Origin of the sequence: Streptomyces sp. F001 (assembly GCF_004187715.1) — a bacterium.
GTDB lineage: Bacteria > Actinomycetota > Actinomycetes > Streptomycetales > Streptomycetaceae > Streptomyces > Streptomyces flavusporus.
On sequence record NZ_QZWF01000001.1, the window covers coordinates 968,210 to 1,025,307 of the forward strand.

At 69.6% G+C, this 57,098-nt stretch carries 50 protein-coding genes and 5 pseudogenes (1 of these 55 cut by a window edge); 16 read left to right on the forward strand and 39 right to left on the reverse strand.

What is annotated here, in order from left to right; all coding sequences use genetic code 11:
• Positions 1-34 precede the first annotated feature (34 nt).
• Positions 35-682, reverse strand: coding sequence for a PadR family transcriptional regulator (locus tag StrepF001_RS04480; protein ID WP_129796944.1), 648 nt, complete (start codon positions 680-682; stop codon positions 35-37).
• Positions 683-842: 160 nt separating this feature from the next.
• Between StrepF001_RS04480 and StrepF001_RS47245 the strand changes: the two are divergent.
• Positions 843-1,149 (forward strand): annotated as a pseudogene (locus StrepF001_RS47245) (amino acid permease); the annotation flags it as partial.
• A gap of 34 nt (positions 1,150-1,183) precedes the next feature.
• On the opposite strand, the gene StrepF001_RS04490 reads toward StrepF001_RS47245, so the two are convergent.
• The gene (locus StrepF001_RS04490; protein WP_165396157.1) at positions 1,184-1,765 is read right to left on the reverse strand and encodes a GNAT family N-acetyltransferase; all 582 of its coding nucleotides are present in this window, start codon (positions 1,763-1,765) and stop codon (positions 1,184-1,186) included.
• Between the two features lie 79 nt (positions 1,766-1,844).
• On the opposite strand from StrepF001_RS04490, the pseudogene StrepF001_RS04495 reads away from it, so the two are divergent.
• Positions 1,845-2,788, forward strand: a pseudogene (locus tag StrepF001_RS04495) (RluA family pseudouridine synthase).
• Here the strand turns inward: StrepF001_RS04495 and StrepF001_RS04500 are convergent.
• The 6 genes and pseudogenes from StrepF001_RS04500 to StrepF001_RS04525 all read right to left on the reverse strand — a co-directional run.
• On the reverse strand, positions 2,782-4,272 hold the full coding sequence (locus StrepF001_RS04500) for a cytochrome P450 (RefSeq protein ID WP_129796945.1): 1,491 nt from the start codon (positions 4,270-4,272) through the stop codon (positions 2,782-2,784). The pseudogene StrepF001_RS04495 and the gene StrepF001_RS04500 sit on opposite strands and share 7 nt — an antisense overlap.
• 48 nt (positions 4,273-4,320) lie before the next feature.
• Positions 4,321-4,941: an ATP/GTP-binding protein gene (locus StrepF001_RS04505; protein ID WP_129796946.1), complete on the reverse strand. Its 621-nt coding sequence runs from the start codon at positions 4,939-4,941 to the stop codon at positions 4,321-4,323.
• Complete coding sequence (locus tag StrepF001_RS04510) at positions 4,922-5,317, reverse strand: DUF742 domain-containing protein (RefSeq protein WP_129796947.1); 396 nt, start codon at positions 5,315-5,317, stop codon at positions 4,922-4,924. Before StrepF001_RS04510 ends, StrepF001_RS04505 begins: the two co-directional genes overlap by 20 nt.
• Complete coding sequence (locus StrepF001_RS04515) at positions 5,314-5,721, reverse strand: roadblock/LC7 domain-containing protein (RefSeq protein WP_129796948.1); 408 nt, start codon at positions 5,719-5,721, stop codon at positions 5,314-5,316. Before StrepF001_RS04515 ends, StrepF001_RS04510 begins: the two co-directional genes overlap by 4 nt.
• Entirely contained in the window at positions 5,718-7,364 is a 1,647-nt protein-coding gene (locus StrepF001_RS04520; RefSeq protein ID WP_129796949.1) for an ATP-binding protein, read from the reverse strand. Before StrepF001_RS04520 ends, StrepF001_RS04515 begins: the two co-directional genes overlap by 4 nt.
• Before the next feature lie 303 nt (positions 7,365-7,667).
• Positions 7,668-8,117: pseudogene (locus StrepF001_RS04525) on the reverse strand (hypothetical protein); the annotation flags it as partial.
• Here StrepF001_RS04525 and StrepF001_RS47250 point away from each other — a divergent pair.
• Positions 8,082-8,356, forward strand: a pseudogene (locus StrepF001_RS47250) (hypothetical protein); the annotation flags it as partial. The pseudogenes StrepF001_RS04525 and StrepF001_RS47250 sit on opposite strands and share 36 nt — an antisense overlap.
• 210 nt (positions 8,357-8,566) lie before the next feature.
• Positions 8,567-8,824 (forward strand): carboxyltransferase domain-containing protein, encoded by a 258-nt coding sequence (locus tag StrepF001_RS47255; protein ID WP_240797310.1) that lies wholly within the window; start codon positions 8,567-8,569, stop codon positions 8,822-8,824.
• A gap of 249 nt (positions 8,825-9,073) precedes the next feature.
• On the opposite strand, the gene StrepF001_RS04535 is transcribed toward StrepF001_RS47255, so the two are convergent.
• The 12 genes from StrepF001_RS04535 to StrepF001_RS04590 all read right to left on the reverse strand — a co-directional run bounded on the left by StrepF001_RS04535 (position 9,074) and on the right by StrepF001_RS04590 (position 21,394).
• On the reverse strand, positions 9,074-11,923 hold the full coding sequence (locus StrepF001_RS04535) for a DEAD/DEAH box helicase (protein WP_129796950.1): 2,850 nt from the start codon (positions 11,921-11,923) through the stop codon (positions 9,074-9,076).
• 40 nt (positions 11,924-11,963) lie between these two features.
• Positions 11,964-12,854 carry a diacylglycerol kinase gene (locus StrepF001_RS04540; protein WP_129796951.1) on the reverse strand — a complete coding sequence of 297 codons (891 nt, stop codon included), beginning with the start codon at positions 12,852-12,854 and terminating at the stop codon, positions 11,964-11,966.
• Between the two features lie 58 nt (positions 12,855-12,912).
• Complete coding sequence (tatC, locus tag StrepF001_RS04545) at positions 12,913-13,875, reverse strand: twin-arginine translocase subunit TatC (RefSeq protein WP_129796952.1); 963 nt, start codon at positions 13,873-13,875, stop codon at positions 12,913-12,915.
• A 47-nt stretch (positions 13,876-13,922) separates the two neighbouring features.
• On the reverse strand, positions 13,923-14,210 hold the full coding sequence (gene tatA, locus StrepF001_RS04550; protein WP_129796953.1) for a Sec-independent protein translocase subunit TatA: 288 nt from the start codon (positions 14,208-14,210) through the stop codon (positions 13,923-13,925).
• 259 nt (positions 14,211-14,469) lie between these two features.
• Complete coding sequence (locus StrepF001_RS04555) at positions 14,470-14,664, reverse strand: hypothetical protein (protein WP_129796954.1); 195 nt, start codon at positions 14,662-14,664, stop codon at positions 14,470-14,472.
• 51 nt (positions 14,665-14,715) lie between these two features.
• Positions 14,716-15,009, reverse strand: a complete 294-nt coding sequence (locus StrepF001_RS04560) for a hypothetical protein (protein WP_129796955.1) — start codon at positions 15,007-15,009, stop codon at positions 14,716-14,718.
• Positions 15,006-16,055, reverse strand: a complete 1,050-nt coding sequence (locus StrepF001_RS04565; RefSeq protein WP_129796956.1) for a WYL domain-containing protein — start codon at positions 16,053-16,055, stop codon at positions 15,006-15,008. Before StrepF001_RS04565 ends, StrepF001_RS04560 begins: the two co-directional genes overlap by 4 nt.
• A gap of 19 nt (positions 16,056-16,074) precedes the next feature.
• Positions 16,075-17,028: a WYL domain-containing protein gene (locus StrepF001_RS04570; RefSeq protein WP_129796957.1), complete on the reverse strand. Its 954-nt coding sequence runs from the start codon at positions 17,026-17,028 to the stop codon at positions 16,075-16,077.
• Positions 17,029-17,141: 113 nt separating this feature from the next.
• Positions 17,142-17,516 (reverse strand): FKBP-type peptidyl-prolyl cis-trans isomerase, encoded by a 375-nt coding sequence (locus tag StrepF001_RS04575; protein WP_129796958.1) that lies wholly within the window; start codon positions 17,514-17,516, stop codon positions 17,142-17,144.
• Between the two features lie 111 nt (positions 17,517-17,627).
• A complete protein-coding gene (locus StrepF001_RS04580; protein WP_129796959.1) occupies positions 17,628-18,635 on the reverse strand; it encodes an FKBP-type peptidyl-prolyl cis-trans isomerase in 1,008 nt (335 codons plus the stop codon).
• Positions 18,636-18,763: 128 nt separating this feature from the next.
• Positions 18,764-20,125, reverse strand: a complete 1,362-nt coding sequence (pafA, locus tag StrepF001_RS04585) for a Pup--protein ligase (protein WP_129796960.1) — start codon at positions 20,123-20,125, stop codon at positions 18,764-18,766.
• A 9-nt stretch (positions 20,126-20,134) separates the two neighbouring features.
• The gene (locus StrepF001_RS04590) at positions 20,135-21,394 is read right to left on the reverse strand and encodes an MFS transporter (RefSeq protein WP_129796961.1); all 1,260 of its coding nucleotides are present in this window, start codon (positions 21,392-21,394) and stop codon (positions 20,135-20,137) included.
• A 117-nt stretch (positions 21,395-21,511) separates the two neighbouring features.
• Between StrepF001_RS04590 and StrepF001_RS04595 the strand changes: the two genes are divergently transcribed.
• Positions 21,512-22,522 (forward strand): LacI family DNA-binding transcriptional regulator, encoded by a 1,011-nt coding sequence (locus tag StrepF001_RS04595; protein WP_165396158.1) that lies wholly within the window; start codon positions 21,512-21,514, stop codon positions 22,520-22,522.
• Between the two features lie 55 nt (positions 22,523-22,577).
• Here StrepF001_RS04595 and prcA read toward each other — a convergent pair whose 3' ends face one another.
• From prcA to arc, 6 genes are all read right to left on the reverse strand, one after another.
• Entirely contained in the window at positions 22,578-23,321 is a 744-nt protein-coding gene (gene prcA / locus StrepF001_RS04600; RefSeq protein ID WP_129796963.1) for a proteasome subunit alpha, read from the reverse strand.
• A 59-nt stretch (positions 23,322-23,380) separates the two neighbouring features.
• Positions 23,381-24,226, reverse strand: a complete 846-nt coding sequence (gene prcB, locus StrepF001_RS04605; protein ID WP_129796964.1) for a proteasome subunit beta — start codon at positions 24,224-24,226, stop codon at positions 23,381-23,383.
• Positions 24,178-24,753 carry an endonuclease VII domain-containing protein gene (locus StrepF001_RS04610; protein WP_165396178.1) on the reverse strand — a complete coding sequence of 192 codons (576 nt, stop codon included), beginning with the start codon at positions 24,751-24,753 and terminating at the stop codon, positions 24,178-24,180. The genes prcB and StrepF001_RS04610 overlap by 49 nt, the downstream gene beginning before the upstream one ends.
• 51 nt (positions 24,754-24,804) lie before the next feature.
• Positions 24,805-25,023 carry a ubiquitin-like protein Pup gene (locus tag StrepF001_RS04615; protein ID WP_129796966.1) on the reverse strand — a complete coding sequence of 73 codons (219 nt, stop codon included), beginning with the start codon at positions 25,021-25,023 and terminating at the stop codon, positions 24,805-24,807.
• Positions 25,024-25,212: 189 nt separating this feature from the next.
• On the reverse strand, positions 25,213-26,724 hold the full coding sequence (dop, locus tag StrepF001_RS04620) for a depupylase/deamidase Dop (protein ID WP_346656901.1): 1,512 nt from the start codon (positions 26,722-26,724) through the stop codon (positions 25,213-25,215).
• 235 nt (positions 26,725-26,959) lie between these two features.
• Entirely contained in the window at positions 26,960-28,726 is a 1,767-nt protein-coding gene (gene arc / locus StrepF001_RS04625) for a proteasome ATPase (protein WP_129796967.1), read from the reverse strand.
• A gap of 244 nt (positions 28,727-28,970) precedes the next feature.
• Here arc and StrepF001_RS04635 point away from each other — a divergent pair, with 244 nt between their 5' ends.
• Positions 28,971-29,276 (forward strand): ferredoxin, encoded by a 306-nt coding sequence (locus StrepF001_RS04635; protein WP_129796969.1) that lies wholly within the window; start codon positions 28,971-28,973, stop codon positions 29,274-29,276.
• A gap of 58 nt (positions 29,277-29,334) precedes the next feature.
• Here the strand turns inward: StrepF001_RS04635 and StrepF001_RS04640 are convergent, their stop codons facing one another.
• The 3 genes from StrepF001_RS04640 to StrepF001_RS04650 all read right to left on the reverse strand — a co-directional run bounded on the left by StrepF001_RS04640 (position 29,335) and on the right by StrepF001_RS04650 (position 32,561).
• Positions 29,335-29,910 carry a hypothetical protein gene (locus tag StrepF001_RS04640; protein ID WP_129796970.1) on the reverse strand — a complete coding sequence of 192 codons (576 nt, stop codon included), beginning with the start codon at positions 29,908-29,910 and terminating at the stop codon, positions 29,335-29,337.
• Positions 29,911-30,130: 220 nt separating this feature from the next.
• The gene (locus StrepF001_RS04645; protein WP_129796971.1) at positions 30,131-31,033 is read right to left on the reverse strand and encodes a tRNA (adenine-N1)-methyltransferase; all 903 of its coding nucleotides are present in this window, start codon (positions 31,031-31,033) and stop codon (positions 30,131-30,133) included.
• A gap of 52 nt (positions 31,034-31,085) precedes the next feature.
• On the reverse strand, positions 31,086-32,561 hold the full coding sequence (locus StrepF001_RS04650; protein WP_129796972.1) for a site-2 protease family protein: 1,476 nt from the start codon (positions 32,559-32,561) through the stop codon (positions 31,086-31,088).
• Positions 32,562-32,738: 177 nt separating this feature from the next.
• Here StrepF001_RS04650 and StrepF001_RS04655 point away from each other — a divergent pair, with 177 nt between their 5' ends.
• Both StrepF001_RS04655 and StrepF001_RS04660 read left to right on the forward strand, forming a co-directional pair.
• A complete protein-coding gene (locus StrepF001_RS04655) occupies positions 32,739-33,734 on the forward strand; it encodes a RecB family exonuclease (RefSeq protein ID WP_129796973.1) in 996 nt (331 codons plus the stop codon).
• 14 nt (positions 33,735-33,748) lie between these two features.
• Positions 33,749-34,420 (forward strand): response regulator transcription factor, encoded by a 672-nt coding sequence (locus StrepF001_RS04660; RefSeq protein WP_129796974.1) that lies wholly within the window; start codon positions 33,749-33,751, stop codon positions 34,418-34,420.
• A 73-nt stretch (positions 34,421-34,493) separates the two neighbouring features.
• Here StrepF001_RS04660 and StrepF001_RS04665 read toward each other — a convergent pair whose 3' ends face one another.
• The 4 genes from StrepF001_RS04665 to metH form a co-directional block, all read right to left on the reverse strand.
• Complete coding sequence (locus tag StrepF001_RS04665; RefSeq protein ID WP_129796975.1) at positions 34,494-36,074, reverse strand: ABC transporter substrate-binding protein; 1,581 nt, start codon at positions 36,072-36,074, stop codon at positions 34,494-34,496.
• A gap of 71 nt (positions 36,075-36,145) precedes the next feature.
• On the reverse strand, positions 36,146-37,747 hold the full coding sequence (locus StrepF001_RS04670) for an ABC transporter substrate-binding protein (RefSeq protein ID WP_129796976.1): 1,602 nt from the start codon (positions 37,745-37,747) through the stop codon (positions 36,146-36,148).
• Positions 37,748-38,167: 420 nt separating this feature from the next.
• Positions 38,168-38,869, reverse strand: coding sequence for an HAD family phosphatase (locus StrepF001_RS04675; protein ID WP_129796977.1), 702 nt, complete (start codon positions 38,867-38,869; stop codon positions 38,168-38,170).
• An 86-nt stretch (positions 38,870-38,955) separates the two neighbouring features.
• Complete coding sequence (gene metH / locus StrepF001_RS04680) at positions 38,956-42,483, reverse strand: methionine synthase (RefSeq protein ID WP_129796978.1); 3,528 nt, start codon at positions 42,481-42,483, stop codon at positions 38,956-38,958.
• 324 nt (positions 42,484-42,807) lie between these two features.
• Here metH and StrepF001_RS04685 point away from each other — a divergent pair, with 324 nt between their 5' ends.
• The 6 genes and pseudogenes from StrepF001_RS04685 (at position 42,808) to StrepF001_RS04710 (ending at position 49,914) form a co-directional block, all read left to right on the forward strand.
• Entirely contained in the window at positions 42,808-43,572 is a 765-nt protein-coding gene (locus StrepF001_RS04685; protein WP_129796979.1) for an IclR family transcriptional regulator, read from the forward strand.
• Positions 43,573-43,910: 338 nt separating this feature from the next.
• Positions 43,911-44,705, forward strand: a complete 795-nt coding sequence (locus tag StrepF001_RS04690) for an MIP/aquaporin family protein (protein ID WP_129796980.1) — start codon at positions 43,911-43,913, stop codon at positions 44,703-44,705.
• Positions 44,706-44,786: 81 nt separating this feature from the next.
• Entirely contained in the window at positions 44,787-46,328 is a 1,542-nt protein-coding gene (glpK, locus tag StrepF001_RS04695) for a glycerol kinase GlpK (protein WP_129796981.1), read from the forward strand.
• 49 nt (positions 46,329-46,377) lie between these two features.
• Positions 46,378-47,994 carry a glycerol-3-phosphate dehydrogenase/oxidase gene (locus tag StrepF001_RS04700; RefSeq protein ID WP_129796982.1) on the forward strand — a complete coding sequence of 539 codons (1,617 nt, stop codon included), beginning with the start codon at positions 46,378-46,380 and terminating at the stop codon, positions 47,992-47,994.
• Positions 47,995-48,117: 123 nt separating this feature from the next.
• On the forward strand, positions 48,118-48,789 hold the full coding sequence (locus tag StrepF001_RS04705; RefSeq protein WP_129796983.1) for a FadR/GntR family transcriptional regulator: 672 nt from the start codon (positions 48,118-48,120) through the stop codon (positions 48,787-48,789).
• A gap of 166 nt (positions 48,790-48,955) precedes the next feature.
• Positions 48,956-49,914 (forward strand): annotated as a pseudogene (locus StrepF001_RS04710) (PAC2 family protein).
• A gap of 78 nt (positions 49,915-49,992) precedes the next feature.
• Here the strand turns inward: StrepF001_RS04710 and mshC are convergent.
• The 6 genes from mshC to StrepF001_RS04740 all read right to left on the reverse strand — a co-directional run bounded on the left by mshC (position 49,993) and on the right by StrepF001_RS04740 (position 55,780).
• A complete protein-coding gene (mshC, locus tag StrepF001_RS04715) occupies positions 49,993-51,222 on the reverse strand; it encodes a cysteine--1-D-myo-inosityl 2-amino-2-deoxy-alpha-D-glucopyranoside ligase (RefSeq protein WP_129796984.1) in 1,230 nt (409 codons plus the stop codon).
• Positions 51,223-51,323: 101 nt separating this feature from the next.
• Positions 51,324-52,166 (reverse strand): SCO1664 family protein, encoded by an 843-nt coding sequence (locus StrepF001_RS04720; RefSeq protein ID WP_165396159.1) that lies wholly within the window; start codon positions 52,164-52,166, stop codon positions 51,324-51,326.
• Positions 52,130-52,720: a DUF3090 domain-containing protein gene (locus StrepF001_RS04725; RefSeq protein ID WP_129796986.1), complete on the reverse strand. Its 591-nt coding sequence runs from the start codon at positions 52,718-52,720 to the stop codon at positions 52,130-52,132. The genes StrepF001_RS04720 and StrepF001_RS04725 overlap by 37 nt, the downstream gene beginning before the upstream one ends.
• 122 nt (positions 52,721-52,842) lie before the next feature.
• Positions 52,843-53,529 (reverse strand): histidine phosphatase family protein, encoded by a 687-nt coding sequence (locus StrepF001_RS04730; protein WP_129796987.1) that lies wholly within the window; start codon positions 53,527-53,529, stop codon positions 52,843-52,845.
• Positions 53,530-53,691: 162 nt separating this feature from the next.
• Complete coding sequence (locus StrepF001_RS04735; RefSeq protein WP_129796988.1) at positions 53,692-54,480, reverse strand: ferritin-like domain-containing protein; 789 nt, start codon at positions 54,478-54,480, stop codon at positions 53,692-53,694.
• A gap of 244 nt (positions 54,481-54,724) precedes the next feature.
• Positions 54,725-55,780 (reverse strand): LLM class F420-dependent oxidoreductase, encoded by a 1,056-nt coding sequence (locus tag StrepF001_RS04740; RefSeq protein ID WP_129796989.1) that lies wholly within the window; start codon positions 55,778-55,780, stop codon positions 54,725-54,727.
• A gap of 161 nt (positions 55,781-55,941) precedes the next feature.
• Between StrepF001_RS04740 and StrepF001_RS04745 the strand changes: the two genes are divergently transcribed.
• Both StrepF001_RS04745 and StrepF001_RS04750 read left to right on the forward strand, forming a co-directional pair.
• Positions 55,942-56,928 carry an aldo/keto reductase gene (locus StrepF001_RS04745; RefSeq protein ID WP_129796990.1) on the forward strand — a complete coding sequence of 329 codons (987 nt, stop codon included), beginning with the start codon at positions 55,942-55,944 and terminating at the stop codon, positions 56,926-56,928.
• Positions 56,925-57,098 carry the 5' portion of a helix-hairpin-helix domain-containing protein gene (locus tag StrepF001_RS04750; RefSeq protein WP_129796991.1) on the forward strand. 1,938 nt of this gene lie beyond the right edge of the window, so only the first 174 of its 2,112 coding nucleotides appear in the window; its start codon is at positions 56,925-56,927; the stop codon falls past the right edge of the window. Before StrepF001_RS04745 ends, StrepF001_RS04750 begins: the two co-directional genes overlap by 4 nt.

Consider the following 57,098-nt stretch of genomic DNA (forward strand, 5'->3'; position numbering starts at 1 on the left):
GCAACAGTCCTGCCGGGGTCTGTTCATGCAGGGATCACGTGCCGAAGTGGCGCTGCTCCACCTCCTCCAGCTCCGGCGGCCACTCCCCCGTCTCGTGGAAGCGCCGCCATGCTTCGACGCCGGGCAGCGAGCCGTCGCGGATCTCCCCGACGAAGCCGCGGACCCACTGCGCCTGCGCCTCGACCATGTGGAGCTGGTACTCGACCTCGACGAGGAACAGCCGCGGCAGCGTCTCGTAGAGCTTCTCCAGCACCGCCCGCCCGCTGGTGACCTGAACCTCCAGGGATGTGAGGCGCTCCTGAAGGAGCCGCACCACGTCGTCGGGGGGCAGCGCCCCCAGCAGCGAGAGCGCGGTCTCGAAGATCGGGTACTCCTTCGCCGGGACGGCGATCAGGTCCGACAGCCACTCGGTCATCTCCTCACGCCCGGCCTCGGTGAGCCCGTAGACCGTGCGCTCGGGGCGGTTGCCCTGCCGCTCCACGTCGGTCACCTCGACGAAGCCGTGCTTCTGGAGGTTCTGCACGACCGTGTAGAGCGAGCCGTAGTTGATCTTCGTGCTGGCGTCCTTGCCCTGGCGGCGCAGGGTCTGGGCGATCTCGTACGGATGCATCGGCTTCTGCCAGAGGGTCGTCATCACGGTCAGCGCGAGCGGGTTGCTCAGCTTGCGGCGCTTGCCCGGCATGGCGGTGACTCCCTCGTTTCCGAATATCCGTAAGCGAATATATCGCGAGTCACTTCGGAAGTCGAGAGGGTGCAACGAACACGATGTATCGCGATCGAAACCGGCCCCTCCGACGTCCGCCCCGATCCACCGAAGCCGGACTCCGCCGACGCCCGCTCCCACCTGCATCGTGCTGCTCCGCCTTGCGTACGCCATGGTCACCGACCCCCTGCTGGTGCAGCGCCTGCGCGGCCGTTTCACCTCCACCGGCACCGGCGAGACGGGCGCACCCCTGTTCTCCCTCGGTCGCTGGGGCGTCCCCGGTCAGCGCCCTCGCCCTGCTCTACGGCCTGTTCATGACGGTCAACCTGGCCTGGCTGCGCGCGGCGGTGTACGACCCGGCGGGCGGGCACTGGTGGTTCCAGTGGTTCACGGTGCTGTTCCTGACGGTGACCGTCGCGGTGGGCACGGCCTACCGGGTGTACCGGAGGCGGACGGGCGTACCGGAGACGGTGGTCCAGGTCAGTCGCCCCGCACGCGCGCGTGCAGGTGCATGTCGTGCCAGCCGTCGGTGTGGAGGCCGGCGCTGCGCTTGGTGCCCTCGAGGGCGAAGCCCGTCTTCGTGGCGACGCGGCAGGACGCCGTGTTGGCGACGGCGTGGGTGAGTTCGAGGCGGTGGAAGCCGATCTCGTCGAGCGCCCAGCGGGCGAGGGCGGTTGTGGCGCGGGCCGCGACGCCCTGTCCGCGGGCCTGGGGCACCGTCCAGTACGCGACCTCCGCCGCGCCGTCCTCGAGCACGATGTCGCGCAGGGCCACGCGTCCCATGAGCCGGCCGGTGGCCGCGTCGGCGACGGCCCACTGCGCGTTCCTCTCCTCGTTCCAGGCCCGGCTCCACTCCTCGATCCAGCCGCGCACCTCGTCCTCGGATCCGGCCGAGCGCAGATGCCAGGCGTGCAGGACCGGGTCCTGGAAGGCCTGGTGAACCGCGGGGGCGTCCTCGGCGCTCCAGGGGCGCAGGAGGAGGCCGTCGCCGGTGGGGAGGGTCGGCTGCGGGGTACGGGCGAGGATGCCGGCGGGCAGCACCGGGCTGGTCAGGAAGGGCATGACCCGCATCCTGCCGGGCGGCGGCGGAGCGGCCCAGCGGTTTTCCGGTGTCGTGCGGTGGCTCGTACGCTTGCACGCGATGAGACGCAAGAGCCGGATTCCGCCCTCCCCGCTGCCGCAGCGCGCCGGAGTGGATCCGGTGCGGGTGCGGCTGCCTGCCGAGGGACCGTGGGCCACCGTCCGTGAGCATCTGGTGGAGCGGCTGTCGGGGCGGGGGGGGTCGTCGACGGGATGTTCGCGGCCGGGCTGATCGTCGGGGCGGACGGGACGGCGGTGGCGCCGGAGGCGGCGTATGTGCCGGGGATGTTCGTGTGGTTCCACCGGGAGCTGCCGGACGAGGTGCGGGTGCCGTTCCCGCTGGAGGTGGTGCACCGCGACGAGCACATCGTCGTCGTCGACAAGCCGCACTTCCTGGCCACGACCCCGCGCGGCAGCCATGTCGCCGAGACCGCGCTGGCCCGGCTGCGGCGGGAGCTGGGCATCCCGACGCTGGGCGCCGCGCACCGGCTGGACCGGCTCACCGCGGGGCTGGTGCTGTTCACGGTGCGGCCCGAGGAGCGCGGTGCGTACCAGACGCTGTTCCGGGACCGGCTGGTGCGCAAGGAGTACGAGGCGGTCGCCCCGTACGATCCCGCGCTCGGCCTGCCCCGCACGGTGCGCAGCCGGATCGTGAAGGAGCGCGGCTCGCTGACCGCCCGCGAGGTCGAGGGCGAGCCGAACGCGGTGAGCCGTATCGAACTGATCGAGCACCGTACGGACCTGGGCCGCTACCGGCTGGTGCCCGGCACCGGGCAGACCCATCAGCTGCGGGTGCACATGAACGCGCTGGGGGTGCCGATCCTCGGCGATCCGCTCTATCCGGTGGTGACCGGCCCCGTGCCGGCCGGTGACTTCCGGCGCCCGCTGCAACTGCTGGCGCGGGAGCTGGAGTTCACCGATCCGGTCACGGGGGTGGCGCATCTGTTCCGCAGTGAGCGGACGCTGACGGCCTGGTCCTGTTTCCCGCAGTGGGCGGGTCAGTAGCCCCGCCACCAGCGCAGGAACCGCTGCCAGGCGCCCGGCCTGCGGGGGGCCGGCTCCGGCGTCGGTGTCGGTGTCGGTGCGACGGGCTCGGCCGGCCGGGGTTCGGGGACGACGGCGGGTGCCGGCTCGGGCTCGATCGTGCCGACCTGCCAGCTGGCGCGCTGCTGTGGCACCGACCGGGGGCTCGGCGGTTCCATGACGTCCTCCGGCGGCTTCGGCACGAAGTGCACCGGGAGCTCCACCAGATGGCGTGAGGCGATCGACTCCCGCCACTCCAACTCGTCCTCGTCACATTCGAGTTCGACGTCCGGGAGTCGCATCAGCAGCGCGTCGACGCCGACGTCGGCGATGGCCCGGCCGATGTCCTGGCCGGGGCACTCGTGCGGGCCGCCGCCGAAGGCGAGGTGGGAGCGGTTGCCCTGCATGTTGGCGGCGAGGTCGGGCCGCACCTTGGGGTCGATGTTGCCCGGGGCCGGCGCGAAGAGCAGTCCGTCGCCCTTGCGGATGCGGTGACCGCCGAGCTCGGTCTCCTGCTTGGCGAAGTAGCCGAGGACGGTGCTGAACGGCGGCTCGTCCCACAGGGACTGCTCGACCGCCTCGGGCACCGTCATCTGGCCGCCGTTGAGCTGGGCGCGGAAACGCGGGTCGGTGAGCACCATGCGCAGCGCGTTGGACAGGAGGTTGACCGTGGCCTCGTAGGCGGCGAAGAGGACGAGCCGCAGGTGTTCCCTGACCTCGTCGTCGGTGAGCCGGGCCGGGTGGGTGATGAGGTGGCTGGTGAAGTCCTCCTCGGGGTGGGCGCGGCGGCGTGCGGTGAGCCGGCCGAGGGCGTCCATGACGTAGGCGTGGCTGGCGAGCGCGGTCTCGGTGCCCTTGAGCGCGTCGCGGGCGGACTGCACCAGCCGCTCGTTGTACTCGTCGGGCATGCCGAGGATCTCGCACATCACCGCCATCGGCAGATGCTCGGCGAACTGGCTGACGAGTTCGGCGTGGCCCTGCTCGCAGAACTCGTTGACGAGCCGCTGGGTGTAGCGGTTGATGTGCCGGCGGATGCTGCGGTGGTCGATGGTCGACATGGCGCCGGTGACGGCGCCGCGCAGCCGCAGATGCTCCTCGCCCTCGGCGTGGGAGCAGATGGGCTGCCAGGCGATGTGCGGCATGAGCGGATGGTCGGGCTTGACCATGCCTTCCTGGAGCGGGGTCCAGATGCGGCTGTCCCGGGTGAACAGCGAGGGTGTACGCACCATCTGCAGGTTCTCGGCGTGTCCGAGGACCACCCACACGGGGATGTCGTCGTGCAGCAGCACGGGCGCCACCTGGCCGTGCTCCTCGCGGAGTTGCTCGTAGAGGTCGCCCAGGTCCTCCGCCTGGTGCAGCCGGTGCAGTCCGCCGGGGCCGCGGCCGTGGGCGGGGCAGCCGGGCGGCGGGCCACCGAACGTGAGATCGTCGTCCGTACCGGTACGGGAAGGGATGTCAGGCGTCACAGCGGGTCGCTTTCGGGAACGGTGCTGGATCGGGGGGTCGATCGGGGATCAGGCGAGCTTGCCCATCAGGGCGAGGGAGTGCAGGAAGCGCATCAGGGTCATCAGGACGTCCCGGCTGGAGGCCCGGCGGCGTACGTCGCACTCGATGATGGGGATGGCCTCGGGCAGGTCGAGTGCGGTCCGCAGGTCCTCGAGGGGGTAACGGGGGGCGTCCGGGAAGGAGTTGACGGCCACCACGAACGGCACCCCGCGCTCCTCCAGCCGCCCCATGACGTCGAAGCTGACCTCCAGGCGCCGGGTGTCGACCAGGACGACGGCGCCGAGGGCGCCTTCGAACAGGCCGTTCCACAGGAACCAGAAGCGTTCCTGGCCGGGCGTGCCGAAGAGGTAGAGCACGAGTTGGTCCGTGATGCTGATGCGGCCGAAGTCCATCGCCACGGTGGTGGCGGTCTTGGACTCGGAGCCGTAGTTGTCGTCGACTCCGATGCCGGCCTGCGTCATGGTCTCCTCGGTGGTCAGCGGACGGATCTCGCTGACCGAGCCGACCATGGTCGTCTTGCCGACACCGAAGCCACCCACGATCACGATCTTCACCGCGGCCTGGGCCGTGTGCGGCAGATGATCCTCGGCGCGTGGGCCCGGGATGGTGTCAGAGCTTTTGAAGTCCATGCATCACCGCTTCGAGGATGGAACGGTCGGGGAGCGCCTGGCGGACGATCGGGGCGCGGGCCCGCACCAGTTCGGCCGTCAGCAGCTCGGTGAGCAGGACGGTCACCACGCTGAACGGCAGATTGAGGTAGGCCGACAGCTCGGCCACGGACAGGGGGGCCGAACAGAGCCGGAGCAGCGCCGCCTGCTCGGGCGTGGCGGAAGGCCGGGGATCGGCGTTCGCCACGATCAACGTGACCAGGTCGAGCGGCACCCGGGACCCGTCCTCGCCGGTGATGGTGTACAGCCGCTCGGGGTTCTGGCCGTCACCCTGCTTGGCGGGCTGCGGCGCCGGATCCGGCAGAGGATGACGCCTCTGGCGTTGGGGAGGAGTCATACGGTACGCCCGCTGCGTCGGGGCGGACTGGTCAGATGGGCGCCGATCCGCACGACGAGGTCGCGCATGTGCGCGCTCATGTAGCCGGGTTCGCACCGCACGTCGGCGAGGACCGCGAGGTAGGCGTTGGCGCCGGCGGCCATCAGGTAGAAGTAGCCGCCGTCGATCTCGACGACGACCAGCTTCATCTCGCCCTCGCTGCCCGGGATCTCCTGGGCGACGGCGCTCGTCAGGCTCTGCAGCCCGGCACAGGCCGCGGCGACCCGGTCGGCGGCGTCCGGGTCGCCGCCGTGCCTGGCGATGCGCAGGCCGTCGGCGGAGAGCACCACGATCATCTCGATGCCCGGGACGCCGTCGTCCAGCTCCTTGAGCATCCAGTCGAAGTTCCCTCGCTGCTGGATCACTTGGGCTCCCCCTCGTCATCGGCCTCGGTACGGGCCGGGTCCTTGATCAGATGGGTGAATGCGGCAGGGTCGCGGGTGAACGCGGTGGGGTGGACGCCCGGGGGCAGGTCCTTCTTCAGGCCCTCCCAGAAGGCCTCGAAGGCCAGCCCGGGTTCGCGCTCCTTGTGCTTCTTCCGCTCCGGATCAGGCGCCGGTTCGGGCCGGGGCTGCATCCAGCGCAGGGCTTCCTCGTCGCCCTCGCGTGCGGCCTTCTCGAGGGCCGCCTGCTCGGCGAGCCGCTGGTCCAGCGGGATCTTCATCCGGCTGCGCCGCTGCGGCAGGCCCTGGGCGGTCCACTCGGTGACCTCGGGGACCTCGTCCTCCATGGAGACCGTGGCGGGGATGCGCGGGCTGGTGGGGCGGCGCTTCTTGGGCGTGCGCTTGGGGCCGTCCACCGTGCCGGGCGTGGTCTGGGGCAACGCGGTGGCGCCGATGCCGTGGGCGAGGCCGACTCCGGGCTCGTCGGTCATCATCTCGCTGGGTACGACGAGGATGGCGCGGACCCCGCCGTACGCGGAGGCGCGCAGGGAGACCTGCATGTTGTGCGCCGAGCAGAGCCGGCCGACGACGGCGAGGCCCAGCCGCGGGGCGTCGCTGTCGCCGAGTTCCTGCAGGTCGCCGCCGGCCTTGGCGCGCTCCAGCATGCCCTCGGCCCGCTTGCGGGCCTCCTCGCTGAGGCTGACGCCGGCGTCCTCGATCTCGATGCAGACACCGGTCTGCACCTCGGTGGCGGTGACGTGGACCTTGGTGTTGGGCGGCGAGTAGCGGGTGGCGTTGTCCAGGAGTTCGGCGGCGGCGTGGATGACCGGCTCGACGGCGATGCCCTTGATGTTGACCTTGGCGATCGAGGCCAGGTTGATCCGGCGGTACTCCAGGATCCGGGACATGGCGCCGCGCAGCACGCTGTAGAGGGCGACGGGCCGGGGCCACTGGCGTCCGGGGCGACCGCCGCCGAGGACGGAGACGGAGTCGGCGAGGCGGCCGATCAGCGCGTTGCCGTGGTCGATGCGCAGCAGGTCGTCGAAGACCTCGGGGTTTCGGCCGTGGTCCTCCTCCATCTCCCTCAGTTCCTTGGCCTGCTGGTGGACGATGGCCTGGACGCGTCGGGCGACGCTGACGAAGGCTCGCTGGGAGGAGTCGCGCAGGGCTTCCTCGTGGTCCACGATCCGCAGAACCGTCGTGATCACCTGGATTTCGGCCTCGGAGAGGGCCCGGAAGTCGGGGTTCTCCTGGCCGAGCTGGCGCAGCACCTCGTGGGGCGAGTTGCCGAGGCGCAGCCGGCGCAGCGCGGCCGGCAGATGCTCGTCGGCGAGCCGGGCGATGTGCTCGTCGTGGGCGGCGATGCGCCGCTCCAGATACGCCGTGTGCCGGGCATGTTCGGCACGCAGGTCCCGCAGAGCGCGGCTGCGGCGCACCGCCTCGGCCGCGGTCGCGATCACCAGGAGCGTGGCGATGCCGCCGCACCAGCCGACCGCGATCCGGGCGGACTGCGTCACCAGGGCGACGGACGCCCCGGTCGCCGCGGCCATCAGTATGGCCGGCAGCAACAGCACGCGCGCATAGGGAAGTTCACGGCGTACGGGTGGGGATTGAACACTCACCATGTGGGCCCTCTGAAACGAATCGGCTGGGTGTGGGGCGAGCTTGCAGGGGGGTATGTCATGAGAGATGTCAGGATCATCAGGATGTTTGGGAACAAGCGCACGAATACACCGCAACTCGGTGCGCTGCGGGCGAGCTTAGTCCGACCGGATCATCGCCGTGTCATATTCAGCAAGCACCTGAAACGGGGCGTACGACAGGAGTACTCTCGGCTGTTTACACGCTCGGATTGCGTTCGCACACGCTGCGTGATGGCGTACAGGCATACGAAAACACCTCACCGTCACGGGTGAACGAGCGGCCGGTCAGATCCCGGCGATGCGCAGCGCGGCATCGGCCGTGGCCTCGGCGAACGCCGACACCGGTCGCTCCGGATCGGATCGGTGAACGAGGATGACGCCCTCGATCAGCCCGAACACGAGGTCCGTCCGCAGCCCCAGCCCACCCTTGGCGAGCGCCGCGCCGGCATCGGTCGCGGCGAGCAACTGCCGGTAGGCGTCCTTGAGTTCGGCGCGCACGGCATGGAAGCCGGCGAACCGCTCGGTGCGCACCTCGGGCAGCAGGTAGAGCACCCCGAGGTTGTGCGGTCCGGCGCACAGCAGCTCGACGTCGGCGCGGCACAGCTCCCACAGCCGCCGCTCGGCGGCCACCGTGTCGTCCGCGAGCAGTTCCCGGGCCGTACCGGCTACTGGCAGGTCGGCGTGCCACCGAGCGGCCCGATGGACGACCGCTCCTTCCGGCTCGGCAACCGGGCGCTGGGCAACCCGGAGGGCGCCCCGGCCTCGAATGCACCCTCCAGGGCCCGTCCCTGCGCTTCACGCATCCCACGACCGTCTGCGTCACCGGCGCCCCGGCCCCGGTCACCGTCGACGGCACCCCGGTCCCGCGGTGGGAGCCGGTGACGGTGCCCGCCGGGGCCGTCCTGGAGATCGGGGCACCGGTCGAGCACGGCCTGCGGACCTACGCCCTCGTCGCCGGCGGCCTGGACAGCGCGAGCACCTTCACCCCGGGCCGGTTCGGCGGGCACGGCGGCCGGGCGCTGGAAGCTGGGCCGGCTGCGCCCCGGCGACACGGTCCGCTTCACGCCGTGACCGTCGGCGGATCGCCCCGTCCCGAGATCGTAGACGGCGGCATTCTCGCCCGGGACGGCGACGTGACGTACCGTCGCAGCGGCGACGACAACCTGCTGGTCGGGTTCGGCCCCATGCAGCTGGACCTGGCCCTGCGGATGCGGGTCCACACGCTGATGGACGCGGTGGCCGAGGCGGACCCGGCCGGGGTCACGGACCTCACCCCGGGCATCCGCTCCCTCCAGATCCAGGCCGACCCGAGCCGCCTGTCGCAGCACGAACTCCTCGCCGCCGTACGGCAGCTGGTGGCGGCCCTGCCGCCCACCGACCAGCTCGTCGTCCCCTCCCGGCGTCCGCCTCCCCCTGTCCTGGGACGACCCGGCCACCCGTGAGGCGATCGCCCGCTACATGGCCGGCGTCCGCGACGACGCCCCCTGGTGCTGGGCCTCGGCGACGTGTACCTGGGCACCCCCGTGGCGACGCCCTGGACCCACGCCACCGCCTGGTGACGACGAAGTACAACCCGGCCCGCACCTGGACCGCCGAGAACTCGGTCGGCATCGGCGGCGCCTACCTCTGCATCTACGGGCGCGGGAAACTGCGCGAACAACCACGGACAACCCGCACCCGCCGAACAACCGTCACCCCACCGACGAGTAGGCCACAACCCCCCGCAGCAACCCATCCACCGCCTTGCGCGCAGCCCCCCGCACCGAAGACCCCTCAGGTGCCGCCACCTGAATCTGCCCCAGCACATCAATCACCTGCTTGCACCACCGCACGAAGTCCCCCGCCGGCATCTCCGCCTCCCGCAGCACCTCGTCCAGGCTCGACCCGGACGCCCACATGTACGCGGCCCAGGCGAACCCGAGGTCCGGCTCACGCTGCCCGACCCCCTCGGTCTGGTTGATCCGGAACTCCTCCTCGAGCGCATCCAGCCGCCCCCAGATCCGCACCATCTCACCCAGCGCGGCCTTGGCCTTGCCCGACGGCAGCTTGGGTGCCATCGCGTCGTCACCGACCCGCGCCTCGTACACCAATGCCGAGACGCAGGCGGCCAGTTCGGCGGGCGCGAGCCCCTCCCAGACGCCGGCCCGCAGGCACTCGCTGGCCAGCAGATCCAGTTCGCCGTAGAGCCGGGCCAGCCGCTTGCCGTGCTCGGTCACTTCGTCGTGGCGCAGATAGTCCAGCTCGGTCAACAGCGCCACGATCCGGTCGAAGGTCCGCGCGATCGTGTTCGTACGTCCCTCGATCCGCCGCTCCAGCTGCGAGGTGTCCCGCAGCAGCCGGTGGTACCGCTCGGCCCACCGGGCGTGGTCCTCGCGGTCGTTGCACCCATGGCAGGGGTGCGCCCGGATCGCCGTCCGCAGCCGGGCGATCTCCCGGTCGTCCGCGGCCTGGGACCGCTTCTTGCGGTGCCGCTCCGGCGGGATGTGCCCGGCCTTGGTGCGCAACGCGGATGCGAGGTCCCGACGGGACTGCGGGGAACGCGGGTTGAACGACTTCGGGATCCGCATCCGCTCGAGCGCCTCCACCGGCACCGGGAAGTCGATCGACGCGAGCCGCTTGACCTGCCGCTCGGCGGTCAGCACGAGCGGGCGGGGCCCGTCGTGGTACTCGAGGCCGCGATGCCCGTTGGACCGCCCGGCCGACAGCCCCGGATCCAGCACCAGCGCCAGCCCCGCGTACTTGCCGGTCGGCACATGGATGACGTCACCGGGCTTCAGCTTCTCCAGCGCGACGGCGGCCTCGGCCCGTCGCTGCGCCGCGCCCTGCCGGGCCAACTCGGTCTCGCGGTCCTTCAGTTCCCGCCGCAGTCGCGCGTACTCCTCGAAGTCGCCGAGGTGGCAGGTCATGGACTGCTTGTAGCCTTCGAGCCCTTCCTCGTTGCGCTGCACCTGCCGCGAGATCCCGACGACCGACTTGTCGGCCTGGAACTGCGCGAAGGAGGTCTCCAGCAGCTCACGTGAGCGATGCCGCCCGAACTGCTCGACGAGGTTGACCGCCATGTTGTACGACGGCTTGAAGCTGGACCGCAGCGGATATGTACGCGTCCCGGCCAGTCCCGCCAGGTGTTCGGGGCTCATCCCGCGCTGCCACAGCACCACGGCATGGCCCTCGACGTCGATGCCGCGCCGCCCCGCACGCCCCGTCAGCTGCGTGTACTCACCGGGGGTGATGTCGGCGTGCTGCTCGCCGTTCCACTTGACGAGCTTCTCCAGCACCACCGAACGCGCGGGCATGTTGATGCCGAGCGCAAGGGTCTCGGTCGCGAAGACCGCCTTCACCAGGCCCCGTACGAACAGCTCCTCGACGACCTCCTTGAAGGTCGGCAGCATGCCCGCGTGGTGGGCGGCTATACCGCGCTCCAGGCCTTCGAGCCACTCGTAGTACCCGAGCACGTGCAGGTCCTCGGCGGGGATGGACGCCGTACGCTCCTCCACCAGCGCCCGCACCCGTCCACGCGCCTCTTCGTCGTTCAGCCGCAGTCCCGCGTACAGGCACTGCTGGACGGCGGCCTCGCAGGCGGCCCGGCTGAAGATGAACGTGATCGCGGGCAGCAGTCCCTCGGCGTCCAGCCGCTCGATCACCTCGGGCCGGCTCGGTGTCCACACCCGCGACCGCTGCCGCCGCTCCCGCTCACGGTCGGCGTCGCGCATCGCGCGGCCCCGTCTGCGGTCCTGGTACGACGGCCGGCTCGCCTCCATGCGGGCCATCCGCGTCAGGTCGGGGTTGACGGCCTTCTTCTGGCCCTCGCCCTCCTCGAACAGGTCGTACATCCGCCGCCCGGCGAGCACATGCTGGAACAGCGGCACGGGACGGTGCTCGGCGACGATCACCTCGGTGTCGCCGCGGACGGTGTCGAGCCAGTCGCCGAACTCCTCGGCGTTCGACACGGTCGCGGACAGTGACACCAACGTCACCGACTCGGGAAGGTGAATGATCACTTCTTCCCATACGGCGCCCCGGAACCGGTCGGAGAGGTAGTGCACCTCGTCCATGACCACGTAGCCGAGGCCGAGGAGGGTCTGCGAGCCCGCGTACAGCATGTTCCGCAGCACCTCGGTGGTCATCACGACCACCGGGGCGTCGGGGTTGATGCTGTTGTCGCCGGTGAGGAGGCCGACCATGCCGTCCCCGTAGCGGCGGCACAGGTCGGAGTACTTCTGGTTCGACAGCGCCTTGATGGGTGTCGTGTAGAAGCACTTCCTGCCCTGCATCAGGGCGAGGTGGACGGCGAACTCGCCGACGATCGTCTTGCCCGACCCGGTGGGCGCGGCCACCAGCACGCCCTTCCCCGCCTCGAGTGCCTGGCAGGCCTCGATCTGGAAGGGGTCGAGGCCGAAGTCGTACATCTCGCGGAAGGACGCGAGCGCGGTGGCCTGCTCGGCGGCACGCTGACGCGCCGCCGCGTACCGCTCGGCCGGTGAGAGGTCCTCTGTCATCGTGCTTTCGAGCGTACCGGGCGCCACTGACAACGGGACGATCATTATCCGGATCCGGTCCTGTGACTCCGGCGATACCTGCAGCTCAGGGGCCCACGACCCGGACGGCCCCGGGTTTGCACTCCACGGTCAGCGGCAGCGGTCCGAGCGGCTCGCCGTCCGCGTATCCCGTGATCCCCTCGGCGGCGAGCTCGACCCGCGCCGCCCGGTGCACGGTGACCTTGGGGTGGCCGACGTGCCCGCCCCGGTACACCGACGGGAACACCCGCAGCAGGGTCGTACGGCTGCAGTCCCCGACGACCGTGACGTCGAACAGCCCGTCGGTGACGTCGGCGCCGGGACAGATCCGCAGACCGCCGCCGTACGACGATCCGTTCCCGACGGCCACGAGGGTCGCCTCGGTCTCGCGGACCGCTCCGTCGTCGAGGGTGATCCGGTACGGCAACGGCCGGAAGGCGGCCAGTTCGGCGAGGATCGCGAGGTCGTACTTGAAACGGCCGACGGGCCACCGCATCCGGTTGCCGCGGTCGTTGACGCGGGAGTCGAAGCCGGAGGCGAGGACCGTACCGAACCAGTGGTCGCCGGCCCGGCCGAGGTCGATGTCCCGCACGCGGGCGCCCTTGAGCCCCTCGGCGATCACGCGGGCCGCGGCGGCCGGGTCGCGCACGGGCAGGCCGAGGGTGCGGGCGAAGTCGTTGCCGGTGCCGACGGCGACCAGGCCGAGCGGGGTGCGGGTGCCGGCGACGGCCTGCAGGGCGAGGTTCGCCATGCCGTCGCCGCCGACGGCGACGAGAGCGCCGGTGCCGTCCGCGACGGCGGCACGCGCGCGTGCGAGGGCGTCGGCGGTGTTCTGCCCGATGACCGTGCGCACCGAGAAGCCGGCCGCCCGGAAAGCGGAAGCGGCCGGCTGCGCCGCACGGGCGCCCCGGCCGCGGCCCGCGGTGGGGTTGACGAAGAGGGTGATCTCGCTGGTCACGCCAGTGACCCTACGAGGTGCTCGCCGATCTTCAGGTCACGTCGTCATAACCGTTGCTTCAGGTGACGTCGTCGTATCCGTTGACCCGGTCCTTGCTCGTCTGCTCGGGCAGGGCGCGGCTCGCGCTGACGGTCTCGACCTCGCCGATGTCCTCGGGCGTGAGGTCCAGATCGGACGCCTCGTCGTCGGCGGGGCCCATGGCCTCGCGGCGGCGCCTGCGCCGGTCGTTGACGAGAGAGACGAACACGGCGCCGAAGTACAGGATCCAGATGGGTCCGGCGAGCGCCAGCATGGTCAGCGGGTCGGTGCTGGGCGTGGCGATCGCCGCGAACACCGTGATGCCCATGATCATCGCGCGCCACCAGCCGAGCATGCGCTTGCCGGTGATCGCGCCGGTGAAGTTGAGCATGACCAGCAGCAGCGGCAGCTCGAAGGAGAGGCCGAAGACGATGACCATGCGCGTGACGAGGTCGAGCAGGTCGTCGAGCGGCAGCAGGTTGTCGACGCCGAACGGGGTGAACTCGATCAGCACGTTCGCGGTGGTGGGCAGCACCTTGTACGCGAAGAAGGCGCCGCCGAGGAAGAGCGGGAAGCCGGTGCCGACGAACGCGTAGGCGTACTTCTTCTCGTGCTTGTGCAGACCGGGTGCGACGAAGGCCCACAGCTGGTACAGCCAGACCGGAGAGGCGAACACGACGCCGGCCATCAGGGACACCTTCAGCGCCAGCGTGAACGGCGCGAGCAGACCGTTGATCGTGATCTGCGCGCACGGATCCTGGTTCTCGGCGTTCTCGGCGGACGCCCGCGCCAGCTCCTCGAACGACTGGGAGCAACCGACCGAGTCGAGGATCGGCTCGGTGAAGAAGTTGATGATGTCGTTGTAGAAGAAGGCAGCGGCGACCGTGACGAGGACGATCGCCAGCAAGGCCTTCGAGAGCCGGTTGCGGAGCTCACGAAGGTGCTCCGCGAGGGGCATCCGCCCCTCGGGATCCTTCTCCTGCTTGCGGGCAGACTTCAGCAACCCACGTTCCCATCTCGTGCGGCGGGCCGGAGGTCACCGGCCCTGCGTCAGCGCTTGGTCGTGTCCGTCGGTTCGTTGACCGGGCGGGAGCTGGACACGTCACCGGGTGCGGCCTGGATGATGCGCTGCGCCGGGGGCTGCTGCTCGTCGGTGCGGGGCGGGTCGGCCGGGGCGGAGGACTTGCTGTCGTCCTTCATCGCCTTGGCCTCGCTCTTCAGGATGCGCGCGGACTTGCCGAGCGAGCGGGCCATGTCCGGAAGCTTCTTCGCGCCGAACAGCAGGATGATGACGACGAGGATGAGAATGATCTCGGGGGCTCCGAGCCTTCCGAACATAAGTCTTTACCTTCTCACCGAGGCGGATGGGTGGGGAGCTGTCCGACCGGTCGGACAGGTGTCCGAACGATCGTGCCGACAGCGATCGTAACGCTCAGGGGTGAACGCGAGGCAATCCCTGTGCGTACTCCCGGTCCACGGCCCGGGCCTCGTTTTCCGAACCGTGACCAGCAGAGTACCTGCCGGGTGGGGGAAGTTGACAGGGCGAAGCCGCCCAAAGCGCATCAGGCACAGGACTCACAGGGCCGCACAACCCGCCTCACAGCGCGTCCACCGACCGGGCCGTGCTGACGGCGGCGCGTTCCAGGTCCTCCGCGGCCCGGTTGATACGCCGCGCGGAGTCCGACACCTGCCTGCCGAGGCGTTCCGCCTCCACGAACACCCGGACAGCGAGCACGCCGAGAACGGCAATACCCAGGAAACCCACACCCACCGCGAACATCGGCCAGAACATGACGCCGAGCCTAGACCGTGCGCCGACCGGGAGCGCAGCCGACGTTTGGACCTAGAGCGTGGAGTGCAGCCGCAGGGTGCTGACGCCGCCTCCGGTGAGCAGTTCGATGATGCGCTCGCCGGCCGGCTTGCGCACGGACGCGCCGCACTCGGGGCAGGTGAAGGAGTAGAAGGTGGTGCGGCTCGTGGCGCCGATGGCCAGGCGCAGGGCGCTCGCGGTGAGCTCGAAGCGGCCCCGGCAGTCCGGGCAGCCGGCTCTGAACACCACGGGAGTCATGCTTCTCATCTCCCCGAACGCGGACGCCACCGACATACCCCGCACCCCAGACGCCGCCGACTCACTCAAAGTCCCTGCTCCTGCCCGTCGTGTGCCCGTTGTACAGCCTGCTCCGGACCCGCGGCCCGCGCCTCGAGCCCGTCGTACGCCGCCAGGGCCTCGCGGGCCGCCTGCCGGGCGCTGTCGGCGAGCTCCCGCGGGGCGACGATCCGCCCGTCGCGCCCGAGGCGGAGCGCGAGGCGGCGCAGCGACGCCGGGTCGGGGGTGCGCAGGGTGATACGCAGCCCGCCGTCCGCAAGCTCATCCGCACTGTCGTGGGGGTAGTACTCGGCGACCCAGCGGCCGCCCGGGCCGACCTCGACCACGACCTCCGGGTCCTCGGCCGCGGGCTGTACCAGCCCTTCGGACAGGTCCCGCAGCTCGATCTCGGGCGGCGCGGACGGCTCGTCGAGGACCCTGATCTCGGCGACGCGGTCGAGCCGGAAGGTGCGGCGCGCCTCGGACCGGTAGCACCAGCCCTCCACATAGGTGTGACCGACGCTGACCAGTCGGATCGGGTCGACCTCGCGCTCGGTGACCTCGTCGCGGGCCGGCGAGTAGTAGCGGATCCACAGCCGGCGGCGTTCCGAGATCGCCCGGTCGACGTCCGCGAACACGCCGCCCTCCGACTCGAAGGTCACCGACAGCCGGGAGCTGGCACCGGCCGCCTCACCGGCCGCGGCCTCCACCTTGGCGGTCGCGCGCAGCAGCGCCTGCCGGTCGCTCTCGCGCAGGCCGGGCAGGGTGGAGACGGCACGGGCGGCCACCAGCAGCGCGGTCGCCTCGTCGGCCGCCAGCCGTAGCGGCTCGGCCGCCTCCGCCCCGAGGGCGGCGGGGTTGTGCCACCAGATCCGCTCGCCGTCGGTGTCGATGTCGAGCAGGTCACCGCCGCGGAAGCTGGTGCCGCACATGGGCAGTACGTCGAGGTCGGAGACCAGCTCCTCCTCGGTGATGCCGAAGGCACGGGCGACGTCCTCGATCCGGGCGCCGGGGCGCTCCTTCAGATATGTCACCAGGGAGAGCATCCGCCGGGTCTGGTCGATGGCGTTCGCGGGCCTGATCGGTTTGCCGGCCACTGTCTTCTTCCGCTCCCCCTCAGCCCTTGGCCACGGCACGCAGCCGGTCCACGACATCGGCCCGCAGCTCGGCGGGCTCCACGACCACCACGTCCGGCCCGAACTCCACCAGCCAGGCGTCCAGCCCGTGCCCGTACGGAATCTCCAACTCGTCCCAGCCGTCGCCGAGTTCCCGCACGGAGGCGGCCTTCGCCCGCAGCGGGTACCCCGCACCCGAGCGCAGCCGGATCAGCGCACTGCGGTCGGCGGTCTCCCCCGCCCAGCTCGCGACGGTCTCCCGGACGGTGACGACATCGGGCACCTCGGCGGTGAACCGGCCACTGCGGGTGCGCACCTTGCCGGTGATCCGGGACAGCCGGAAGACCCGCTCCGCACCGCGATCCCGATCCCAGCCCGCCAGGTACCAGTGCCCGCGCCAGCACTCCAGCGCCCACGGCTCGACATGCCGGGCCTCGGGGCGGGCGGCGGTGGCCTTGCGGTACTCGAAGGCGACCGGGCGGCGGTCGCGGCAGGCCAGCATCAGCGGCTCGAACGCCGCCTCGTGCACGGGGATACGCGGCTCCAGCGCGCCATGGGCCTCGTACGGGTCGACGTCCTCGGGGAGCCCGGCGGCACGCAGCTTCTGCAGGGCGCCGCTCGCCGCCCCCGCGAGCCTGGCCTGCTGCCAGACCTTGGCGGCGAGCCCGAGGGCCGCGGCCTCCTCGGCGTCGAGAGTGATGGGCGGCAGCCGGTTGCTGTCCCGACGGGCCAGGTAGCCGACCTCGCCGTCGAGGTTCTCCACCGTCTCGATGACCAGCCCGAGCTCGCGCAGATCGTCCTTGTCCCGCTCGAACATCCGGTTGAAGGAGTCGTCGCTGCCCGCTTCGAGATAGGCCTCGATGGACTCCCGAAGCTCGCGCTTGCTGAGCGGCCGCCGCGTCCCGAGCAGACACAGCGCCAGGTTCATCAGCCGCTCGGCCTTGGCAATGGCCATCGACGCCCTTCCCTATGGTGCTTCTGCCGGATGACCGTACCGCTCCGGAGTGTCACGGCAAAAGCCGAGGGCCCATGCCCGAACAGGCATGGGCCCCAGCTGATCACGTCCGATCAGACGGCGACCAGGTCGCAGACGAAGATCAGGGTCTCACCGGGGGCGATACGGCCGCCACCGGCACCGCGGTCACCGTACGCGAGGTGCGCCGGGATGGTCAGCTGGCGGCGGCCGCCGACCTTCATGCCCTGCACGCCCTGGTCCCAGCCGGCGATGACCTGGCCGACGCCGAGCTGGAACTGCAGCGGCGTGCCACGGTTCCAGGACGCGTCGAACTCCTCGCCGGTGGAGAAGGCCACGCCCACGTAGTGGACGGAGACGGTGTCGCCCGCCTTGGCCTGAGGCCCGTCGCCCTCCCAGATGTCCTTGATCTCGAGGTCCGCCGGGGGCTCGCCGCCCGGGAAGTCGATCTCGGGCTTCTCGATGCTCACGTCTCTAGCTCCTGCTGGTGTACGACAAGGCAACTCCGACAGTCTTGCATCCCACCGGCGAACACGCCTCGTCGGCCGCCGGTCGAGACCGGTCACGGCGGCCCGCCCATCTCACATCTTGGCCAGGATGTCCACCGAGAAGACCAGCGTGGAGTCCTTCTTGATGCCGCTGCCGCTCGGCGGATTGTCCCCGTACCCCAGGTCCGGCGGGATGACGATGAGGACGCGGCTGCCGACCTTCTTGCCGGTCAGGCCCTGCGCCCAGCCCTTGACGACCTGCTGGAGCGAGAACGAGGTCAGCGCCTTCCGGCCGTACGTCGAATCGAACTCCTTGCCACCGTCCCACAACACACCCCGGTACTGCACGAGCACACTGTCCTCGGCGCCGACCTCCGCACCGTCGCCCTCGAGGATGTAGTTCGCCACGAGCTTCGTCGGCGGGTCGGCCTTGGGGATCTCGATGGAGGGCGCCTTGCCGTCCGTGTTCGTACCGACCTTCGGCACATCCACGTTGTCCTGCGCGACCTGGGTGCCCTTGGCGGAGCTCTTCGCATTGAACGTGGCCTGGATGTCGACGACGAAGACCAGCGTGTCGGTGCCCTTGATGCCCGCCTGCGAGTTGCCCTGCTCGCCGTAGCCCCAGGTCGGCGGCACGGACATCTGGACACGGCTGCCGGCCTTCTTGCCGGTCAGCCCATAGCGCCAGCCGTCGATGATGCCGCCCTGCGCGAGCTGGATGACCAGCGGCGTCTTGCGGTCGTAGGAGTTGTCGAACACCTTTGCGGTGTCCCAGATCTGGCCGAGGTAGTTGGCCTGGATGTAGTCGTTCTCCGCGACGGTCTGGCCACCGCCCGCAATGACCGTCTTCACCGCAAGGTTCTTGGACGGCTCACCGCTGCCCTTGGCCACCGTCGGCTTCTCGCCGAACTTCGTCCCCGCGGTGATGGCCGGCAACGGACCGTCCACGATCTTCGGCGGCGGCGCAGCGGACGTCGCAGGAGCCGACGGCGACGCGGTGCCGGTGGCCTCGGCCGAGTCGGCCCCGCCGTCGTCGTCGCCACATCCGGCGAGCGTGACCAGTCCAGCGGGGACCGCGATGAGAAGTGAGCGTCGGCGCACGGTGGGGGCCTCGTAATCGGTCGATCTTGTTGATGGCGTGCGCGCAACTCTACGGCGTGAGAAGGGCGCCGTACGGAAAACGTACGGCGCCCGTGTTGCGTTCCGACGATCAGGCCGAAACCCGTTGCTCACATACCGGCGATGAGCTTCTCCACCCGGTCGTCCACCGATCGGAACGGATCCTTGCACAACACCGTGCGCTGAGCCTGGTCGTTGAGCTTGAGATGGACCCAGTCGACCGTGAAGTCCCGGCGCTGCTCCTGCGCCCGTCGGATGAAGTCACCGCGCAGCCGGGCCCGAGTGGTCTGCGGCGGAACCGACTTACCCTCGAAGATCTTCAAGTCGTTGCAGATCCGAGCCGCTTGGCCCTTCTTCTCCAGCAGGTAGTACAGACCACGACGCCGGTGGATGTCGTGGTAGGCGAGGTCTATCTGCGCGACCCGCGGGTGCGACATGGTCATGTTGTGCTTGGCTCGGTACCGCTCCAGAAGCTTGTACTTCATGACCCAGTCGATCTCGGTGTCGATCCGGTCCAGATCCTCGGCCTCGATCGCGTCCAGCGTGCGGCCCCACAGCTCCAGCACCTGCTCCACGGTGCCGGTGCGGATGCCACGCCGCTCGCAGAAGTCCACGGCCTTCTCGTAGTACTCGCGCTGCACCTCCAGCGCCGAGGCCTCCCGACCGCTGGCCAGACGCACCTTGCGCCGGCCGGTGATGTCATGACTGACCTCGCGGATCGCCCGGATCGGGTTCTCCAGAGTCAGGTCGCGCATCACCGTGCCCGCCTCGATCATGCGCAGCACCAGGTCGGTGGCGCCGACCTTGAGCAACATGGTCGTCTCGGACATGTTCGAGTCACCGACGATGACATGCAGCCGCCGGTAGCGCTCCGCGTCCGCGTGCGGCTCGTCACGCGTGTTGATGATGGGCCGGGAACGGGTCGTCGCCGACGAGACGCCCTCCCAGATGTGCTCGGCACGCTGACTTACGCAGTACACGGCACCCCGCGGAGTCTGCAGCACCTTGCCCGCACCGCACAGCAACTGCCTCGTGACCAGGAACGGAATCAGGATGTCCGCGAGCCGGGAGAACTCCCCGTGCCGGGCCACCAGATAGTTCTCATGGCATCCGTAGGAGTTGCCGGCCGAGTCCGTGTTGTTCTTGAAGAGGTAGACGTCGCCCGCGATTCCCTCCTCGTGCAGGCGTCGTTCGGCGTCCACCAGGAGTCCTTCGAGAATGCGCTCGCCGGCCTTGTCGTGGGTGACCAGTTCGATCACGTTGTCACATTCGGGTGTCGCGTATTCCGGATGCGAGCCCACGTCGAGATAGAGGCGGGCACCGTTCCGCAGAAAGACATTGCTGCTGCGGCCCCATGACACGACACGGCGGAAGAGGTACCGCGCCACCTCGTCAGGAGACAGACGGCGCTGTCCCCTGAACGTGCACGTGACGCCGTACTCGTTCTCCAGCCCGAAAATGCGGCGGTCCATGACTGAACATTACGCCCGATCCCCTGAACTGAAACGGGGTTCGGCAGCACGATTTGGATCATTTTCCGACGCGGCCGCAACGACCGCCGCCCTGGCGGGAGCTGCGAGTACCCGCCCCGTGGCCAGCAGAACCAGCAAAGACACGGCCCCCGCGGCACCCGGCACGGCAAAGCCCCACAGCGCCCCGCCCCACTCGACCACCGGCCCCGCCAGCCCGGTTCCGACCGACGCACCCACCGTGAACGTCGTCACAAGCCAGGAAAACGCCTCCGTGACGGTGCCGCTCGGCGCATGCCGGTCGACGATGACGAACGCGCAGGCGATGGCAGGCGCGAGAAACACACCGGCGAGCGCCGTCAGCGCCGTCATGGCGACCGGACCCGGCATCAGCATCAGCGGCAGATAACACACCGCCAGAAGGCCGACCAGCAGCCTCAGTCGCCGCTCCGGCGCACCCACCCACCGGCGCGCCCCGTACACGGCACCGCCGACCAGCGCACCGAGCCCCAGGCCCGCCATCAGCCAGCCGTACACCGCATCGCCACCATGGTCGTCCGCATACGACATGGCGGCAACCGTGATGGAACCGAGCGCCACACCGACAAAAAGGAACGCAGCCAGCAGCACCAGCAGCCCCGGTGAACGCAGCGCACCGAGCCAGTGCGCCTCACGCGGCGCCGAGCGCCACGCGCGCGAGGGCGGCGACACGACCACGGAGAGCGCACCGAGCACCCCGACGACGTTCAGCACAAGCAGCGCGACCTGCGCCGACCACAGCGCCGTGCACACAGTCACCAGCAGCGGGCCGACCGTGAACATCACTTCCTGCGCCACCGCGTCCATGGCGTACGCGGTGTGCACCTGGTCCTCCCTGCGCAGCACAGAGGCCCACAGCGCGCGCAGACCGCCCTCCAGAGGAGGGGTGAACAGCCCGGCGCCCGCAACGGCGACGTAGGAGAGCGGCAGCACCTCGGTGCCACTGAAGGCGAACACGGCCATCGCGAGGGCGGACGCAAGCGCCGCGGGCAGCTGGACGCGCGGCTGCCCGTACAGGTCCACCAGCCGGCCGAGCAGAGGCTGGCCCACCGCGTTGGCGACGCCGTAGACCGCCGCCAGCGCCCCCGCAAGGCTGTACGAGCCGCCCTCGGCACGGACGAACAGCACGATCGCGATCGCGGCGGTGGCATTGGGCAGCCGCCCCACCAGCGTGCCGACCAGCAGCCGGGCGGCATGCCTCGCCCTGAGGATCTCCAGGTATCCCGTGGCCATGTCCCCGCCCTTCCGGCCCAGGTTTTACGTATAACGTCGTCCGTCATACGTACCATGAGCGCTGTCCACACGTCCAGGCGGAGCCCGGACCAAGCCCCGACCAAGGAGCAGGCACAGGTGGCACCAGCCGGCACCCGCCCCACCAGCCGGGACGTCGCCCAGGCCGCCGGCGTCTCCCAGGCCGCCGTCTCACTCGTGATGGGCGACAAATGGCGCGGCCGCGTCTCCGAAACAACCGCACAGCGCGTACGCGAAGCCGCCCGCGAACTCGGCTACCGGCCCAACCTCGCCGCCCGCAACCTACGCCTCGGCCACACCCGCACCGTCCTGCTCGTCGTCCCCGCCCTCACCACGGAATTCTTCGCCGGCGTCTACACCGGCGCCGCCCGCATCGCCGCCCAACACGGCTTCGGCGTCGTCCTCTACCCCTCCCCCGAAGGCATCGGCCCCGCCAGAAACCCCTTCGCATCCGCACAGGCCGCCCTCGACGGCGTCATCGCCTCCTCCATGGCCGCAGACGCCCTCACCGCCATCCGCGGCGACCAACTGCCCCTCGTCATGCTCGACAGCGACCCCGAAGGCAGCCTCGGCGCGGCAACCGTCAACCTCGACATCACCAACGGCATACGCCAGGTCACCGAGCACCTGCTCGGCCTCGGCCACCGCACCTTCCTCCACCTGGCCGCCGACGTTCCCTCCTGGACCTTCGAGGTGCGCGCCCGGGAACTAGCCGCCCGCATCGCCGCCGTTCCGGGCACGACCGTGCACACGGCCCGCGCTCCCATCTCCATCCAGGGCGCCCTGACCGCCGCCGAGACCGCCCTCAGGCGCCACCCCGCCACCGCGGTCGTCTGCGACGACGACAAACTGGCCGCCGGCGCCTACAAAGCGATCCGACGCCTCGGCCTGCGCATCCCCGACGACATCTCCGTCACCGGCCTCGACGACCTCGCCCTGGCCACCGCCATCGACCCGGAACTCACGACCGTCCGCCTGGACGCCGAACTGTTCGGCGAGCGCGGCATGCAAGCCCTGCTGGCGGTCCTGGAGGGCCGCGAGCCCACCCAGGGAGACATTCCCGTCCAACTGGTCGTACGGGGCTCCACGGCGCCACCACCGGCCCCCTGAGACGCATATGGGCCCCGGCCGACACCGGCCGGGGCCCATACGAGTGGACTACGCGTTACTCGTCCTCGGACTCCTCGGCATCCGCCGCCGACGCCGCACCATCCGCCTCCAGCAACCGGGCGAGCTGCCGACCAGTGATCCGCCGGAACTTCCGCTTCTGCGGACGCGTACGGTCCAACACCGCCACCTCCAGACGCTCGGCCGGAATCTCCCGCTGAGTGCCGTTGGTGTCACGGGACAAGGCCTGCACGGCCAGCTTGAGCGCCTCGGCCAACGTCATGCCGTCCTGATGGCGCTGATCCAGATAGCTGCTGATCTGCTCGGCATTGCCGCCGACCGCAACCGAGCCGTGCTCGTCCACGATCGAGCCGTCGTGCGGCAGCCGGTAGATCTGGTCGCCCTCGGGCGTCTCACCGACCTCGGCGACCACCAGCTCCACCTCATACGGCTTCTCGGCCGCACTGGAGAAGATCGTGCCCAGCGTCTGCGCATACACGTTGGCCAGGCCCCGGGCCGTCACGTCGTCACGGTCGTAGGTGTAACCTCGCAGGTCGGCGTAGCGCACACCGCCGATCCGTAGATTCTCGTACTCGTTGTACTTGCCGGCCGCGGCAAAGCCGATCCGGTCATAGATCTCGCTGAACTTGTGCAACGCGCGGGACGGATTCTCGCCGACGAACACAATGCCGTCGGAGTACTGCAGCACGACCAGGCTGCGGCCCCGGGCGATGCCCTTACGGGCGTACTCCGCCCGGTCGGCCATGGCCTGCTGAGGTGACACATAGAACGGCGTCGACACCGGTTATCCGTCCCTTTCTGTGGAAGTCACTCGATCACCTGGACAAGATCCGCCGACGACTACAGCAGCGCGGCCCGCGGACCGTCAGGCAGCTCCAGCCGCCGCTCCAGCACCGAACGGGCGATCTGCGAAGCCTCGTCCTCGGTGAGCCGACGGAAACCGTCCTCGGTGATCACGGTGACGATCGGGTAGATCCGGCGGGCGACATCGGGACCACCGGTCGCCGAGTCGTCGTCTGCCGCGTCATACAGGGCCTGCACCACGAGCGTCGTGGCCTGGTCCTCGGTGAGGTCCTCACGGAAGAGCTTCTTCATGGCACCGCGCGCGAAGATCGAACCGGAGCCCGTGGCCGCATACCCCTGCTCCTCGGAACGGCCACCCGTCACGTCGTAGGAGAAGATGCGGCCCTTGCCGCGGTCCACGTCATAACCGGCGAAGAGCGGCACCACGGCCAGGCCCTGCATGGCCATACCCAGGTTGGACCGAATCATCGTCGACAGCCGGTTCGCCTTGCCCTCCAGCGACAGCTGAGCGCCCTCGACCTTCTCGAAGTGCTCCAGCTCCAGCTGGAACAGCTTGACCATCTCGACGGCGAGACCGGCGGTGCCGGCGATACCGACGGCCGAGTACTCGTCGGCGGGGAACACCTTCTCGATGTCCCGCTGCGCGATGACGTTGCCCATGGTCGCCCGCCGGTCACCGGCGAGGACCACGCCACCGGGGAACGCCACGGCCACGATCGTGGTGCCGTGCGGCGCCTCGATCACGCCCTGCGTGGGCGGCAGTTGCCGGTTGCCGGGCAGCAGCTCCGGCTGGTGCTCGGACAGGAAGTCCATGAACGAGGACGACCCAGGCGTCAGGAAGGCAGCTGGTAGACGCCCGGTGCTACGAGTGTTGGCTTCCACGCGATTCCTTCCAGGTAAGCGGCGGCCCGACGGACGGCGTCAGGATCGTCTCCCAACTTGCCGATGGCCGAATTGCAGTTGAAGCACAGTACGCCACGGACCCTACCCGTCTTGTGGCAGTGATCCACATGTGCAGCCGGAGCCTTCAGACAGATCACGCAGAGGCCCATCTGAGAGGCGACCATCTCGTCACGCTCGCCTTCGGTGAGGCCGTAGTGGCGCTTCAGGTGACGCGCGCGGCTCTTAGCTGCCCGGCAGGCTTTGCAACTGGTCGAGAGGCCGTCGCTAGCTGTTGCGTTGCGATGCCACTCACTGTGCGGCTTGACCTCACCACAGCTCCGACAGAACTTATGGCCCTCGGGCGTCTCCACGCGGGGCCGCACATTCTTCCCTCTGGCCAGCTGACGAGCCTGGTGGTATTCCGCCCAGCACTCTCGACAGTAGGCCTGCAACCCGTCACGGGCCGCCTTGTTGCCAGCGAAGGCTGCTCGCGGCTTGGACTCCTTGCACCGCGAGCAACGCTTCATACTCTCTTCGCTTGCCACCTCGAAGGGCCCCCGATGCCTTTGATTCGAAGGCTACTCGCCGCCCTTCTGAACGAAACTACGGACGAAGTCCTCGGCATTCTCCTCCAGGACATCATCAATCTCGTCCAGCACAGAGTCCACGTCGTCGCTCAGCTTCTCCTGCCGCTCCTTGAGATCCTCCGCAGCCTGCGCCTCCGCAGCCTGCTCCTCGACCTCCTCGGTAGAGCGCGTGGCCTTCTGCTGTCCGCCGCCGGTGTCCTTGGTTGCCATATCCCTCACCCCGCTCGGTTCGCCCGACATGGTCGACAGGTCGGCTTTCCTGCCGATCGGTCATGATCAGACCCTACAAGCCGGGTCTGACAATGTCCCCGCAGTTCCTACAACGTACGGGGACCACCTCGATGATTCCCTGGGGCCGGGATTTCCACCCTGTGTGCCCGGCCCCGTCCGAGAACTCGCTCACCCGCCGGACAGGACCCTGACCAGGTCTTCCGCGGTGCGGCAGCGGTCCAGGAGCTCCTTGACGTGATTACGCGTTCCGCGAAGCGGTTCCAGGGTTGGGACGCGCTGGAGCGAGTCCCGTCCCGGGAGGTCGAAGATCACCGAGTCCCAGGAGGCCGCGGCGACGTCGTCGGCGTATTGCTCCAGGCAGCGGCCGCGGAAGTATGCGCGGGTGTCCTCCGGGGGCTTGACCATGGCCCGCTCGACGCCCGTGTCGTCCAGGAGGCGCTTCATGCGGCCGCGGGCGACGAGGCGGTTGTAGAGGCCTTTCTCGGGGCGTACGTCGGCGTACTGGAGGTCGACGAGGTGCAGCCGGGCGGCGTCCCAGTCGAGGTTGTCGCGGCGGCGGTAGCCCTCCATGAGTTCTCGCTTGGCGACCCAGTCGAGTTCGCCGGCGAGGCTCATGGGGTCGCGTTCCAGGCGGTTGAGGGTGTCTTCCCAGCGGGTCAGGATGTCCTTGGTCTGGTCGTCGGCGTCGGCCCCGAAGCGCTCTTCCACGTACTTGCGGGACAGCTCGTAGTACTCCATCTGCAGTTGGACCGCGGTGAGTGTGCGGCCGCTGCGGAGGGTGATCAGGCGCTGGAGTGTCGGGTCGTGGGAGACCTGGTGGAGGGTGCGGACCGGCTGGTCCACCGCCAGGTCCACGGCGATGAAGCCGTCCTCGATCATGGACAGGACCAGCGATGTCGTGCCCAGTTTCAGGTACGTGGAGATCTCGGAGAGGTTCGCGTCGCCGATGATCACGTGGAGGCGGCGGTATTTCTCCGCGTCGGCGTGGGGCTCGTCGCGTGTGTTGATGATGGGGCGTTTGAGGGTGGTTTCCAGGCCTACCTCGACTTCGAAGTAGTCGGCGCGCTGGCTGAGCTGGAAGCCGTGTTCGTGGCCGTCCTGGCCGATGCCGACGCGGCCTGCTCCGGCGAAGACCTGGCGGGAGACGAAGAAGGGTGTGAGGTGGCGCACGATGTCGGAGAAGGGGGTTTCCCGCTTCATCAGGTAGTTCTCGTGTGTGCCGTAGGAGGCGCCCTTGTTGTCGGTGTTGTTCTTGTAGAGGTGGATGGGCTGGGCGCCGGGCAGCTGTGCTGCGCGTTCGGCGGCTTCGGCCATGATTCGTTCGCCGGCCTTGTCCCAGAGGACGGCGTCGCGGGGGTTGGTGACCTCGGGGGCGCTGTATTCGGGGTGGGCGTGGTCGACGTAGAGCCGGGCGCCGTTGGTCAGGATGACGTTGGCGAGGCCGATGTCCTCGTCGGTGAGCTGGCTGGCGTCGGCGGCCTCGCGGGCGAGGTCGAAGCCTCGGGCGTCCCGCAGGGGGTTCTCTTCCTCGAAGTCCCAGCGGGCCCGGCGGGCCCGGTGCATCGCCGCCGCGTAGGCGTTGACGATCTGGGATGAGGTGAGCATGGCATTGGCGTTGGGGTGGCCGGGGACGGAGATCCCGTACTCCGTCTCGATGCCCATTACTCGCCGTACGGTCATGCGGCCCTCCTTGCCCGGCGGCTCCCTCGGTCGTGGGCGCCGTTCAGATACCGCTGGCGCTGGGTTGCGTGTGCGGTGCCCGTCCCCGCACTGCGCGACTCGGCGGTACCGACGAGCCTAGAACGCCTCCGCGCTGGTGGGGAGATCATTTGCGTCATTAGCCTTGCTCCAGCCGTGGCCCGGAAAGCAGTCGGCTGCGGGTACCCGGAGAGGGCACCCGCAGCCGCCCTGTCTTTTACAGGTACTGTCCGGTGTTGGCCACCGTGTCGATGGAGCGTCCGGTGTCTGCGCCCTGCTTTCCGGTGATGAGGGTACGGATGTAGACGATCCGTTCGCCCTTCTTTCCGGAGATGCGGGCCCAGTCGTCCGGGTTGGTGGTGTTGGGCAGGTCCTCGTTCTCCTTGAACTCGTCCACGCAGGCTTGGAGGAGGTGGGAGACGCGGAGGCCCTTCTGGTTGTGTTCGAGGAAGTCCTTGATCGCCATTTTCTTGGCGCGGCCCACGATGTTTTCGATCATGGCGCCGGAGTTGAAGTCCTTGAAGTAGAGGACTTCCTTGTCGCCGTTGGCGTAGGTGACTTCCAGGAAGCGGTTTTCCTCGGTTTCGGCGTACATGTGTTCCACGGCCGTCTGGATCATGGCCTGGACGCATGCGTCCTTGTCGCCACCGTGTTCCCCGAGGTCCTCGGAGTGAAGCGGGAGGCGCTCGGTGAGGTACTTGCCGAAGATGTCCTTGGCCGCTTCGGCGTCCGGGCGCTCGATCTTGATCTTCACGTCGAGTCGGCCGGGTCGCAGGATGGCCGGGTCGATCATGTCCTCACGGTTCGAGGCACCGATCACGACCACGTTCTGCAGGCCCTCCACGCCGTCGATCTCGGCGAGCAGCTGCGGGACGATGGTGTTCTCCACGTCCGAGCTGACCCCGGAGCCACGGGTGCGGAAGAGGGACTCCATCTCGTCGAAGAAGACGATCACGGGGGTGCCCTCGCTGGCCTTCTCCCGGGCACGCTGGAAGACGAGGCGGATCTGCCGCTCGGTCTCACCGACGTACTTGTTCAGGAGCTCGGGGCCCTTGATGTTGAGGAAGAAGCTCTTGCCGGCGGCCTGACCGGTGACCTCGGCGACCTTCTTGGCCAGCGAGTTGGCGACGGCCTTGGCGATGAGTGTCTTGCCGCATCCGGGGGGTCCGTAGAGCAGGACGCCCTTGGGTGGGCGCAGTTCGTGCTCCTTGAACAGGTCGGGGTAGAGGTACGGGAGCTCGACCGCGTCGCGGATGGCTTCGATCTGGTTGCCGAGGCCGCCGATCTGGTCGTATCCGATGTCGGGGACTTCTTCGAGGACGAGTTCTTCGACCTCGCTCTTGGGGACGACTTCGTAGACGTAGCCGGAGCGGGGTTCGAGCAGCAGGGCGTCGCCGGCGCGGATGGTGACGTCCAGCAGCGGCTCGGCGAGCCGTACCACCCGTTCCTCGTCGGTGTGCCCGAGCACCAGGGCGCGTTCGCCGTCCTCGAGGATCTCCTTGAGGGTGACGATGTCCCCGACGCGCTCGAACTCCATGGCGTCGACCACGTTGAGCGCTTCGTTGAGCATTACTTCCTGGCCGCGCCGCAGGTCGTCGAGTTCGACGCTGGGGCTGACGTTCACGCGGAGTTTGCGGCCGCCGGTGAAGATGTCGGCGGTGCCGTCCTCGTTCGCCTGCAGGAAGACTCCGAAGCCGGCCGGTGGCTGTGCGAGCCGGTCGACTTCTTCCTTGAGGGCCACGATCTGGTCGCGGGCCTCACGGAGCGTGTTGGCGAGTCGCTCGTTCTGCGCGGACACGCCGGCCAGGTTGGTCTGCAGCTCGACGATCCGCTCTTCGAGAATTCTCGTGTGTCGCGGAGAGTCGGCGAGCTTTCGTCGCAGGACGGCGATCTCCTGCTCAAGGTAGGCGATCTGCCCGGCCGGGTCGTCGGACCCGCGTCCTGGGCGGATGCCGCGGTTCATGTCGTCGTCGTGGGCTGCCACGGTCCTCACCTCCTCCAAGGGGAGCTGGACGCTTCCAGACCCTACCTGGGTGGGTGTCGATTGAAACCCCTAGATCACAAAGACGGTCGGGGTGTGTCCGATCTTCACCCTTGCGCTCTCCCTCACGCCAGGGGAATACCCAGGGAACGCGAGGAGAAAGCGGGCGCAGGTAGTGTCGAACTGTTCAACACCCGTCAGAGCTGGCCGGATTCCCGTACGGCTCGACACAGAAACGGCAGGAGAGGTGACCGTGCAGCAGGAGGCCGGAGTCGACGGCGAGGCGCTGGAGGTCTGGATCGACCAGGATCTGTGCACCGGTGACGGCATCTGCGCCCAGTACGCGCCCGAGGTGTTCGAGCTGGACATCGACGGTCTGGCCTATGTGAAGGGCGCGGATGACCAGTTGTTGCAGGCGGAGGGGGCCACAACGCCCGTGCCGCTGCCGCTTCTCACGGATGTGATCGACTCGGTGAAGGAGTGTCCGGGTGAGTGCATCCATGTACGTCGAGTTTCGGACAGCGTGGAGGTGTACGGTCCGGACGCAGAGTGACCAGATCCATACGGTGGGTTACGACTGTAGGATTTCTCACATGCGTCGGTTGCAAGCGTCAGACGCTTCGGGCGTCTGCGGGTGACGAGCGGACGAACGCACCGTTCTTCCACTGCCACTTAGCGTTCTCCTTCGTGTCCGGACAGCATGTCGGTACGTCGGAGGAGGAGTAGCCGAGCAGGGTCGCCAGCACTGCTCCGTCGCGAACGGCGAAGTCACTGACGGTGAACCGGTCCTCGGGGTCGACGAGGGTCGCCACGATGCGGGGCTGTGACGCATCCTCGCCCTGGGTGAGCACGTACACGCCGTCGGGTGGCGTGCTGATGCCGGCGTCGCAGTGCACCACGGCGATCGTCTCGGGCCGGCCGTCGCCGTCGAGGTCGCCGGAGGCCTTCTGTTCCACCACGGCCTGTACCGGGCCGCATTCGAGGGGGAAGTCGACGCCCTCGGGGGCGGGCGGTGCGGCGACGGGTGCGGACCGGGTTTCCTGGGGCGGCGTCTGGGCGGCGGTCGCGGAGTCCGGCTGCAGGAGCGAGGAGAGGGCCATGACACCGGCGACAGCGGTGGCGGTGGCAAGCCAGTGGATCGGGCGGGTGTGGGTGTGTGCCAGTTCCGGGACGGCGGATTGCTGCACTAGGAGTGTCTCCCGTGAGGGCTGTGCCGGTGGGGGTGGCCAGCATGGTGCCACACGTCACAGTGCGGGGGAACGGTGGGGGGCGGCCCTTGTGCCGGTGGTGTCTTGGCGAGGCAGTCCTTTGGTGCGGCGTCAACGGGAAAGCGCCGTGGCCGAGTTCCCGGCGGGTTGCGGGAACTCGGCTACGGCGCGGTGACGTTGTGTGCGGCAGGAGGCCGCCTCAGCGGCCGATGCCTCCGTCTGCGTTGGGGCCGGAGTAGTCCTCGCCGTAGGCGCCCTTGGCGGGCCGGCGGCGACGCATGGGCGGTTCGACGCCGTCGGCGAGGCGGCGGGCGGTGAGCAGGAAGCCGGTGTGGCCGATCATCCGGTGGTCGGGGCGGACGGCCAGGCCCTCGATGTGCCAGTTGCGGATCATCGTCTCCCAGGAGGTCGGCTCGTTGAAGCAGCCGATTTCGCGGATGGACTCGACGGTCCGGGCGAGCTGGGTGGTGGTGGCGACGTAGCAGCACAGGATGCCGCCGGGGACGAGCGCCTTGGAGACGGCTTCGAGGCACTCCCAGGGGGCGAGCATGTCGAGGATGACGCGGTCGACGTCGGTGTCGCTGAGGTTGTCCTGGAGGTCGCCGACGGTGAGCTGCCAGGCGGGGTGCGGGCCGCCGAAGTAGCGTTCCACGTTCGCCTGCGCGATCTCGGCGAAGTCGGCGCGGCGCTCGTAGCTGTGCAGCATGCCCTGGTCGCCGATGGCGCGCAGCAGGAAGCTGCTGAGCGAGCCGGAGCCGACGCCGGCCTCGACGACGCGTGCGCCGGGGAAGATGTCGGCGAAGGCGAGGATCTGACCTGCGTCCTTGGGGTAGACGACGGCTGCCCCGCGGGGCATGGACAGGACGTAGTCGGGGAGCAGGGGGCGCAGCGCGAGGTAGGCGACGTTCCCGGTGGTGCGGACAACGCTGCCCTCGGGGGCGCCGATCAGTTCGTCGTGCGGGAAGGAACCCTTGTGGGTGTGGAAGTTCTTCCCGGCTTCGAGCGTGAACGTGTAGTGGCGGCCCTTGGGGTCGGTCAGCTGTACCTGGTCCCCGACCTTGAAGGGCCCGCGCCTGCGGGCGGCACCGGTCGGTTCGGACATGTGACCAGCCTACCGGCGTTTCAGGTGGGCGCCGACCACGGGCCGCGGGGTGCTACGAGGGCCTGGCCATGGCCTTGACGAAGGCGCGCTCGACGTCGGCGGCGGACAGGACGCCGTAGATTTCGCCGGTCTCCTCGACGACCAGGTACTCGGTGGCGGGGGTGGCGCGCAGTACCTCCAGGAGGTCTTCGCCGGCCAACTCGGCGGAGACGCGCATGCCGTCGGTGAGCTCCTGGGCGAGGCCGCTGACGGCGACCCAGGGGCGGCGGTGTTCGGGTACGCCGACGATGGCGGCTTCGCGGACGAGTGAGACGGGGTTGCCGTCGGCGTCGACGACGACGAGTGCGCGGGCGCCGGCGGCGTTGGCGCGGCGCAGGGCCTCCGAGAGGGGCGTCTCGGATTCGACGGGCACTGCGCGGCGGGTGAGGGTGCGGGCACGCAGTTCCGGGAGGTGTTCGCGCAGGCGGGCGACGCGCAGGCTGTTGCCGGCGCCGGTCCAGATGATGGCGGCGAGGATCGCGGCGAGCAGGGCGTCCATGACGGTGTCCATGCCGACGTTGTCGACGGCTTCGGTGCCGAGGGCGCCGGACTGGGTGAGCAGCGGGAGGCCGATCAGGACGGCGACGGCGAGGGCGCGGCCGACCCAGGCGGCGGCGATGGTGCCGCTCATCGGCTTGCCGGTGATCTTCCAGACGACGGCGCGGAGCATGCGGCCGCCGTCGAGGGGCAGGCCGGGCAGGAGGTTGAAGGCGGCGACGATCAGGTTGGAGATCATCAGGCCGGCCAGCAGGACGCCGGGGACCGTGCCGGGTTCGACGGGCTGCAGGGCGAGGTAGAAGAGGCCGGCGAGGACGAGGGAGAGCAGGGGGCCGACGAAGGCGAGCACGAATTCCCGGCCGGGGGTCTCGGCTTCCTTCTCGATCTCGGAGACGCCGCCGAAGAACTGGAGCTGGATGCGGCGGACCGGGAGCTTGAAGCGGAGGGCGGCGACGGTGTGGGCGAGTTCGTGTACGAGCACGGAGGCGTAGAAGGCGACCGCGAAGAAGAGGGAGACCAGATAGCGGGCCGCGCCGAGCTCGGGCAGTACACGCTCCAGTTGCCCGCCGAACACCCAGGTGATCAGGGCGGCGACCAGGAACCAGCTCGGGGCGACGTACACGGGCACACCGAACGGCCGCCCCATCAGCAGGCCGCCTCTTGGCTCCGGACGCTGCGGGGCGGGGCCCTTGTCGGGGCCGGTGCCGGTGTGGGCGAGGTGGCGGTGGGCGGGGGCGGGGGCGGGGTGAGAGGTGGGTGCCGGGTGGTCGTCGGCGGGGCGCGCCGAGTCGGGTTCGGCGTCGGCCGGGTCGGTTTCCGCGCGCTCCGCCGGGGGCGTGTGGGCCTCGGGCGGTTCGGTGGGCGCGTCGGGTGTCCGCCGGGTCGCGTCGGGGCGTGTGGGGTCGGTGGTCGGGGCCGTACGGTCCGTTTGCTGTTCGGCCGTTTCGTCGGTGCCCGACCGCGGCTGCCCGCTCCCGCCGCTCTCGTCCACGGTGTCCCCTCGTTTTGAAGCGTCTCCCGCGCCTGCCGGGCGGAAGGGTCTCGGGTCGATGGTATGCGGCCGTCGGGATGCGTTCCGCCCCGGCACCCCCTCTGTTTCCCTTGCCGTGGCAGGGGTTGCGGTCGCGGGGTGCGTCACTGTCAGTGGTGGGCCGTATGGTCTGTGGGTATGGACACCAGCACCGAGGGCGCGGCGCAGGCCCCCAGCGGCGGTACGGCCGGGACCCGGACGGATCCGTCGGTCATGGCCGAGCCTACGACGGCGACGGCAGTGACGGCAGCGACGGCCACGGCTGTCGCCACCGAGCCCGTCGTCATACCGCCGACCTCGCTCTCGCCCTCGCGTGCCGGCGACTTCATGCAGTGTCCCCTGCTGTACCGGTTCCGGGTGATCGACCGGCTGCCGGAGAAGCCCAGCGAGGCGGCGACCAGAGGCACCTTGGTGCATGCGGTCCTGGAACGGCTCTTCGACGCCCCGGCGCAGGAGCGCACCGCGCCCCGGGCCAAGTCGCTGATCTCCGGCCAGTGGCAGCGGTTGCGCCGGACCAGGCCGGAGGTCGAGGAGCTGTTCGCCGACGACCCGGACGGGGAGCGGCTGGCGCGCTGGCTGGGTGAGGCGGAGCAGCTGGTGGAGCGCTGGTTCACGCTGGAGGATCCGAGCAGGCTGGAGCCGGCCGAGCGTGAGCTGTTCGTGGAGGCGGAGCTGGAGTCGGGGCTGCGGCTGCGCGGGATCATCGACCGGGTGGATGTGGCGCCGACCGGTGAGGTGCGGATCGTCGACTACAAGACGGGCAAGGCGCCCCGGCCCGAGTACGCCGAGGGTGCGCTGTTCCAGATGAAGTTCTACGCCCTGGTGGTCTGGCGGCTGAAGAAGGTCGTCCCGCGGCGGCTGCAGCTCGTCTATCTCGGCAGCGGTGACGTTCTGACGTACGATCCGGTCCTCGCCGACCTGGAGCGGGTGGAGCGCAAGCTGCTGGCGCTGTGGGAGGCGATCCGGCGGGCCACCGAGACGGGCGACTGGCGGCCGCGGCCGACGAAGCTGTGCGGCTGGTGCGATCACCAGGCGGTGTGCCCGGAGTTCGGCGGCACTCCCCCGCCGTATCCGCTGCCCGTGAGGGGGGTCGGGTCGGAGGATTCGGAGCAGGGCAGAATGGGGCCGGACTAGCGAAGGAGACTTACGTGGCCATCCGTGTCCTACTGGTCGACGACCAGCCGCTGCTGCGTACGGGCTTCCGGATGATCCTGGAGGCCGAGCAGGACATCGCGGTCGTCGGCGAGGCCGGAGACGGCCTCCAGGCACTCGACCAGGTGCGGGCTCTGCAGCCCGATGTGGTGCTGATGGACATCCGCATGCCGCGGATGGACGGCGTGGAGGCGACCCGGCAGATCACCGGCCCGGGGCGGGACGGCCCGGCGAAGGTGCTGGTGCTGACCACGTTCGACCTCGACGAGTATGTGGTGGAGGCCCTCAAGGCGGGCGCCAGCGGTTTCCTCCTGAAGGACGCCCCCGCCAACGAACTGGTGCAGGCGATCCGGGTCGTGGCGGCCGGCGAGGCGATGCTCGCGCCGAGCATCACACGGCGCCTCCTCGACAAGTACGCCACGCATCTGCCGTCCGGCGACGAACCCGTCCCCGACACGCTGAACACCCTCACCGAGCGCGAGGTGGAGGTGCTGAAGCTGGTGGCGCGTGGACTGTCGAACGCGGAGATCGCCGCCGACCTGTTCGTCAGCGAGACCACGGTCAAGACGCATGTGGGCCATGTGCTGACCAAGCTGGGCCTGCGGGACCGGGTGCAGGCCGCGGTGTACGCCTACGAGAGCGGTCTGGTGCGCCCCGGCGCGCAGTGACCCCACCTGCGGCCGTACGACGCCGAGGGCGCCCCCTTCCGAGGAAGCGGGCGCCCTGACGCGTATCGGCTGCTCAGCCCTTGCTGAGGTCCCAGAACCGGAACACGGTCGAGGCGTCGAGGCAGTACTCCAGGCCGTAGACGGCCTCGCGGGCCACCGCGTACTGCTTGGCCTGCCAGACCGGCAGGACGGGGAGTTCCTCGGCGACGATGTCCTGCAGCTCCCCGAAGTCCTCGTCGGTTCCCGCGCGGTCGCTCTCGGCGGCGGTGCGCGGGATGAGGGTGCCGGTGATCGTGCTGTTGGCGTAGTTGTTGTCCAGCACGTTGCCCTCGCCGAAGAACGGGGCGGTGAAGTTGTCGGCGTCCGGGTAGTCGGGCACCCAGCCCTTGACGTACACGCCGTACTTGCCGTCGGCGATGTCCTTCTCGTACTGGTCGAAGGCGACGGACTGCACGTCGGCGGTGAACAGGCCGCTGTCGTTGAGCTGTGCCGCGATCGCCGCCAACTCCTGGTCGGTGGCGGGGCCGTAGCGGGAGGGGGTCGACCAGAGGGTGAGCTTGACCTTGTCAGTGATGCCTTCGGCGCGCAGCGCGTCCGCGGCCTTCGCCTTGGAGGGGCGGGCGCCGTAGGTGTCGAAGAAGGCCGTGTTGTGGCCCGCGATACCGGCCGGGATGATCGAGTACAGCGGGGTCGCGGTGCCCTGGTAGACGTCCTCGATGAGGGCCTCGCGGTCGATCAGGTGGGCGATGGCCTTGCGGACCCCGGGCTGTCCGGCTACGGGGTCGTCCATGTTGAAGACCAGGTGCTGGACCTCGGCGCTGCTGCCCTCGACGACCTTGACCCCGGCGTCGTCGTCGGCGTTCTCGATGTCGGCGATGTCGCCGGCGCTCAGGCCTCGGTAGGCGATGTCGATCTCGTTGTCGAGGAGTGCTTCCTTCAGGGCGCTCTGGTCGCCGTGGAAGAACTTCAGGGTGACGCCGCTGTTCTGGACCTCGGCGGTGCCCTTGTAGTTCTCGTTGACCGAGAACACGGCCTCGTCGTCGCTGAACGAGTCGAGCTTGTACGGGCCGGAGCCGACCGCCTCGCCGTCCTTGCGCAGCCCGTTCGCGTCGTACTCCCGGTGGTTGACGATGGAGCCGGCACCGGAGGCGATCTTGCTGGGGAAGGTGGCGTCGGCGACCTTCAGGGTGAACACGACGGTCTTCTCGTCCGGCGTCCGGACCGAGTCGAGCATGGGGAACATGACGGCCGGACCGGCTTCGTCGTTGATCTTCAGCATGCGGTCGAAGGAGAACTTGACGTCCTTCGAGGTGAGCGGGTCACCGTTGCTGAACTTCAGACCGTCCTTCAGCGTGCACTTGTAGACCTTGGTCGACGTGTCCGTGAAGGTGCACCCCCGGGCCGCCTCCGGCTGCGGTTCGGTGCCGCCCTTGGGGAAGCTCAGCAGGGACTGGAAGACGTTGTTGAACAACAGCCACGAGCCGGGGTCGTAGCCGGACGCGGGGTCCGCGGAAAGGATGTCGTCGGACATTCCCATGACCACGTTGGAGCCGCTCTCCCCGGAGTCGCCGGTCTCGGATCCGCATCCGGTCAGCAGACCGGAGGCCAGCCCGGCCACGATCGGCAGAACCGGCCACTGGTTGCGCATGTTCACTGCGTGTGCCTTACGTCGTTCTCGAAGCTCCCGGGCCGCCGTCCAGGACCCGGGCACGGAAAGGGGGTGAGTCAGCCGCTCACACCGCGGCCGAGCTCCCACAGCTGGAGGGTCGAGGAGGAGTTGAGAGCGTACGCGACGCCCGTGACGTCGTCGCGCGCGGCCACGTACTGCTTGCCCTGCCACAGCGGCAGCATGGGTACGTCCTCGGCCACGATGTCCTGGATCCGGTTGAGGCTGTCGGCGGCACCCAGCCGGTCGGCCTCACGTCGGGACTCCGGGATCAGAGAGTTGCGGATCTCGCTGTTGGCGTACGGCGACTTGAGGAAGTTGTCCTTGTCGAGGAACGGGGCGACGAAGCTGTCGGCGTCGGGGAAGTCGGGGAACCACCCCATGCCGAACACGTCGTACTCGCCGTTGCGTTCGGCGGGTACGAAGGTGTCCCAGGGCGTGCCCTCGATGCTGACGTCGAACAGGCCGCTGTCGTTGAGCTGCTGCTGCAGCTGTTCGAACTCCCGCTTCGTGGCGGCGCCGTAGTGGTCGGTCGTGTAGTGCAGCGTCAGCTTGACCGGGGTGGTGATGTCGGCGGCGGTCAGCAGGGCCTTGGCCTTGGTGACGCTCGGGTCGCCGTACTTGTTGAAGAACGCGTTGGAATGGCCGGTGATCGAGGCCGGGACCAGTGAGTACAGCGGTTCGGCCTGGGAGCCGTAGACCTTGGAGATCAGTTCGCTGCGGTTCACGATCTGGGCCATGGCCTGCCGTACGGCCTTGTCCTTCACCGTCGGGGCGTCGGTGTTGAAGGCCAGGTAGCGGATCTCCAGGCCGGGCATCTCCACGAGGTCGACGTCGCCGTCGGAGGCGGCGGAGAGCTTGTCGATCTGCTCGGGCGTCATGGAGCGCGTCATCATGTCGATGTCGCCCTTGTCGAGGGCGTCACCCATGGCCTCGGCGTCCTTGTAGGAGACCATGTCGACCTCCTCGTTGTTCACCGTCAACGCCCCCTTGTAGTGGGGGTTCTTGGTGAACACGGCCCGGACGAGTTCGTCGTTCTTCTCCTCGACCTCAAGGGTGTACGGGCCGGAGCCGTCGATCTGGAAGCCCTCGCGCAGCTTGTTCTTCTCGTAGTTGTCGGGGTTGACGATGCCCGCGACCGGAGTCGACAGCTTGTACGGGAAGGTGGCGTCCGCGGTCTTGAGGTGGAAGATGACTTCGTTGTCGCCCTGCGTCTCGACGGTGTCGACGGTGGACAGCAGCGCGAAGACGCCACTGTCGGCCTTGATGGCGCGGGCCCGGTCGATGGAGAACTTCACGTCGGCCGCGGTGATGGGGTCGCCGTTGGAGAACTTCAGGTCCGCGCGCAGCTTGCAGGCGTAGCGCTCGTTGCCGGTGTCGGTGAAGCCGCAGCTCTGGGCGGCCTCGGGGACGGGTTCGCCGTCGCCGCGCGGCTGGACCATCAGCGTCTGCACGGTCTGCCGCAGCACGTTCCAGGTGCCGACGTCGTAGGCGTACGCCGGATCGAGGGGCGCGGGGGCGTCCTTGGTGGCGATGAACCGGTCCGTGGTGCCGACGCCGATCGCATCGCCGTCGCTCCCGCTGTCCGACCCGCCGCAGGCGGCGAGCGCGGGCGCAAGCAGGCCGACCACAGCCGGCAGCACCAAAGTCTTGCGGTTCATGCTCGAGTTTCTCCAGAGCTGTCAAGTCCGTGTATCCGGCATGCAGGGGTGGCGCAGCGGATCACGGGAGCGGGGGCGAGGTTCTCGCGACGAGATTAATGCGCACCCGCTCCGGGGTTCGCAGCGACGGGAGTTGAGCGCCCATCACGCTGCGAAACCGGGCGCGGACACACTGAAAACCCGACAGTGGAAGGATTAGTACAGCGTTCCATGAATCGGGACACAAAGGCGGGGTGACCGCCCTGTATTGGGGCCGCGAGACACACGAGCAGGCCCCTGTCGACCCCTCAAGAAGTGGCGAACATCACACTTTCGCACAGGGTTCAACAGGACCGGAATTCAGCCATCCGGAGTTCGAATTCTTTCGCAAGTGCACCTGGTGAATTGCTGTTCCGCCGAAGCGGTACGGTGGGTGAACGCCTAGCGCATTTCCGTCATCAGGCCGCGCAGAAATGCCAGGTCCACCTGTTCGAGAGAGTCCACCACGGTACGCCGGGCAGCCGGGGCGATCGGAGCCACCGACGGTACGGCCACCACCTGACAGCCCGCGGCCTCGGCGGCCGCCACACCGGTCGCGGTGTCCTCGACGACCGCGCATCTGGCCGGCTCCGCACCGAGTCCTGCGGCGGCGAGCAGATACGGGTCGGGGTGCGGCTTGGTGCGCGCCACCTCGTCCCCGGCCACGGTCAGGGCGAAGTACTGGGAGCCGATCAAGCCCAGCACCCGGTCGATGATGCGCCGGTGCGAGGCCGAGACCAGCGCCGTCGGGATCTCGTGCGCGGCCAGTTCGGCCAGCAGCCGGGCGGCACCCGGCATCAGCGGCAGGGCACGGTCGATACGGTCCTCGAACCCCTGGTTGAGCAGGACGGTGAGCTCGGCGAGGGTGATGTCGGCGCCGGTGGCCTCGATCAGGAACCCCGCGCTGCGGGTCATGGGACCGCCGACCACGACATGGCGCCAGGAATCGTCGAGGGTGTGACCGAGGCCTGCGAAGACCTCGACCTCGACGTCCCACCAGAAGCCCTCGGTGTCCACCAGAGTGCCGTCCATGTCGAGGAGCACGGCCTGCAGGGCGGAGCCCTCCGCCGTACGGGTGCCGAGTGCGGGGACCGTCGTCGTCATCCGGTGGTACCTCCTGAGGGACTAGCAGGCCGGTTCCCTGACGGGAACCGGCCTGCTGTGGACCGACCAGTGTACGACGTATCCGATCAGCGTGCGTTGAAGTACTTCGCCTCGGGGTGGTGGATCACGATGGCGTCCGTGGACTGCTCGGGGTGCAGCTGGAACTCCTCGGACAGCCGGACCCCGATCCGCTCCGGCTCGAGCAGGTCGGCGATCTTCGCCCGGTCCTCCAGGTCCGGGCAGGCGCCGTAGCCGAGCGAGAAACGCGCTCCCCGGTACTTCAGCGCAAACATGTCCTCCATGTCGGCCGGGTCCTCCCCGGCGAAGCCCAGCTCGGCCCGCACGCGCGCGTGCCAGTACTCGGCGAGGGCCTCGGCCAACTGCACGGACAGACCGTGGAGTTCGAGGTAGTCGCGGTAGGAGTCGGACTCGAACAGCCGGGCCGTCTCCTCCCCGATCCGCGAGCCCACCGTGACGACCTGGAGCCCGACCACATCCGTCTCGCCGGCCTCTTCCGGGCGGAAGAAGTCGGCCAGACACAGCCGGCGGCCGCGGCGCTGACGCGGGAAGGTGAACCGGGTGCGCTCGTTGCCCGCGTCGTCCAGGATGATCAGGTCGTCGTCCTTGGACACGCACGGGAAGTAGCCGTACACCACGGCCGCCTCGAGCAGGTTCTCGGTCTGGAGGCGGTCCAGCAGGCCGCGCAGCCGGGGCCGGCCCTCGCTCTCGACGAGTTCCTCGTAGGAGGGGCCCTCGCCGGTGCGGGCCTGCTTCAGCCCCCACTGGCCCTTGAACAGGGCGCCCTCGTCCAGCCAGGACGCGTACTCCTTGAGCTGGATGCCCTTGACGACGCGGGTGCCCCAGAACGGCGGCGTCGGGACGGGGTTGTCGGTGGCGACGTCGGAGCGGACGTGCCCCTCTTCCGGACGCTCCTCGACGACAGCGGTGGCGGTGGCCCGCACCCGGCGCTGCCTGAGCTCCGGCAGCTTCGCGCCGGGCACGCCCCGCTTGACGCCGATCAGGGCGTCCATCAGGCGCAGGCCCTCGAAGGCGTCCCGGGCGTAGCGGACCTCGCCCTCGTAGATCTCGTGCAGGTCCTGCTCGACGTAGGCGCGGGTGAGGGCGGCGCCGCCGAGGATGACCGGGTAGTCGGCGGCCAGGCCCCGGGCGTTGAGCTCCTCCAGGTTCTCCTTCATGATCACCGTGGACTTCACCAGCAGCCCGGACATGCCGATGACATCGGCCCGGTGCTCCTGGGCAGCGTCCAGGATCGCCGAGACCGGCTGCTTGATGCCCAGGTTGACCACGTTGTAGCCGTTGTTGGACAGGATGATGTCGACCAGGTTCTTGCCGATGTCGTGCACGTCGCCGCGCACGGTGGCCAGCACGATGGTGCCCTTGCCGTCCGCGTCGGTCTTCTCCATGTGCGGCTCGAGATGGGCGACGGCGGCCTTCATCACCTCGGCGGACTGCAGCACGAACGGCAACTGCATCTGCCCGGACCCGAACAGCTCACCGACCACCTTCATGCCGTCCAGCAGGGTGTCGTTGACGATGTCCAGCGCCGGGCGGTCCTGCAGGGCCTCGGTGAGGTCGGCCTCCAGGCCGTTGCGCTCGCCGTCGATGATGCGCCGCTTGAGGCGCTCCTCCAGCGGCAGCGCGGCCAGTTCCTCCGCCTTGCCCGCCTTCAGCGACTTGGCGGTGGCGCCCTCGAACAGTGCCATCAGCTTCTGCAGCGGGTCGTAGCCGTCACGGCGGCGGTCGTAGATCAGGTCGAGGGCAGTGGTGACCTGCTCGTCGTCGAAGCGGGCGATCGGCAGGATCTTCGACGCGTGCACGATCGCCGAGTCCAGGCCCGCCTTGACGCACTCGTCGAGGAAGACGGAGTTGAGCAGGATCCGGGCGGCCGGGTTCAGACCGAAGGAGATGTTCGACAGGCCGAGCGTGGTCTGCACATCGGGGTGACGGCGCTTCAGCTCGCGGATCGCCTCGATGGTGGCGATGCCGTCGCCCCGGGACTCCTCCTGCCCGGTGCAGATCGTGAAGGTCAGACAGTCGATGAGGATGTCCGACTCGTGGATGCCCCAGTTGCCGGTCAGATCGGCGATCAGACGCTCGGCGATCTCGACCTTCTTCTCAGCCGTACGGGCCTGGCCCTCCTCGTCGATGGTCAGGGCGATCAGCGCGGCGCCGTGCTCCCGGGCCAGCTCCGTGACCTTCGCGAACCGCGACTCGGGCCCGTCACCGTCCTCGTAGTTCACCGAGTTGATGACCGCCCGGCCACCCAGCTTCTCCAGGCCCGCCCGGATCACGTCGACCTCGGTGGAGTCCAGCACGATCGGCAGCGTCGAGGCGGTCGCGAACCGGCCGGCCAGTTCCTCCATGTCGGCGACGCCGTCCCGGCCGACGTAGTCCACGCACAGGTCGAGCATGTGCGCGCCCTCACGGATCTGCTCCCGGGCCATCTCCACACAGTCGTCCCAGCGGCCCTCCAGCATCGCCTCACGGAACTTCTTGGACCCGTTGGCGTTCGTCCGCTCACCGATCGCCAGATACGAGGTGTCCTGACGGAACGGCACCGACTGGTACAGGGACGCGGCGCCCGGCTCCGGACGCGGACTGCGCTCGCTCGGCGTGGTGTCCCGGACCCGCTCCACGACCTGCCGCAGATGCTCCGGCGTCGTACCGCAGCAGCCGCCCACCAACGACAGCCCGTAGTCCCGGACGAAGTTCTCCTGCGCATCGGCGAGTTCCGGCGCGGTGAGCGGGTAGTGGGCGCCCTCGGCCGTCAGCACGGGCAGGCCGGCGTTCGGCATGCAGGACAGCGGGATGCGGGAGTGGCGGGCCAGGAAGCGCAGGTGCTCGCTCATCTCGGCCGGGCCGGTCGCGCAGTTCAAGCCGATCATGTCGATGCCGAGCGGCTCCAGCGCCGTCAGCGCCGCGCCGATCTCGGAGCCGAGCAGCATGGTGCCGGTGGTCTCGACGGTGACCGAGACGATCAGCGGTACGTCGTAGCCGGCCGTCCGCATCGCCCGGCGGGCGGCGACGACCGAGGCCTTGGTCTGGAGCAGGTCCTGCGTGGTCTCCACGAGCAGCGCGTCCGCGCCGCCCGCGAGGAGGCCCTCGGCGTTCTGCTGGTAGGCGTCGCGGATCGCGGCGAAGGTGGTGTGGCCGAGGGTGGGCAGCTTGGTGCCGGGGCCCATCGAGCCGAGCACCCAGCGCTGCTGCCCGGTGCGCTGCGCGAACTCGTCGGCGGTCTCACGGGCGATCCGGGCACCTGCCTCGGACAGCTCGTGGACGCGGTCGGCGATGTCGTACTCGCCGAGAGCGCTGAGGTTCGCGCCGAAGGTGTTGGTCTCCACACAGTCCACGCCCGCGGCGAAGTACTCGGCATGCACCGAGCGCACGATGTCCGGGCGGGTGACGTTCAGGACCTCGTTGCAGCCCTCGAGGTGCTGGAAGTCCTCGAGGGTGGGTTCCTGGGCCTGGAGCATGGTGCCCATCGCCCCGTCGGCTACCACCACTCGGGTGGCGAGCGCCTCACGCAGGGCGGACACGCGGGTCCGGCTGTCGGTGGAACTGTCGGTGGAAGGGGTCTGCGGCAACGAGGCCATGTATGGGCTCCCTGAAGTGCGACGGCTGTCGGCTTTGCGCTTGCTGTCCAGAGCCCGCGCGGGCTTTGGACGAGGGCGCACGCCGCCAGGGTAGCCGGGACCCGGGGCCTATGGTCAGGGGCGTCCACGAGACGGACCACGATGGCGGCCGGGTCACCGCCGGTGGACGTGTGACGCAACAACTGCCGACCGACCATTGGCGGCAGATCGGCATCGACAGGTAGTGTTCGGCATTGCCGAACAGCGGACATAGTCGAACATCGGCGAACAGCGAGGCGGACGTCGTGGCTCGACGGTCGCACAGGGGACGGAGGCAGAACGGCGATGGCACGGAACATCCAGTCGCTCGAACGGGCGGCCGCGATGCTGCGCCTGCTCGCGGGCGGCGAGCGACGGCTGGGTCTGTCCGACATCGCCTCGGCCCTCGGCCTCGCCAAGGGCACGGCCCACGGCATCCTGCGCACCCTCCAGCAGGAGGGCTTCGTCGAGCAGGACGACGCCTCCGGGCGCTACCAGCTGGGCGCCGAGCTGCTGCGCCTGGGCACCACGTACCTGGACGTGCACGAGCTGCGCGCGCGGGCCCTGGTGTGGACGGACGACCTGGCCCGCTCCAGCGGGGAGAGCGTCTATCTGGGGGTGCTGCACCAGCAGGGCGTACTGATCGTGCATCACGTCTTCCGGCCCGACGACAGCCGGCAGGTGCTGGAGATCGGGGCCATGCAGCCGCTGCACTCCACCGCCCTGGGCAAGGTCCTGTCGGCGTACGACCCGGTCGCGCACAGCGAGGCACTGGAGAGCGACCGCAAGGCGTTCACCGACCGCACCGTGTGCGAACTGGACGACTTCGAGCACATTCTCGACATCACGCGCGCGCGTGGCTACGCGGCGGACGTCGAGGAGACCTGGGAGGGCGTCGCCTCCGTCGCCGCACCCATCCACGACCGGCGGCGCATGCCGGTCGGCGCGGTCGGCGTCACGGGTGCCGTGGAGCGGCTGCGCCCGGACGGCGAGCTGCGCCCCGAGCTGATCGCGGCGGTACGGGACTGTGCCCGCGCGGTCTCGCGGGACCTGGGCGCCGGACGGTTCTGACGCACATATCCAAGCAAGCCGGGGCGTCAGTACGGCGTCCCGGCTTTCGATCTACCCTAAAAACGAACATATAGGGCAGATTCCGACACATCCGCCCCAGAGGTCGACAACTCACAGCGATCAATAACGATCGCGTTTTCGACAACAGAACTCTTGACGTGCGCGTAACGCCGAAGCAAGACTCCCGTCCATCGGTCGGCATTGTCGAACACCTAACGGCAATACGCGCTAGAGTGTGACAACGCCAAGGGCTGGTATCGCCCTCACTGCGAGGGCTCGCGGACCCCGGAAGGGACTCGGGGTTCGGCTTCCCTGGACGAAGGACAAAGGAGTCGCGGGTGTCCAGCTCCGACATCTTCATCGGCGAGACCATCGGTACCGCCATACTCATCCTGCTCGGCGGTGGCGTCGTTGCCGCCGTCGTTCTCAAGGCCTCCAAGGCCCGCAACGCCGGCTGGCTCGCGATCACCTTCGGGTGGGGTTTCGCCGTGCTGACGGCCGTCTACATCTCGGCGCCGCTGTCCGGCGCCCACCTCAACCCGGCGGTCACACTCGGTATCGCGATCAAGGACAGCGACTGGAGCAACCTCCCGGTCTACTGGGGCGGACAGCTGCTCGGCGCCATGATCGGCGCGACGCTGGTCTGGCTCGCCTACTACGGCCAGTTCCACGCGCACCTCACCGACAAGGAGATCGTCGGCGGTCCGGACGCGGAGACCACGCAGGCCAAGGCCGTCGAGGCGCAGGAGAAGGGCGCAGGACCGGTCCTGGGCGTCTTCTCCACCGGCCCCGAGATCCGGAACGCGGTGATGAACCTCACGACGGAGATCATCGGCACGTTCGTGCTGGTCCTCGCCGTCCTCACGCAAGGTCTCAACGACAACGGCAACGGCCTCGGCGCCGTCGGCGGTCTGATGGTCGCCCTCGTCGTGGTCGGCATCGGCCTCTCCCTCGGCGGCCCGACCGGCTACGCCATCAACCCGGCCCGCGACCTCGGTCCGCGTATCGTGCACGCCCTCCTGCCTCTGCCCAACAAGGGCGGTTCCGACTGGTCCTACGCATGGGTCCCGGTGGTCGGTCCGCTGATCGGCGCCGCCATCGCGGCAGGCATCTACAACGTCGCTTTTGCTTAGAACCGGGTCCGTCCGCTCTCGCAGCCGCAAGCATGACGCCGTAACCCGAGCCCCAGCCCCAAGGACTTCCAGGAGCACACAGTGACCGACGCACACACCGCCGGCCCGTTCATCGCCGCCATCGACCAGGGGACCACCTCCTCCCGCTGCATCGTCTTCGACCGTGACGGCCGGATCGTCTCCGTCGACCAGAAGGAGCACGAGCAGATCTTCCCGAAGCCGGGCTGGGTCGAGCACAACGCCACCGAGATCTGGACCAACGTCCAGGAGGTCGTCGCCGGCGCCATCGAGAAGGCCGGCATCACCCGCGACGACATCAAGGCCATCGGCATCACCAACCAGCGCGAGACCACCGTGCTGTGGGACAAGAACACCGGTGAGCCCGTCCACAACGCCATCGTCTGGCAGGACACCCGCACCGACGCCCTGTGCCGGGAACTCGGCCGCAACGTCGGCCAGGACCGCTTCCGCCGCGAGACCGGCCTTCCCCTCGCGTCCTACTTCTCCGGCCCCAAGGCCCGCTGGCTGCTCGACAACGTCGAGGGCCTGCGCGAGCGCGCCGAAGCCGGGGACATCCTCTTCGGCACCATGGACACCTGGGTCATCTGGAACCTGACCGGCGGTGTCAACGGCGGCCACCACGTCACCGACGTCACCAACGCCTCCCGCACCATGCTGATGAACCTCCACACCATGGAGTGGGACGAGAAGATCGCCGAGTCGATCGGCGTACCGCTGCAGATCCTCCCCGAGATCCGCTCCTCCGCCGAGGTCTACGGCGAGATCACCGGTGGCAAGCTGGGCGACCTGCTCGGCGGCATCCCGGTCGCCTCCGCGCTCGGCGACCAGCAGGCGGCCCTGTTCGGCCAGACCTGCTTCGCCGAGGGCGAGACCAAGTCGACGTACGGCACCGGCACCTTCATGGTGATGAACACCGGCGACAAGATCATCAACTCCTACAGCGGACTGCTGACCACCGTCGGCTACCAGATCGGCGGCGAGCAGCCGGTCTACGCCCTGGAGGGCTCGATCGCCGTCACCGGTGCGCTGGTGCAGTGGATGCGCGACCAGATGGGCCTGATCTCCACCGCCGCCGAGATCGAGACGCTCGCGCTGTCGGTCGAGGACAACGGCGGCGCCTACTTCGTGCCGGCCTTCTCCGGTCTGTTCGCCCCGTACTGGCGCTCCGACGCCCGCGGTGTGATCGCCGGCCTGACCCGGTACGTCACCAAGGCGCACCTCGCCCGCGCCGTCCTGGAGGCCACCGCCTGGCAGACGCGGGAGATCGCCGACGCCATGACCAAGGACTCCGGCGTCGAGCTGACGGCCCTCAAGGTCGACGGCGGCATGACCTCCAACAACCTGCTGATGCAGACGCTCGCCGACTTCGTGGACGCCCCCGTGGTGCGCCCGATGGTCGCCGAGACCACCTGCCTCGGCGCCGCCTATGCCGCCGGTCTCGCCGTCGGCTTCTGGAACAGCACCGACGACCTGCGTGCCAACTGGCGCCGGGCCGCCGAGTGGACCCCCCGCATGGACGCGGAGATCCGCGACCGTGAGTACAAGAGCTGGCTCAAGGCCGTCGAACGGACCATGGGCTGGCTCGACGAGGACGAGAGCTGACGAGAGCTCAAAAGAGCTCCACCTAGCTGACGAGGAGCAACAACCCACCATGACCAGCCAGTCCACCCTGCAGTCCGTGCCTGCCCTGGGGACACGCCCGGCCTCCGGCTCCAACCCGAGCCGCGCCGAGACCCGGGAGCAGCTCTCCAGGGCGTCGTACGACCTTCTCGTGATCGGCGGCGGCATCCTGGGCATCTCCACCGCCTGGCATGCCGCGCAGTCCGGGCTCAGGGTGGCCCTGGTCGACGCCGGCGACTTCGCCGGCGCCACCTCCTCCGCCTCCTCCAAGCTGCTCCACGGCGGTCTGCGCTACCTGCAGACCGGCGCGGTGAAGCTGGTGGCGGAGAACCACTTCGAGCGCCGTGCGGTCTCCCGCCAGGTGGCCCCCCACCTGGCGAACCCGCTCACCTTCTACCTCCCCGTGTACAAGGGCGGCCCGCACGGCGCCGCGAAGCTGGGGGCCGGTGTCTTCGCCTACTCGATGCTGTCGGCCTTCGGTGACGGCGTCGGACACCTGCTCTCCCCCGCCAAGGCCCAGGCGGACGTGCCCGAGCTGCGCACCGAGAACCTCAAGGCCGTGGCCGTGTACGGCGACGACCAGATGAACGACGCGCGGATGGCCCTGATGACGGTCCGCGCGGCCGTCGAGTCGGGCGCGGTCGTCCTCAACCACGCCGAGGTGACCGGACTGCGCTTCACCAACGGCCGGGTGACCGGCGCCGAGCTCAAGGACCGCCTGTCCGGTGACGAGTTCGGGGTGAGCGCCCGCCTTGTACTGAACGCGACCGGCCCGTGGGTCGACCACCTGCGCCGTATGGAGGACCCGAATGCCGCCCCGTCGATCCGCCTGTCGAAGGGCGCACATCTGGTCCTGAAGCGCACCTCCCCCTGGAAGGCCGCGCTCGCCACCCCGATCGACAAGTACCGCATCACCTTCGCCCTCCCCTGGGAGGACATGCTGCTGCTCGGCACGACCGACGAGGTGTACGAGGGCGACCCGGCCGATGTCTCGGTCAACGACAAGGACATCGCCCAGATCCTGGACGAGGCCGCGTTCTCCATCCGCGACCAGCAACTCGACCGTGACCTGATCACCTACGCCTTCGCGGGTCTGCGAGTGCTGCCGGGCGGCCCCGGCGACACCGCGAAGGCCAAGCGCGAGACGGTGGTCACCGAGGGCCGCGGCGGGATGCTGTCCGTGGCGGGCGGCAAGTGGACGACCTTCCGCCACATCGGTCGGACGATCATGAAGAAGCTGGAGACGCTGCCGGGCCGCCCGCTGGGTGAGGACTTCGAGCCGATCTCCACGCTGCCGAAGAAGCTGCCGCTGCCAGGTGTCGCCAACCCCCGCGCGGTCGCTCACCGGCTGCTGGTCGACCGTCCGGCGCCCGGCCCGCGCATGGCGGCCGACACCGCCAGGCACCTGGCCACGCACTACGGTTCGCTGGCCTTCGACATCGCCCGGCTCGCCAACGAGAACCCGGAGCTGGCCGAGCGGGTCCACCCCGACGCCCCGGAGATCTGGGCGCAGGTCGTCTGGGCCCGCGATCACGAGTGGGCCGAGACGCAGGACGACGTGCTGCGCCGCCGTACGACACTGACGATCCGCGGCCTGGCCACGGACGAAGTCCGTACGAAGGTCCAGGACCTGCTCGACAAGAAGTAACGCCCGCACAGCGAAGGGGGCGGCTCCACGCCGACGGAGCCGCCCCCTTTCCCCGTCGGTCGGCGGACGGCACCCCCATAATGTGCTGAGACATCGGAGGCCTGAGCTACAGGGAGGCCGGTCATGGCAGTGACTGACGAGGCGATCGAGAAGATCAAGGGCATGATCGTCTCCGGTGCGCTGCGTCCCGGTGACCGGCTGCCCAAGGAGAGCGAACTCGCCGCCGACCTGGGGCTGTCCCGCAACTCCCTGCGCGAGGCGGTACGCGCACTGTCGCTGATCCGGATCCTGGACGTGCGGCAGGGCGACGGGACGTATGTGACGAGCCTGGATCCGCAACTGCTCCTGGAGGCCATGAGCTTCGTCGTCGACTTCCACCGCGACGACACGGTGCTGGAGTTCCTGGCCGTGCGCCGCATCCTGGAACCGGCCGCCACGGCGATGGCGGCCGGCCGCATCGGCGAACGGGAACTCGACACCCTGGCGGCCCAGTTGGACGCCCTGGGCGGGAATCCCTCGGTGGAGGAGCTCGTCTCCTGCGACCTGGAGTTCCACCGGAGCATCGTGCAGGCCTCCGGCAACTCGGTGCTGTGTTCCCTGCTCGACGGCCTGTCCGGGCCGACCACCCGGGCCCGGATCTGGCGCGGCCTGACCCAGCAGGACGCGGTCAGCCGCACCCTGCACGAGCACCGCGCCATCCTCGCCGCCCTGCGCGACGGCGACGCGGAGGCGGCCCGTTCCTGGGCCACGGTGCACATCGCGAGCGTGGAGCAGTGGCTGCGCAGCACCCTGTGAGCCAGGCCCGTGGGCCGGCGACAGCTCGGATGAATCGTGGGGTGTTCCGGGGTGGCGAACGGGGCAGTGATCCGTTCACTCCCCCGTGCAAGGGGGCTGCGGGCGCCCCCGCCGCACGCCGTAAGGTTGGGTCGTTAGGCGAGGGCACGTCGGAAGGAGGCACTGGGTGATCGAGCTCGAGGGAGTTCCCGAGCTGATCGACCCGGTCATGGTGGCCGCGTTCGAGGGCTGGAACGATGCCGGCGACGCCGCCTCCACCGCGGTCGCGCATCTCGAGAGGGAGTGGAAGGGCGAGGTCTTCGCGGCGCTGGACGCGGAGGACTACTACGACTTCCAGGTGAACCGGCCCACGGTGTGGATGGACGCCGGCGTCCGCAAGATCACCTGGCCGACGACAAGGTTGTCGGTGGTCCGGGTCGGCGGTGACAAGCCGCGTGATCTGGTGCTGGTGCGCGGTATCGAACCGTCCATGCGCTGGCGCTCGAGCTGCTCGGCTTCGCGCACGAGCTGGGCGTGGAGCTGGTGGTGATCCTGGGCGCCCTGCTCGGCGACACCCCGCACACCCGTCCGGTTCCGATCAGCGGGACCACGTCCGACACGGACCTGGCCCGCCGGATGGACCTGGAGGAGACCAAGTACGAGGGCCCCACGGGCATCGTCGGCGTCCTCCAGGAGGCCTGCACGCATGCGGGTGTACCGGCGGTGTCGCTGTGGGCGGCGGTGCCGCACTACGTGTCGCAGCCGCCCAACCCGAAGGCGACGCTGGCCCTCCTCAACCGCCTGGAGGACCTGATCGGCGTGCACATCCCGCTGGGCGAGCTGCCCGAGGACGCTCGCGCCTGGCAGGTGGGGGTGGACCAGCTGGCCGCCGAGGACAGCGAGGTCGCGGAGTACGTCCAGACGCTGGAGGAAGCGCGGGACACCGCCGAGCTGCCGGAGGCGTCGGGCGAGGCGATCGCCCGCGAGTTCGAGCGGTACCTGCGGCGCCGGGACGGCGGCACCCCGCCCGGCGGGCACGCCACGGCGGACGGCGGGGACAGCCCGCCGTATCTGCGGGACAACCCGGGCGGCCGGACCCGGCCGCCGAAGCCGGGCAACGACGACGAGGATTCGCCCGAGGAGTGAGTACGCAGCGCGAATGGGCCGCTTCCCCCCTGCGGAGGAAGCGGCCCACTGCGTTGACCGATGGTGCCGGCCGGCGTCTTACAGGGCCACGCCCAGCAACGCATCCACCGCACGCGTCACCACACCGGGGGCGCCGGTGTCCGTGCCGCCCTGCTCGTGCTGCGCGGTGGCCCAGCGGTCGACCGCGGCGAGCGCGGACGGCGCGTCCAGGTCGTGGGCGAGAGCCTCGCGGATCTCCTCGACCAGCGCGTCGGCGCTCGGCCCGTCGGGGCGGGAGACAGCCGAGCGCCAGTGGTCGAGCCGCGCCTGGGCGTCCCGCAGCACCTGGTCGGTCCACTCCCAGTCGGCCCGGTAGTGGTGGGCGAGCAGCGCGAGCCGGATGGTGGCCGGGTCGACGCCGTCCCGGCGCAGCCGGGAGACGAAGACGAGGTTGCCCTTGGACTTGGACATCTTCTCGCCGTCGAGGGCGACCATGCCGGCATGCACATACGCCTTGGCCATGGGGAACTCGCCGGTCAGCACCTGGGCGTGCGAGGCGCCCATCTCGTGGTGGGGGAAGGCGAGATCGGAGCCGCCGCCCTGCACGTCGAAGCCCATCCCGAGGTGGTCGAGGGCGATCGCGACGCACTCGATGTGCCACCCGGGCCGGCCGCGGCCGAGCGAGCCGCCGTCCCAGCTGGGCTCGCCCTCACGGGCCGCCATCCACAGCATCGGGTCGACGGGGTTCTTCTTGCCCGGACGGTCCGGGTCGCCGCCCCGCTCGGCGGAGAGCAGCCGCATGGCGGCAGCGTCCAGGTTCGAGACGTTGCCGAAGTCGGGGTCGGACTCGACGGAGAAGTAGATGTCCCCCTCGAGTTCGTAGGCGGCGCCCATGTCCCGCAGTCGCTCCACCAGCGGCACGATGCCGGGTATCGCCTCGACCGCGCCTATGTAGTGCTGCGGCGGCAGCATCCGCAGGGCGGTCATGTCCTCACGGAACAGCGCGGTCTCCCGCTCGGCGAGGGCGACCCAGTCGATACCGTCGCGATCCGCCCGCTGCAGGAGCGGATCGTCGACGTCGGTGACGTTCTGGACGTAGTGCACCTGCCGCTTGGTGTCGAGCCACACGCGTTGCACGAGGTCGAACGCGTTGTAGGTCGCCGCGTGACCCATGTGGGTCGCGTCGTACGGCGTGATGCCGCAGACGTAGATACGGGCGACGGGACCGGGGGCGAGGGTGACGAGGCCACCGGTCGCTGTGTCGTGGATCCGGAGGTCGCGGCCCTTGCCGGGCAGGGCGGGGACCTCAGAAGCGGGCCAGGCATGCATGTCTTGAGCCTAACCGGACTGGAGTTCCGTATACGAACCGGACCAGGCCGGATGGCCGGGAAGGCACTCTTGCGCGGCCCGGCCCCGTGTGCAGACAGGCCCTACACGGGCGGCCACGGGATGGCCGGCCACTCCCCGTTCGGCTCGGGGTGCACTCCCGAAGCGAGGAGTACGTCCACCCGCGCGCGCGTGGCGTCGATTTCGGGGCCGGTGATCAGCGCGGCCAGCCGCTCGGCAAGCGCCCCGCCCGCCTTCAGCTCCTTGCGGAGCCGCTGGAGCACCTCGACGGCCTCCGCGGTGAGCGACTCCCCCGCCCACCCCCACAGCAGCGTGCGCAGCTTGTTCTCGGCGTTGAAGGTGACCCCGTGGTCGATGCCGTACAGCCGCCCGTCGCCGGACGGCAGCAGGTGCCCGCCCTTGCGGTCCGCGTTGTTGATCACAGCGTCGAGCACGGCGAGCCGCCGCAGCCGCTCGTCGTCCGCGTGCACCAGCAGCGCGGTCTTCCCGTCCCCGACCTCGGCGAAGCCGATCGCCTTCCAGCCGGACCCGGGCTCCTCGGCGTCGATGAGCGCGAGCAGCTCGCCGTCCGGCTGCGCCTCGATCCACAACTGGCACATGCCCTCGCCGTACGGCCCGTCGCGCAGCACGGTGGGCGGTACGAGCCCCCACCCGGTCGCCTCGGAGACCTCGTACGCGGCCACCTCGCGCTGGGCGAGGGTGCCGTCGGGGAAGTCCCACAGGGGCCGCTCTCCGGCGACGGGCTTGTAGACGCAGGCTGCCTCCCGCCCGTCGTGGGTCACCGTGCAGTACAGCGCCGCGTTGGAGGCGTCCCGGATACGTCCGCGCACGGTCAGCTCGCCGGCTGCGAGCAGCGCGGCGTCCGCTGCGCTGCTCGCAGTGGCTGCCGTCATGCTCCGCGGCGGTATCCGTTCTGGCGCGGACATACGTGTCCTTCCGGGTCGAGCGGCAGGCTGCACAGGGGGCACGGCGGCCGGCCGGCGTTGACGACGTCGAGGGCGCGCTTGGCGAAGGCGCGGGCCTGCGCGCCGGTGAGCCGGACCCGCAGCATCGGGGGACCGTTCTCCTCGTCCTGGAGCAGCCTTTCCTCCGCCTCGGCGAGGTCCTCCTCGGAGTCGGCGTCGAGCTCCACGAGGGCCTGCGCCTCGACGATCATGCGCTGCTCCTCGCCGTCCCAGGCGAGGGCCATGGTGCCGACCCGGAACTCCTCCTCGATGGGGGTGTCCAGGGGGCCGGTGTCGGTGATCTCGGTGGGCACCACGGCCGGCACCGCCGCGCTGCCGCCGCTGCGGCGCACCACCTCGTCCAGCAGTTCGTCCATGCGCTCGGCGAGCGCGGCGACCTGGGTCTTCTCCAGGGCCACGCTGGTCACCCGGGATCCGGCCGTGGCCTGGAGGAAGAACGTACGGCGCCCGGGCAGTCCGACCGTACCGGCCACGAAGCGGTCCGGGGGGTCGTAGAGGAACACCTGACGGGACACGTCCTGTCTCCATTGATTCGTGGGTCGACATCGACATCGGGACCGACCGGCCGCCGTGCGGACGCTCGGCTGCGAACAAGTACGGCGCTACTGCGACCGCTTCACCCTACTGCGGCGGACGATCACGGTGCGCCCGCACCGCCCCCGACCGGTGCGTCCCCGCCCGGAGGTTCCTCGTGCGGCACCAGGGACGCGAAGTCACCCGTGTCTCCGAGGCGCACGAGAAACGGCCTGAGACGGGTGTAGCGGATCGCGGTGATGGAACACGGTTCCACGGCAATCCGCTGGAACAGGTCGAGATGAAGTCCTAGTGCGTCCGCGACGAGGGACTTGATGATGTCGCCGTGCGAGCACATCAGGTACACGGCGTCGGGGCCGTGATCACGCTCCACGCGCGCGTTCCACTCGCGTACCGCCTCGGCGGCCCGGGTCGCCATCGACCGCATCGACTCGCCTGCGGGGAACGCGGCCGTCGACGGATGCGCCTGCACGACCTCCATCAGCGGCTCGTCCTTGAGCTCGGCGAGCTTGCGTCCGGACCAGTCGCCGTAGTGGCACTCCCCGATCCGCTCGTCGGTGTGGACGGGCAGCCCGGGACGGGCGTCGAGCAGCGGCCGGATCGTCTCCTGGCAGCGTTGCAGCGGGCTGGTGACCACCTCGGCGATCGGCAGCTCGGCGAGCCGCCCGGGCAGTGCGGCGGCCTGCGCGGCCCCGCGCTCGTCGAGAGCGACACCGGGCGTCCAGCCGGCGAGCACTCCCTCGGTGTTGGCGGTGGAACGTCCGTGCCGGACCAGGATCAACGTGGGCATGCGGCCCAGGGTAGGCGCACGCCGCCCGCCGCAGGGGCCCGGAGTCCCCGCGGGGGCGGCCAGGGCCGAGATCCCCACGGTGATCGTGGGGATCTACGGCGGCGTATCGGCGGTCATCGGACTCATGGCCGCCCTGGAGGTGAGGCCCGGCCTGCTCCGGCGTCAGGCGAATTCGGGTGCAGCGGCCGCGGGGCCGCCGAGGGCGTTGCGGCGCTCCGGCATCTTCAGGGACACCATGCGCCGCCAGCCGCCGAGCCGCTCGTACCAGTACACGGCGTGGATGCCGAACGCGAGCACCGCCGCCTTCGGCTTCGACCAGCCGAGGATGCGGCCCATGTGGGCCATGACCGCGAGACTGACGTCGCGGTAGATCCGGATCTCCGCGAGCGCGCACTCACGCAGGGTCCGCTGGATGGCCCGGCCGTGCCCGGCGTACGCGAAGCGCAGCAGTTCCTCGTGGCAGTAGGCGAGGTGGTTGTCCTCGTCGTTGGAGATCATCCTGACCGCACGGCCGAGGTCGGGGTGGTCGCCGAAGTACTTGCGCAGCATCTCCATCTCCTCGGAGGCGCGCTGTTCGGTGACCCGGCTGTGCGAGAGGTACGTGATGATGTCCTGGACGGTGAGCGGCTCGTCGCGCCCCAGCTTGTCGTGGGCGAGGCCGATGCCGTTCTGCTCCAGAAGCATGGTGTAGTCGGTCTCGGACGGTACGGGGACGGGTTCGAGGCCGCGCTTCTTCATCAGGGCGTTGAAGATCCGCCCGTGCTTGTCCTCGTCCGCACCGTGGCGGGTGATCTTGGGGGCGAGTTCGCGCTCACCGGCGGGGACGAGCGCGGCGATGCGGGCGTTCTCCCAGCCGCCCTGTGCCTCACCGCTGGCCGCGATGGAGCAGAACAGCCGGAAGGACTCGTCGTTGTCGAGGATCTCCTGGAACAGACTCTTGGCCGAAAGCATCTGTGGGCACCTCTCTGCAGGATTCCGCAAAGAACGAGTCAAAGGGGCGCGCCAGGGTGGTGCAACAGTTCTGTCGGACAACTCAGCCAAAAGAAGGACCGACGGGGTCGCGTCGGGTGCGTAACCGCGCGCGTGTCGGCGCGTTGTTCCCGCTGACGGCCGCGGCGGGGAAGACCCCGAGCCCCCACCACGGCCGCTGAGACTTATCCACGTGAGACTTGTCCACGCCTGCGACGAGGTGCGGTTACGCGAGCCCGGCCCGCTCCAGGGCCTCCGAACCGGCCCGCAGTGAGGCGAGCCGCTCGTCCAGGGTGAAGCCCGCGGGGGCCAGGCTGAGCGTGGTGACTCCCGCCTCGGCGTAGGCCTTCATCCGGTCGGCGATCCGGTCCACGGAGCCGAGCAGCGTGGTCTGGTCGATCAGCTCGTGCGGTACGGCGGCCGCGGCGCCCTGCTTGTCGCCGGACAGGTACTTCTCCTGGATCTCGGCGGCCTCCTTCTCGTAGCCCATGCGCTGGGCGAGCTGGTTGTAGAAGTTCTGCTTGGGGCTGCCCATGCCGCCGACGTACAGCGCGGTGTACGGGCGGAAGGTGTCGGCGAGGGCCGTCACGTCCTTGTCGTCGCCGACGGCGAGGGGCAGGGTGGGGCAGACGTCGAAGCCGTCCATGGTCTTGCCGGCCTTCTCGCGGCCTGCCCGCAGGTGCTTGATCGCGGTGTCCTCGAGGTGGGCCGCGGAGGGGAAGATCAGGAGGGCGCCGTCGGCGATCTCGCCGGTCTGTTCGAGGTTCTTGGGGCCGATCGCGGCGATGTAGAGCGGGATGTGCTCACGCTGCGGGTGGACCGTGAGCTTGATCGGCTTGCCGGGGCCGCCGGGGAGGGGAAGGGTCCAGTGCGTGCCCTCGTAGGTGAGGCGTTCGCGGGTCATGGCCTTGCGGACGATCTCGACGTACTCGCGGGTGCGGGCGAGGGGCTTGTCGAACTTGACGCCGTACCAGCCCTCGGAGACCTGCGGGCCGGAGACGCCCAGGCCGAGGCGGAAACGGCCGCCGGACAAGGAGTCGAGGGTGGCGGCGGTCATGGCGGTCATCGCGGGCTGGCGGGCCGGGATCTGGAAGATGGCCGAGCCGACGTCGATGCGCTCCGTCTGGGCGGCGACCCAGGTGAGCACGGTGGCGGCGTCGGAGCCGTAGGCCTCGGCGGCCCAGCAGACGGCGTAGCCGAGGCGGTCGGCCTCCTGGGCGACGGCGAGATTGTCCGCGTCCATTCCGGCGCCCCAGTAGCCGAGGTTGATCCCGAGCTGCATGGCCTTCCCCTTACTGATCAGTAACGTCCTTTGTGGCGTCGACATTAGCGTGAGGGTGGTGGATCGCCCAGATTGTGGGTGGGGTGCGGGCGTGCGGGGCCGGGAAATCGGTTGTCCACAGGCCCCCACGGCACCAGTTCCGGCCAGTAATCTCGGCGCTCATGGAGCAGAGGCATCTCGGCCGTACCGGCCTGCGTGTGTCCCGTATCGGACTCGGCACCCTGACCTGGGGGCGGGACACCGATGAGCATGATGCCGCGGACCTGTTGAAGACGTTCTGGGAAGCCGGCGGGACACTCGTGGACACCGCGGACGTCTACGGGGACGGGGAGGCCGAGTATCTGCTCGGGCGTCTCATGGAAGGGCTGGTGCCGCGGCGGGACCTGGTCATCTCGACCAAGGCCGGGAGCGTACCGGATCCGGACCGGCGGTTCGACGGGTCGCGGGGGCATCTGCTGGCCGCGCTGGACGCCTCGCTCGCGCGACTCGGTACCGACTATGTCGATCTGTGGCACGTCCACGCCTTCGACCCGGGCACGCCCCTGGAGGAGACGCTCCAGGCGCTGGACATCGCGGTGAGCAGCGGCCGGGCGCGGTATGCGGGCGTGTCCAACTTCTGCGGCTGGCAACTGGCGAAGGCCGCGACCTGGCAGCTAGCAGCGCCCGGTCTGCGGACCCGGCTGGCGAGTACGCAGATGGAGTACTCGCTGCTGCAGCGCGGCGTCGAGCGGGAGGTGCTGCCGGCCGCGGTGGATCTGGGCCTCGGGCTGTTGCCGTCGTCGCCGTTGGGGCGTGGTGTGCTGACGGGCAAGTACCGCGGCGACGCCATGCCGCCGGACTCACGGGGCGCCTCGGAGCACCTGGCACTCTTCGTCGAGCCGTACCTCGACGACACGGCCGGCCGCATCGTGGACGCCGTGGCGACCGCGGCGGACGGGCTGGCCGTCACCCCGCTCCAGGTGGCCCTGGCCTGGGTCCGGGACCGGCCCGGCGTGGTCGCCCCGATCGTCGGCGCGCGCAACGCGCAGCAGCTCACAGGGGCATTGTCAGTGGAGGCGCTTAGTCTTCCTGACGAGATCTGCCGGGCGCTCGACGATGTGTCGGCGCCCGTGCACCGCTATCCCGATCACGACTGGAGCACGCTGTGAGCACGGACCCGGAGACCACCGAGGACGCCGCGCCGGAGACCCCGGGCGCACCGGCGGAGGGCGGCGCCCCGGAGACCGAGGCCGCACAGGACGCCCAGGACACCCAGGGCACGAGCGCCGCCGCCGGTGAGTTGTCGGAGGCGGAGGCCGAGCTGGCTGCCCAGCGGGTC

Coding starts and splice junctions, on each gene's coding strand:
- StrepF001_RS04480 (WP_129796944.1), bottom strand. CDS start 682: ATGCCGGGCAAGCGCCGCAAGCTGAGCAACCCGCTCGCGCTGACCGTG.
- StrepF001_RS04490 (WP_165396157.1), bottom strand. CDS start 1,765: ATGCCCTTCCTGACCAGCCCGGTGCTGCCCGCCGGCATCCTCGCCCGT.
- StrepF001_RS04505 (WP_129796946.1), bottom strand. CDS start 4,941: ATGGACTTCAAAAGCTCTGACACCATCCCGGGCCCACGCGCCGAGGAT.
- StrepF001_RS04510 (WP_129796947.1), bottom strand. CDS start 5,317: ATGACTCCTCCCCAACGCCAGAGGCGTCATCCTCTGCCGGATCCGGCG.
- StrepF001_RS04520 (WP_129796949.1), bottom strand. CDS start 7,364: ATGGTGAGTGTTCAATCCCCACCCGTACGCCGTGAACTTCCCTATGCG.
- StrepF001_RS47255 (WP_240797310.1), top strand. CDS start 8,567: ATGCAGCTGGACCTGGCCCTGCGGATGCGGGTCCACACGCTGATGGAC.
- StrepF001_RS04535 (WP_129796950.1), bottom strand. CDS start 11,923: ATGATCGTCCCGTTGTCAGTGGCGCCCGGTACGCTCGAAAGCACGATG.
- tatA (WP_129796953.1), bottom strand. CDS start 14,210: ATGTTCGGAAGGCTCGGAGCCCCCGAGATCATTCTCATCCTCGTCGTC.
- StrepF001_RS04555 (WP_129796954.1), bottom strand. CDS start 14,664: ATGTTCTGGCCGATGTTCGCGGTGGGTGTGGGTTTCCTGGGTATTGCC.
- StrepF001_RS04570 (WP_129796957.1), bottom strand. CDS start 17,028: ATGGCCATTGCCAAGGCCGAGCGGCTGATGAACCTGGCGCTGTGTCTG.
- pafA (WP_129796960.1), bottom strand. CDS start 20,125: ATGGACCGCCGCATTTTCGGGCTGGAGAACGAGTACGGCGTCACGTGC.
- StrepF001_RS04590 (WP_129796961.1), bottom strand. CDS start 21,394: ATGGCCACGGGATACCTGGAGATCCTCAGGGCGAGGCATGCCGCCCGG.
- StrepF001_RS04610 (WP_165396178.1), bottom strand. CDS start 24,753: ATGAAGCGTTGCTCGCGGTGCAAGGAGTCCAAGCCGCGAGCAGCCTTC.
- StrepF001_RS04615 (WP_129796966.1), bottom strand. CDS start 25,023: ATGGCAACCAAGGACACCGGCGGCGGACAGCAGAAGGCCACGCGCTCT.
- dop (WP_346656901.1), bottom strand. CDS start 26,724: ATGACCGTACGGCGAGTAATGGGCATCGAGACGGAGTACGGGATCTCC.
- StrepF001_RS04645 (WP_129796971.1), bottom strand. CDS start 31,033: ATGTCCGAACCGACCGGTGCCGCCCGCAGGCGCGGGCCCTTCAAGGTC.
- StrepF001_RS04655 (WP_129796973.1), top strand. CDS start 32,739: ATGGACACCAGCACCGAGGGCGCGGCGCAGGCCCCCAGCGGCGGTACG.
- StrepF001_RS04670 (WP_129796976.1), bottom strand. CDS start 37,747: ATGAACCGCAAGACTTTGGTGCTGCCGGCTGTGGTCGGCCTGCTTGCG.
- StrepF001_RS04675 (WP_129796977.1), bottom strand. CDS start 38,869: ATGACGACGACGGTCCCCGCACTCGGCACCCGTACGGCGGAGGGCTCC.
- metH (WP_129796978.1), bottom strand. CDS start 42,483: ATGGCCTCGTTGCCGCAGACCCCTTCCACCGACAGTTCCACCGACAGC.
- StrepF001_RS04685 (WP_129796979.1), top strand. CDS start 42,808: ATGGCACGGAACATCCAGTCGCTCGAACGGGCGGCCGCGATGCTGCGC.
- StrepF001_RS04700 (WP_129796982.1), top strand. CDS start 46,378: ATGACCAGCCAGTCCACCCTGCAGTCCGTGCCTGCCCTGGGGACACGC.
- StrepF001_RS04705 (WP_129796983.1), top strand. CDS start 48,118: ATGGCAGTGACTGACGAGGCGATCGAGAAGATCAAGGGCATGATCGTC.
- mshC (WP_129796984.1), bottom strand. CDS start 51,222: ATGCATGCCTGGCCCGCTTCTGAGGTCCCCGCCCTGCCCGGCAAGGGC.
- StrepF001_RS04720 (WP_165396159.1), bottom strand. CDS start 52,166: ATGTCCGCGCCAGAACGGATACCGCCGCGGAGCATGACGGCAGCCACT.
- StrepF001_RS04730 (WP_129796987.1), bottom strand. CDS start 53,529: ATGCCCACGTTGATCCTGGTCCGGCACGGACGTTCCACCGCCAACACC.
- StrepF001_RS04735 (WP_129796988.1), bottom strand. CDS start 54,480: ATGCTTTCGGCCAAGAGTCTGTTCCAGGAGATCCTCGACAACGACGAG.
- StrepF001_RS04740 (WP_129796989.1), bottom strand. CDS start 55,780: ATGCAGCTCGGGATCAACCTCGGCTACTGGGGCGCCGGAATGGACGCG.
- StrepF001_RS04745 (WP_129796990.1), top strand. CDS start 55,942: ATGGAGCAGAGGCATCTCGGCCGTACCGGCCTGCGTGTGTCCCGTATC.